The 50,333-nt window shown below is 39.9% G+C and carries 63 protein-coding genes; 22 read left to right on the top strand and 41 right to left on the bottom strand.

Translation table 11 applies throughout. The annotated features are described in order from the left end of the window. Positions 1 to 1,445 (top strand): hypothetical protein (locus OA91_RS24395; protein ID WP_063340093.1); only part of this gene is annotated, 1,445 nt, incomplete at its 5' end. Continuing rightward, positions 1,438 to 1,818: a hypothetical protein gene (locus tag OA91_RS06230; RefSeq protein WP_063336786.1), complete on the top strand. Its 381-nt coding sequence runs from the start codon at positions 1,438 to 1,440 to the stop codon at positions 1,816 to 1,818. The genes OA91_RS24395 and OA91_RS06230, both read left to right, overlap by 8 nt. On the opposite strand, the gene OA91_RS06225 is transcribed toward OA91_RS06230, so the two are convergent. Both OA91_RS06225 and OA91_RS06220 read right to left on the bottom strand, forming a co-directional pair. Beyond that, entirely contained in the window at positions 1,815 to 2,264 is a 450-nt protein-coding gene (locus tag OA91_RS06225) for a GNAT family N-acetyltransferase (protein ID WP_063336785.1), read from the bottom strand. The two genes, OA91_RS06230 and OA91_RS06225, sit on opposite strands and share 4 nt — an antisense overlap. Positions 2,265 to 2,464: 200 nt before the next feature. Beyond that, positions 2,465 to 3,865, bottom strand: coding sequence for an aspartate ammonia-lyase (locus tag OA91_RS06220; RefSeq protein WP_063336895.1), 1,401 nt, complete (start codon positions 3,863 to 3,865; stop codon positions 2,465 to 2,467). Positions 3,866 to 4,090: 225 nt separating this feature from the next. Between OA91_RS06220 and OA91_RS06215 the strand changes: the two genes are divergently transcribed. Continuing rightward, entirely contained in the window at positions 4,091 to 4,909 is an 819-nt protein-coding gene (locus OA91_RS06215; protein ID WP_063336784.1) for a helix-turn-helix domain-containing protein, read from the top strand. 59 nt (positions 4,910 to 4,968) lie between these two features. Here the strand turns inward: OA91_RS06215 and OA91_RS06210 are convergent, their stop codons facing one another. From OA91_RS06210 to OA91_RS06190, 5 genes are all read right to left on the bottom strand, one after another. Continuing rightward, entirely contained in the window at positions 4,969 to 5,331 is a 363-nt protein-coding gene (locus OA91_RS06210; protein WP_063336783.1) for a VOC family protein, read from the bottom strand. Between the two features lie 262 nt (positions 5,332 to 5,593). Beyond that, positions 5,594 to 6,076, bottom strand: coding sequence for a nucleotidyltransferase domain-containing protein (locus OA91_RS06205; protein ID WP_063336782.1), 483 nt, complete (start codon positions 6,074 to 6,076; stop codon positions 5,594 to 5,596). A 15-nt stretch (positions 6,077 to 6,091) separates the two neighbouring features. Continuing rightward, positions 6,092 to 6,409, bottom strand: a complete 318-nt coding sequence (locus tag OA91_RS06200; RefSeq protein ID WP_063336781.1) for a hypothetical protein — start codon at positions 6,407 to 6,409, stop codon at positions 6,092 to 6,094. Between the two features lie 106 nt (positions 6,410 to 6,515). After that, positions 6,516 to 6,995, bottom strand: a complete 480-nt coding sequence (locus OA91_RS06195) for an MEKHLA domain-containing protein (RefSeq protein ID WP_231870320.1) — start codon at positions 6,993 to 6,995, stop codon at positions 6,516 to 6,518. An 86-nt stretch (positions 6,996 to 7,081) separates the two neighbouring features. Beyond that, positions 7,082 to 7,756, bottom strand: coding sequence for a haloacid dehalogenase type II (locus OA91_RS06190; RefSeq protein ID WP_063336779.1), 675 nt, complete (start codon positions 7,754 to 7,756; stop codon positions 7,082 to 7,084). 375 nt (positions 7,757 to 8,131) lie between these two features. Here OA91_RS06190 and OA91_RS06185 point away from each other — a divergent pair, with 375 nt between their 5' ends. Together OA91_RS06185 and OA91_RS06180 are read left to right on the top strand one after the other, a co-directional pair. Further along, complete coding sequence (locus tag OA91_RS06185) at positions 8,132 to 9,391, top strand: flavin-containing monooxygenase (protein ID WP_063336778.1); 1,260 nt, start codon at positions 8,132 to 8,134, stop codon at positions 9,389 to 9,391. Between the two features lie 289 nt (positions 9,392 to 9,680). After that, positions 9,681 to 10,100 carry a VOC family protein gene (locus tag OA91_RS06180; RefSeq protein WP_063336777.1) on the top strand — a complete coding sequence of 140 codons (420 nt, stop codon included), beginning with the start codon at positions 9,681 to 9,683 and terminating at the stop codon, positions 10,098 to 10,100. 279 nt (positions 10,101 to 10,379) lie between these two features. Here the strand turns inward: OA91_RS06180 and OA91_RS06175 are convergent, their stop codons facing one another. The 4 genes from OA91_RS06175 to OA91_RS24000 form a co-directional block, all read right to left on the bottom strand. After that, positions 10,380 to 11,117, bottom strand: coding sequence for a substrate-binding periplasmic protein (locus OA91_RS06175; RefSeq protein WP_063336776.1), 738 nt, complete (start codon positions 11,115 to 11,117; stop codon positions 10,380 to 10,382). A gap of 115 nt (positions 11,118 to 11,232) precedes the next feature. Beyond that, complete coding sequence (locus OA91_RS06170; RefSeq protein WP_063336775.1) at positions 11,233 to 12,030, bottom strand: phytanoyl-CoA dioxygenase family protein; 798 nt, start codon at positions 12,028 to 12,030, stop codon at positions 11,233 to 11,235. 181 nt (positions 12,031 to 12,211) lie between these two features. Continuing rightward, entirely contained in the window at positions 12,212 to 13,798 is a 1,587-nt protein-coding gene (locus tag OA91_RS06165) for an ATP-binding protein (RefSeq protein WP_063336774.1), read from the bottom strand. A gap of 45 nt (positions 13,799 to 13,843) precedes the next feature. Next, a complete protein-coding gene (locus OA91_RS24000; protein ID WP_082827801.1) occupies positions 13,844 to 14,299 on the bottom strand; it encodes an eCIS core domain-containing protein in 456 nt (151 codons plus the stop codon). 223 nt (positions 14,300 to 14,522) lie between these two features. Between OA91_RS24000 and OA91_RS06155 the strand changes: the two genes are divergently transcribed. Further along, the gene (locus OA91_RS06155; protein ID WP_063336773.1) at positions 14,523 to 15,551 is read left to right on the top strand and encodes a hypothetical protein; all 1,029 of its coding nucleotides are present in this window, start codon (positions 14,523 to 14,525) and stop codon (positions 15,549 to 15,551) included. Positions 15,552 to 15,592: 41 nt separating this feature from the next. Continuing rightward, positions 15,593 to 16,504, top strand: a complete 912-nt coding sequence (locus OA91_RS06150; RefSeq protein WP_063336772.1) for a hypothetical protein — start codon at positions 15,593 to 15,595, stop codon at positions 16,502 to 16,504. A gap of 125 nt (positions 16,505 to 16,629) precedes the next feature. On the opposite strand, the gene OA91_RS06145 is transcribed toward OA91_RS06150, so the two are convergent. The 4 genes from OA91_RS06145 to OA91_RS06130 form a co-directional block, all read right to left on the bottom strand. Further along, a complete protein-coding gene (locus OA91_RS06145; protein ID WP_063336771.1) occupies positions 16,630 to 17,244 on the bottom strand; it encodes an alpha-ketoglutarate-dependent dioxygenase AlkB family protein in 615 nt (204 codons plus the stop codon). 73 nt (positions 17,245 to 17,317) lie between these two features. Next, the gene (locus tag OA91_RS06140; protein ID WP_063336770.1) at positions 17,318 to 18,028 is read right to left on the bottom strand and encodes a 2OG-Fe(II) oxygenase; all 711 of its coding nucleotides are present in this window, start codon (positions 18,026 to 18,028) and stop codon (positions 17,318 to 17,320) included. A gap of 1 nt (position 18,029) precedes the next feature. After that, positions 18,030 to 18,968, bottom strand: a complete 939-nt coding sequence (locus tag OA91_RS06135; protein WP_063336769.1) for a DMT family transporter — start codon at positions 18,966 to 18,968, stop codon at positions 18,030 to 18,032. 93 nt (positions 18,969 to 19,061) lie between these two features. Further along, on the bottom strand, positions 19,062 to 19,817 hold the full coding sequence (locus OA91_RS06130; RefSeq protein ID WP_063336894.1) for a nitroreductase family protein: 756 nt from the start codon (positions 19,815 to 19,817) through the stop codon (positions 19,062 to 19,064). A gap of 115 nt (positions 19,818 to 19,932) precedes the next feature. Between OA91_RS06130 and OA91_RS06125 the strand changes: the two genes are divergently transcribed. Beyond that, the gene (locus tag OA91_RS06125; protein ID WP_063336768.1) at positions 19,933 to 20,826 is read left to right on the top strand and encodes a LysR family transcriptional regulator; all 894 of its coding nucleotides are present in this window, start codon (positions 19,933 to 19,935) and stop codon (positions 20,824 to 20,826) included. Between the two features lie 54 nt (positions 20,827 to 20,880). On the opposite strand, the gene OA91_RS06120 is transcribed toward OA91_RS06125, so the two are convergent. The 3 genes from OA91_RS06120 to OA91_RS06115 all read right to left on the bottom strand — a co-directional run bounded on the left by OA91_RS06120 (position 20,881) and on the right by OA91_RS06115 (position 22,509). Further along, complete coding sequence (locus OA91_RS06120; RefSeq protein ID WP_231870319.1) at positions 20,881 to 21,366, bottom strand: glycine-rich domain-containing protein; 486 nt, start codon at positions 21,364 to 21,366, stop codon at positions 20,881 to 20,883. A gap of 115 nt (positions 21,367 to 21,481) precedes the next feature. Continuing rightward, positions 21,482 to 21,625: a hypothetical protein gene (locus tag OA91_RS24270; protein WP_009832587.1), complete on the bottom strand. Its 144-nt coding sequence runs from the start codon at positions 21,623 to 21,625 to the stop codon at positions 21,482 to 21,484. Positions 21,626 to 22,101: 476 nt separating this feature from the next. Further along, on the bottom strand, positions 22,102 to 22,509 hold the full coding sequence (locus tag OA91_RS06115) for a DUF4345 domain-containing protein (protein ID WP_197477746.1): 408 nt from the start codon (positions 22,507 to 22,509) through the stop codon (positions 22,102 to 22,104). A 138-nt stretch (positions 22,510 to 22,647) separates the two neighbouring features. Between OA91_RS06115 and OA91_RS06110 the strand changes: the two genes are divergently transcribed. Next, the gene (locus OA91_RS06110) at positions 22,648 to 23,247 is read left to right on the top strand and encodes a TetR/AcrR family transcriptional regulator (RefSeq protein WP_063336765.1); all 600 of its coding nucleotides are present in this window, start codon (positions 22,648 to 22,650) and stop codon (positions 23,245 to 23,247) included. A 63-nt stretch (positions 23,248 to 23,310) separates the two neighbouring features. Here the strand turns inward: OA91_RS06110 and OA91_RS06105 are convergent, their stop codons facing one another. The 4 genes from OA91_RS06105 to OA91_RS06090 form a co-directional block, all read right to left on the bottom strand. Continuing rightward, the gene (locus OA91_RS06105; protein ID WP_063336764.1) at positions 23,311 to 23,700 is read right to left on the bottom strand and encodes a GFA family protein; all 390 of its coding nucleotides are present in this window, start codon (positions 23,698 to 23,700) and stop codon (positions 23,311 to 23,313) included. A 33-nt stretch (positions 23,701 to 23,733) separates the two neighbouring features. Next, a complete protein-coding gene (locus OA91_RS06100) occupies positions 23,734 to 24,195 on the bottom strand; it encodes a GNAT family N-acetyltransferase (protein WP_063336763.1) in 462 nt (153 codons plus the stop codon). Between the two features lie 11 nt (positions 24,196 to 24,206). Then, complete coding sequence (locus OA91_RS06095; RefSeq protein WP_063336762.1) at positions 24,207 to 24,635, bottom strand: GNAT family N-acetyltransferase; 429 nt, start codon at positions 24,633 to 24,635, stop codon at positions 24,207 to 24,209. Between the two features lie 66 nt (positions 24,636 to 24,701). Further along, on the bottom strand, positions 24,702 to 25,484 hold the full coding sequence (locus tag OA91_RS06090; protein ID WP_063336761.1) for an AraC family transcriptional regulator: 783 nt from the start codon (positions 25,482 to 25,484) through the stop codon (positions 24,702 to 24,704). Between the two features lie 133 nt (positions 25,485 to 25,617). Here OA91_RS06090 and OA91_RS06085 point away from each other — a divergent pair, with 133 nt between their 5' ends. The 3 genes from OA91_RS06085 to OA91_RS06075 all read left to right on the top strand — a co-directional run bounded on the left by OA91_RS06085 (position 25,618) and on the right by OA91_RS06075 (position 29,409). Next, the gene (locus OA91_RS06085; protein ID WP_063336760.1) at positions 25,618 to 26,583 is read left to right on the top strand and encodes an ornithine cyclodeaminase family protein; all 966 of its coding nucleotides are present in this window, start codon (positions 25,618 to 25,620) and stop codon (positions 26,581 to 26,583) included. Between the two features lie 73 nt (positions 26,584 to 26,656). Beyond that, positions 26,657 to 28,141: a Na+/H+ antiporter NhaC gene (gene nhaC, locus OA91_RS06080; protein WP_063336759.1), complete on the top strand. Its 1,485-nt coding sequence runs from the start codon at positions 26,657 to 26,659 to the stop codon at positions 28,139 to 28,141. Continuing rightward, positions 28,141 to 29,409, top strand: a complete 1,269-nt coding sequence (locus OA91_RS06075) for an NAD(P)/FAD-dependent oxidoreductase (RefSeq protein ID WP_063336758.1) — start codon at positions 28,141 to 28,143, stop codon at positions 29,407 to 29,409. The genes nhaC and OA91_RS06075 overlap by 1 nt, the downstream gene beginning before the upstream one ends. A gap of 61 nt (positions 29,410 to 29,470) precedes the next feature. On the opposite strand, the gene OA91_RS06070 is transcribed toward OA91_RS06075, so the two are convergent. After that, entirely contained in the window at positions 29,471 to 30,067 is a 597-nt protein-coding gene (locus tag OA91_RS06070; RefSeq protein ID WP_063336757.1) for an NAD(P)H-dependent oxidoreductase, read from the bottom strand. Positions 30,068 to 30,232: 165 nt separating this feature from the next. Here OA91_RS06070 and OA91_RS06065 point away from each other — a divergent pair, with 165 nt between their 5' ends. The 4 genes from OA91_RS06065 to OA91_RS06050 all read left to right on the top strand — a co-directional run bounded on the left by OA91_RS06065 (position 30,233) and on the right by OA91_RS06050 (position 32,275). Continuing rightward, positions 30,233 to 30,592: a winged helix-turn-helix transcriptional regulator gene (locus OA91_RS06065; RefSeq protein WP_063336756.1), complete on the top strand. Its 360-nt coding sequence runs from the start codon at positions 30,233 to 30,235 to the stop codon at positions 30,590 to 30,592. A gap of 132 nt (positions 30,593 to 30,724) precedes the next feature. Continuing rightward, entirely contained in the window at positions 30,725 to 31,237 is a 513-nt protein-coding gene (locus OA91_RS06060; protein ID WP_231870318.1) for a DUF2867 domain-containing protein, read from the top strand. Beyond that, positions 31,234 to 31,839: a TetR/AcrR family transcriptional regulator gene (locus OA91_RS06055; protein WP_063336754.1), complete on the top strand. Its 606-nt coding sequence runs from the start codon at positions 31,234 to 31,236 to the stop codon at positions 31,837 to 31,839. Before OA91_RS06060 ends, OA91_RS06055 begins: the two co-directional genes overlap by 4 nt. 31 nt (positions 31,840 to 31,870) lie before the next feature. Next, on the top strand, positions 31,871 to 32,275 hold the full coding sequence (locus OA91_RS06050; RefSeq protein ID WP_063336753.1) for a DUF6463 family protein: 405 nt from the start codon (positions 31,871 to 31,873) through the stop codon (positions 32,273 to 32,275). Here OA91_RS06050 and OA91_RS06045 read toward each other — a convergent pair. After that, the gene (locus OA91_RS06045) at positions 32,262 to 33,149 is read right to left on the bottom strand and encodes a LysR family transcriptional regulator (RefSeq protein ID WP_063336752.1); all 888 of its coding nucleotides are present in this window, start codon (positions 33,147 to 33,149) and stop codon (positions 32,262 to 32,264) included. The genes OA91_RS06050 and OA91_RS06045 overlap by 14 nt on opposite strands. Before the next feature lie 207 nt (positions 33,150 to 33,356). Between OA91_RS06045 and OA91_RS06040 the strand changes: the two genes are divergently transcribed. Both OA91_RS06040 and OA91_RS06035 read left to right on the top strand, forming a co-directional pair. After that, positions 33,357 to 34,076 carry an SDR family oxidoreductase gene (locus OA91_RS06040; protein ID WP_231870317.1) on the top strand — a complete coding sequence of 240 codons (720 nt, stop codon included), beginning with the start codon at positions 33,357 to 33,359 and terminating at the stop codon, positions 34,074 to 34,076. Between the two features lie 248 nt (positions 34,077 to 34,324). Then, entirely contained in the window at positions 34,325 to 34,735 is a 411-nt protein-coding gene (locus OA91_RS06035) for a DUF6463 family protein (protein ID WP_063336751.1), read from the top strand. Here OA91_RS06035 and OA91_RS06030 read toward each other — a convergent pair. After that, positions 34,732 to 35,508 (bottom strand): AraC family transcriptional regulator, encoded by a 777-nt coding sequence (locus OA91_RS06030; protein WP_063336750.1) that lies wholly within the window; start codon positions 35,506 to 35,508, stop codon positions 34,732 to 34,734. The two genes, OA91_RS06035 and OA91_RS06030, sit on opposite strands and share 4 nt — an antisense overlap. A 170-nt stretch (positions 35,509 to 35,678) precedes the next feature. Between OA91_RS06030 and OA91_RS06025 the strand changes: the two genes are divergently transcribed. Then, complete coding sequence (locus tag OA91_RS06025; protein WP_063336749.1) at positions 35,679 to 36,866, top strand: MFS transporter; 1,188 nt, start codon at positions 35,679 to 35,681, stop codon at positions 36,864 to 36,866. 89 nt (positions 36,867 to 36,955) lie between these two features. On the opposite strand, the gene OA91_RS06020 is transcribed toward OA91_RS06025, so the two are convergent. The 9 genes from OA91_RS06020 to OA91_RS05980 all read right to left on the bottom strand — a co-directional run bounded on the left by OA91_RS06020 (position 36,956) and on the right by OA91_RS05980 (position 43,591). After that, a complete protein-coding gene (locus tag OA91_RS06020; RefSeq protein WP_157203764.1) occupies positions 36,956 to 37,495 on the bottom strand; it encodes a hypothetical protein in 540 nt (179 codons plus the stop codon). A gap of 22 nt (positions 37,496 to 37,517) precedes the next feature. Further along, on the bottom strand, positions 37,518 to 38,189 hold the full coding sequence (locus OA91_RS06015) for a LysE family translocator (protein WP_063336747.1): 672 nt from the start codon (positions 38,187 to 38,189) through the stop codon (positions 37,518 to 37,520). A 165-nt stretch (positions 38,190 to 38,354) separates the two neighbouring features. Beyond that, positions 38,355 to 39,263, bottom strand: coding sequence for a helix-turn-helix domain-containing protein (locus OA91_RS06010; protein ID WP_063336746.1), 909 nt, complete (start codon positions 39,261 to 39,263; stop codon positions 38,355 to 38,357). A gap of 72 nt (positions 39,264 to 39,335) precedes the next feature. Continuing rightward, complete coding sequence (locus tag OA91_RS06005; protein WP_063336745.1) at positions 39,336 to 40,148, bottom strand: GNAT family N-acetyltransferase; 813 nt, start codon at positions 40,146 to 40,148, stop codon at positions 39,336 to 39,338. Positions 40,149 to 40,235: 87 nt separating this feature from the next. Next, positions 40,236 to 40,898: a LysE family translocator gene (locus OA91_RS06000; protein WP_063336744.1), complete on the bottom strand. Its 663-nt coding sequence runs from the start codon at positions 40,896 to 40,898 to the stop codon at positions 40,236 to 40,238. Between the two features lie 144 nt (positions 40,899 to 41,042). Further along, positions 41,043 to 41,333, bottom strand: coding sequence for a hypothetical protein (locus OA91_RS05995; protein ID WP_063336743.1), 291 nt, complete (start codon positions 41,331 to 41,333; stop codon positions 41,043 to 41,045). Between the two features lie 92 nt (positions 41,334 to 41,425). Continuing rightward, positions 41,426 to 42,100, bottom strand: a complete 675-nt coding sequence (locus OA91_RS05990; protein WP_063336742.1) for a helix-turn-helix domain-containing protein — start codon at positions 42,098 to 42,100, stop codon at positions 41,426 to 41,428. A gap of 219 nt (positions 42,101 to 42,319) precedes the next feature. Next, the gene (locus tag OA91_RS05985; protein ID WP_063336741.1) at positions 42,320 to 42,580 is read right to left on the bottom strand and encodes a hypothetical protein; all 261 of its coding nucleotides are present in this window, start codon (positions 42,578 to 42,580) and stop codon (positions 42,320 to 42,322) included. A 105-nt stretch (positions 42,581 to 42,685) separates the two neighbouring features. Next, positions 42,686 to 43,591, bottom strand: a complete 906-nt coding sequence (locus OA91_RS05980) for a LysR family transcriptional regulator (protein ID WP_063336740.1) — start codon at positions 43,589 to 43,591, stop codon at positions 42,686 to 42,688. A gap of 103 nt (positions 43,592 to 43,694) precedes the next feature. Here OA91_RS05980 and OA91_RS05975 point away from each other — a divergent pair, with 103 nt between their 5' ends. The 3 genes from OA91_RS05975 to OA91_RS05965 are packed head-to-tail and all read left to right on the top strand — an operon-like array spanning position 43,695 to position 44,676. Beyond that, positions 43,695 to 44,006, top strand: a complete 312-nt coding sequence (locus OA91_RS05975; protein WP_063336739.1) for a putative quinol monooxygenase — start codon at positions 43,695 to 43,697, stop codon at positions 44,004 to 44,006. Beyond that, positions 44,003 to 44,230, top strand: a complete 228-nt coding sequence (locus OA91_RS05970; RefSeq protein WP_063336738.1) for a DUF2798 domain-containing protein — start codon at positions 44,003 to 44,005, stop codon at positions 44,228 to 44,230. The genes OA91_RS05975 and OA91_RS05970 overlap by 4 nt, the downstream gene beginning before the upstream one ends. Next, positions 44,227 to 44,676, top strand: a complete 450-nt coding sequence (locus OA91_RS05965; protein WP_231870316.1) for a RidA family protein — start codon at positions 44,227 to 44,229, stop codon at positions 44,674 to 44,676. The genes OA91_RS05970 and OA91_RS05965 overlap by 4 nt, the downstream gene beginning before the upstream one ends. A gap of 76 nt (positions 44,677 to 44,752) precedes the next feature. On the opposite strand, the gene OA91_RS05960 is transcribed toward OA91_RS05965, so the two are convergent. The 7 genes from OA91_RS05960 to OA91_RS05930 form a co-directional block, all read right to left on the bottom strand. Beyond that, positions 44,753 to 46,171, bottom strand: a complete 1,419-nt coding sequence (locus OA91_RS05960) for a phosphomannomutase (protein WP_063336737.1) — start codon at positions 46,169 to 46,171, stop codon at positions 44,753 to 44,755. A gap of 94 nt (positions 46,172 to 46,265) precedes the next feature. After that, positions 46,266 to 46,721, bottom strand: a complete 456-nt coding sequence (locus OA91_RS05955; protein ID WP_063336736.1) for a GDP-mannose mannosyl hydrolase — start codon at positions 46,719 to 46,721, stop codon at positions 46,266 to 46,268. Positions 46,722 to 46,779: 58 nt separating this feature from the next. After that, positions 46,780 to 47,121 (bottom strand): GFA family protein, encoded by a 342-nt coding sequence (locus OA91_RS05950; protein WP_063336735.1) that lies wholly within the window; start codon positions 47,119 to 47,121, stop codon positions 46,780 to 46,782. 35 nt (positions 47,122 to 47,156) lie between these two features. Beyond that, on the bottom strand, positions 47,157 to 47,549 hold the full coding sequence (locus OA91_RS05945) for a GFA family protein (protein ID WP_063336734.1): 393 nt from the start codon (positions 47,547 to 47,549) through the stop codon (positions 47,157 to 47,159). 72 nt (positions 47,550 to 47,621) lie between these two features. Then, positions 47,622 to 48,158: an MOSC domain-containing protein gene (locus tag OA91_RS05940; protein WP_063336733.1), complete on the bottom strand. Its 537-nt coding sequence runs from the start codon at positions 48,156 to 48,158 to the stop codon at positions 47,622 to 47,624. 166 nt (positions 48,159 to 48,324) lie between these two features. After that, the gene (locus OA91_RS05935; RefSeq protein ID WP_063336732.1) at positions 48,325 to 49,092 is read right to left on the bottom strand and encodes a substrate-binding periplasmic protein; all 768 of its coding nucleotides are present in this window, start codon (positions 49,090 to 49,092) and stop codon (positions 48,325 to 48,327) included. Positions 49,093 to 49,630: 538 nt separating this feature from the next. Further along, entirely contained in the window at positions 49,631 to 50,299 is a 669-nt protein-coding gene (locus OA91_RS05930; RefSeq protein ID WP_082827799.1) for an HAD family hydrolase, read from the bottom strand. Between the last annotated feature and the right edge of the window lie 34 nt (positions 50,300 to 50,333).

Below are 50,333 nucleotides of genomic sequence, written 5' to 3'. Positions count from 1 at the left end.
GTGATGTCACTGACGCCCTTAAAGAGTTTCTCCCTCAAGATACAGCAGACTTAGACGAAACGGCCCTCAGTCCAATTCAAGACGCCCTTTGCACTGCGGTTATCGATGGTGACATTGATGCACTGGAATCAGCATTAGCTGGTTGGAAGCCTAGGGATGAGATCAGGCTGAAAGCAGAATCAAAAGCCATGGAAAAGCAAATTCTTATCATTAATGATCAGCAAAGCCGCAATATACTCACAACCAGTTGCCAGCGCTTTGTTAAGGCTATGACACCTGAAAAGCTTATCGACTTAGCTGTGTACCTCTCGATCAAAACTACCGAAGACGCCACTCTCAATAGCGTTTCAAACCTAATGGGCATACTCACCGGTAAAGTCAGCTTGGCCATTACTCGACAAGTGCTATTGTCCGCAACCACAGACACTAAAACTGAATGGTATAAAGACATTTCTCAAGCCCTTAGCAACTTGGTTAAACCACTGAAAACCCTCAGACCTTTTGATGCTGAATATAGCCATAAAAAAGTCATCGAGATCCCCTTAGCTAAAGCCGACATCCAACCATCGGACTGGGCTAAAAAGACAGAAAATGAAAAGATAAAAACCATCACAGACAAACCTGATGACAGCATCCTAGATGATGAAATGGACAAAAAATGGCTGATCGTACCAAAGGGACAATTGACCTTTGATGTGGAAGGGAATGACAACGACTCAAGTGTAAGTTTTAGTCGAACTGTCCACCTTCCTGTTCGAGGTAAAGCATCCACCTCAGAAGTAGTTGCTGGTGCATCAGGTATTACCATAGGTAGAGGCTTAGATGTCGGTTCTAGGTCGACTAAAGAGGTCCAAGGCTATTTTGATAAAGTAGCTGAACATTGTAGACCTGTTGCACCTGAACTTATCACGTTTTTGAAAGACTCAGTGGGGATGAAAGGAGCCAGTAATAAAACAGGCGAAAAATTAGAAGGCGATGCTAAAACTGCCCATATTCAAAAAGCGCAAGAGAATGATAAGGCGCTGATTAAGTACGTAAAAGACTTTAAAGACAGTATTAAAGATAAGTCTAAAATCACACTGACTCGTAAGCAGCAGTATTATCTTTTCCTCGCTATTTATGATTATTATGAAGATAAAGCAAAAGGCCTTATTACTAAGCCTGATGTCCAAGAAGAATATGGTGTAGTTAATTGGGATACCTTACCTAACAAGGTAAAAGAAGTATTAGTCGACTTAACTTATCGTGGAGATAATACAGGCATAAAAGATACGCGTGGATCAACTCGTAAGTGGTTTGTGCCAGAACTCGTTAAAGATCAGCAAAGCGGAGAAACAGGGAAGAAATCAAATTTTGCTGCACTTTTAGATGACAGTAAATGGAATACTGTTTATGGCGTAGACGAAAATAGAAAAAATAAAAGAGTGAAGTATTTAAATGATTAGATTTTTATTTTCAATTAGCATTCTCATATCTGGATCTGTATTTAGCAACAATGTATTAAATTTAAATGACATAATTTACTATCAATCAAACTATGATAGTGAATCAAAGTCAGAAGACCTCATTGCATATATAACTAAACAAGATCCATGTATTTCAGTAATAAACCTAAATGATAATAAGACTAAAAGGTATTGCGAAATGGGTAACTCAGGGATAAACCTTGAAAAAGAATATCCAACATCTTATGTATTAAAGCTTTATGTTTCGCCAATAAGTGTCAGTTTTATTGTTGCAGCACCTTGGAATGAACAAAAATGTAAAATTCTAGCCTTTCATGAAAAGATTACCTGTGAGCCAACAGGCAAGAACTAAACATTCTCATTATTTGAAGCATTGAAGGAATACATGCGGATTTCCTCTCGCGCAAACCAGCCCAACTTTTCATAAAAAGCTTGGGCTTTGAGGTTGTCTTGATACACAAACAAGTGAGTTTTAGGTATGCCGATTTCAGCAAGTGCGCCGATAGATTTTTCCACCAGCTGATAACCAATTTTTTGACCTCGATACCCTTGGGAGACAGCAAGATGTTGCAGGTAACCTCGACGGCCATCTGTACCAACGAGTACAGCACCAATTAACTTAGTGTTATCTATATCCTCTTGGTCTATGGCGACAAAACTCAAACCAGCGTTTCGTTCTAGGTAATAGCCAATACTTTCTTTTGAATCACAATCCCGTAATGACATGCTCTCGGTTTGCTGCCAGAGTTTAATTACAGACTCATAATCTTCTAGCTGCATTTCACGCAATACAATCATTTAGGCTCCTTCCTTCTTTTCATCCTTAGTGCTTTTTCAGCAGTTTTTTCTCAGTAGCCTTTCAATTGAAAGAGCTAACCCTTTGATAATAAATAAAAAGTAGCAAGCAGGTAATGGGGAAGCAAGTAAAATAGAAATCGTATAATGAAATTTCATCTTTCCTTGCTCACCGTTGCGAGCAAGGAAGAAGAGTTTTTTGACTAGGCGCTAAGGGCGGGAGCAACCATGTTTTCTGGGCTTAATAACTGGTTTACTTCGTCTTCAGTTAATAGGGCTTCTTCTATGATCAAGGCTTTCACTGTATTACCCGTATGCAAAGCCGTATTAGCAATACGAGATGCATTGGCATAACCAATATGAGGCACAAGTGCTGTGATGATACCAATACTATTATCCACATGGGCAGCACAGGCTTCTTCGTTAGCCTTGATACCTTTAATACAGCGGTTCTCCATCATTTCACAGGCTTGAGTAAGCATCTTAAGCGAGTTAAGCAGATTGTAGATAATCATGGGTTCCATCGCATTAAGCTGCAACTGCCCCGCTTCTGCGGCCAATGAAACGGCCATGTCCGATGCCATCACCTGATAAGCGGTTTGGTTCATCGCTTCTGGAATCACAGGGTTTACTTTACCCGGCATAATGGAAGAGCCAGGTTGCATGGCAGGTAATTGGATCTCGCCTAAACCCGTTCTTGGACCACTTGAGAGCAGTCTAAGGTCATTACTCATCTTACTTAGCTTGATTGCAAGACGCTTTAATATGCCGGAGAAGAAAACAAAGGCTCCCATATCAGACGTTGCCTCAACTAAGTTCGAAGCTGGGATGAATGGTTTAGCAGATAACTCGGCAAGATTTGCGACAGCAAGCTTGGCGTAACCTGCAGGTGTATTGATACCTGTGCCTATTGCGGTTCCGCCTAGGTTCACTTCACATAAAAGCGCGCAGGCTTCATGAATTCTGTCTATGTCTTCACCTAGGTTAACTGCAAACGCATCAAACTCTTGGCCAAGTGTCATAGGTACTGCATCTTGTAACTGAGTACGGCCCATTTTTAAGATATGAGAAAACTCACGGCCTTTATCTTCTAACGCCGCTTTTAGAGAACTTAAGCTAGGGATAAAGTTTTCTGCCGCATATTGAATGCCTAAGCAGGCTGCTGTTGGGTAAGCATCATTGGTAGATTGGCAGCAGTTCACATCATCATTTGGGTGAAGGTACTGATACTCTCCTTTATGGTGTCCCATCAACTCTAGGCCAATATTGGCAATGACTTCATTGGCGTTCATGTTGGTAGAGGTGCCAGCGCCACCTTGAATCACATCCACAATGAATTGGTCATGATAATTCCCTATGATGAGCTCTTCGCAAGCGCCCACTATAGCTTCTGCTTTTTTTTCTGAAATGAGATTTAGAGCTTGATTGGTTCTTGCTGAGGCGGCTTTCACCATGGCGAGCGCCACAATTAAGTCAGGAAAGTGTGAGATAGGAACACCTGTAACAGAGAAGTTTCGCGCCGCTCTTAAGGTTTGAATTCCATAATAAGCATCAGCTGGCACTTCCAGTTGACCCAACAAGTCATACTCTAAACGCATTGTCATCTCTGTTAACCCTTTCATTCAAGATACCGAACTAGCAAAAAAAGCCTCGCCCTGATAGCGATCAGGACAAAGCAAAACGCTGTATTTCAAGCAAGCAGAGTTAATGTAACGTGAGCACTATACCTTTAGGTAGTTTGTAACCTGTATCATTTTGATGCTACTTGATGCTAAATTAGCACCAAGTAGCACCATAACTTCAATCTAAGCACTTTCTGGGTAGATGATATGAATAAAGATTTTCAAGCCAATCTCAAATTACTTTGCAGCTTCTATAAGTCTATTTCTGAAGTCTGTCGTCGGCTTGAAATTAATCGTGCCCAATTTAATCGTTACCTTAATGGCACAACCTTTCCATCAACCAATACGCTACGACGCTTTTGTGATTTCTTTGGCGTCGAAGTTGAAGAGATAAAATTACCTCATCAGCAGTTTCAACGCCTTGTTCAAGTCAAGCCAGAACCTTTTAATGCACCAGCAGCCCCGACTTCTGACCCTGCGCTCATGTATCAACAAAGAGTCATGCAAATGGGGCAAAAAGGTTTAGATAAATACCTAGGTTATTATTTTGAGTATTACCTTTCTATGGCTTATCCGGGCAAGATTTTAAGAACCCTAGTTTGTCTTGAAAAACATGCTGGTAAAACCTATTTTCAGCGTACGGAGCGCATTCAAAAAAAAGGTAGGCGCCATGTGTTTCATGGTAAATATAAGGGCATGGTGCAATATTTATCTGACCGTATCTTTATGATGGATTTTGAAACCCTGACCGAGTATGAAATCACGCAAACCATACTCTTCCCTTCATTTAAGAATCGTATCGATTGCCTAACGGGTCTTAGATTAGGCGTGTCTGGTAGTGGGGAGCGTATGCCCTGCTGCACCCGAGTTGTATACGAGTACCTAGGGCAAGAAGTGAGTTTTCGTAAGGCATTTAAACTATGTGGTCTTTATGATCTAGATTCTGATGAGATAGAAAGCGGCATTCGCCAAAATATTCGAAATGATATTAAAGAAGATGAGTGGCATTTTAGAGCCCGTTTTTGATGAGCTCATGCTGATACTTGATGATCTGCTCACTCGCTCTTAAGCCTTACGCTGAGCTCTTAACCTAATAAGGTCAAGATATTACCATCAGGGTCTTTAAAATGAGCAAGGCTCGCTCCCCATTCTTGTTTTTCCGGTGGTCCTTGAAAGTTTACGCCTTTTGAAATTAGTTCAGCATAAACCTCATCCAAATTATCCACTTGTAAACTGATACCTAAAAAGCGGCCCACTAAAGAGTGAGCCTCTTCATCATTTGGATCTTGTTGCTCAATCGCTAACGTGCCCCCGGGCAATGAAAACTCAGCCCAACCAAATTCATCATTCACACTCTTTAAAGGAAGGCCTAAAGTGTCCGCGTAAAAAGCGATACTTTGCTCAAAATTGAAACAAAAAATCCTATGACAATAGAGAGTGTATTTCATGGCTGGTCTCCTTGGGAACCTGCGGATAAATTCTCCCGCCTCAGCGTGTGGATAAAAGCCTCTAGGTTTATGACGAGGAGCGAAACTTAATAGTTATTCTATTGATAAGGTCCTCAACATAAAGATAGGGCTTTTAGACCACGCCCTACGGGTCATTAAATAATACCTACTCATCATTTCAGAAAACATAACGCCTTGTTTGATACTTTCCCCATGTACCTAAAAGAGCAGACTGAGAAGAGGAGACTTATTCGCAGCTTCCCTAGTCTATCGCCTGAATATCGAAAAGGTCGACATCTCTTGCTAACAAAGTTTTGTACTGAATAAGTTGTGTTTTAGGCATTAGAGGTACTCTCACCCCCTCAAACTCTGACATCACAGAGGTGGTGAAGTCGATATTTTGATTGACCCAATCACCGTCTTTATTCCTTATCTTCACCCCAGGCACTAGACCGATCTCAATTTTCTGATCCTGATAAATCAGTTGCAGATACTCTAGGTCCCATTCACCTTCAAGATAATGGGTTAGAGGCTTTGAAATATAAGGTGCAAGCTCTTGCTCTAGCTTAGCCACATCTTCTTTAGGAATATAAAGGTCAATATCTGCTATCGGCCTTTGCGCACCATAAATGTATGCCGCTAGACCGCCCACTATCTGATAAGGCACGTCAGCTCGTTCTAAAATGGATTGAACCCAAAGCAGTGCATTTTTCACCTTATCCAAGTCCATTTTATAATTCTTCATACCTTTGATTCCTCACTAAAGTGTATTAGCAATACAGGCTTTATAAATCTTGAGCCATGCCTGATAGTCTAGCTGATCTGTGAAATCCTGTTCATTTACCTTGTTATCACTATGTGATTGACTGCATTGATTTTGGGAGTCACAAAACTCGGCTTTAAGATCTGCAATCTCTTCTGTCACGCAACCTGAGTAGAATTCATGGTTAGCAACAATATCATTAAGCTGACGCCTTTCTTCTAGACTCATCCCGGCTTGAGGCACACTACTATTGGATGAACAGGCAACTGACATCAATACCAAGCTCATAAGAGAAACGAGACCTAATCCTTTCATTGTTCTAACACCTTATTTTCCTGTCCCTTCATTTTCATAGCAGTATTCACGCTAAATTAAGTAAGAAAAGCCCTCATTGAAAAGCGCTTTGAATAAGAAGGGCTAGTTATAAAAAGCCCCAGTGTGAAAAGATGGCAGCTTGGCCAAAATAGCCGCCCTTCGCATCTATGATATTCCATACAATAGCCTGTTTTATCATAAAGCGTTTTCCTTTAGCTGAAATACGCACACCAGAATAATCGTCAATATAGCCTTGACGAGTCACTGTCTCTAAAAGGTATTCCCTATCTGCCTGATTAATGGTTTCAGCAGATAAGCGAGAAGGCATTTTAGTCAGACCCTGCCAGTCTATTTCAAATAATTCGAGTGCGCTTTTATTACCAAAATTGAAAATAGGGTCGTCGCCTAAACCATGGGATAGTAGTACAAAAGGCGCATTATCTAATTGCTCGATAATACTTAATGAAGCGTCACTATTCATACCGTTATAGGTAAGCAAATCATTGCTTGTTAGACGTTTATAGCTTTCAACCAGTCGAACGCCATGTTCAATATAAAAAGGACTTGTCAAGGAGTCATGCATCATAATTTACTTCAAGATTAATCCGTTATTAGCAGAATATAACAGATTTAAAGCAAGTTTAGCTGAGGATAAAAGCGCCCAAAAGAGGCTTATTTGCTAACGACAAATTCAGCTAATTCTCCCAACTCACTTACGGTCAAACTTGCCGTCATTCCCCAAGGGTCAAATATGGCCTTATCTGAACGCTTTACCCAAGCGGCATTAAAGCCAAAAGAAAGTGCCCCAATAAGATCAAAGCTATTACTTGAGATCAGCCAAGTATTGGTTTTTTCTGCGCCTGTTTTATCTAAGAAAAGCTGGTAGACACTGGGATTAGGCTTAAAGGTTTGAAGCTCTTCAACACTGACAATATCAATAAAATAATCATGAATACCCGCATGCTTTAGTAACCGAGTAACAGCCGCTTTAGTGCCATTCGAGAAAGCATACAATTGTACGCCAGCTTCTTTAAGTTGCGCCAAGGCAGGTTTTACATCATCAAAAGCAGGCAAGCTTGCATAGGCTTGAAGCAGTTCGTTTTTTTGTAACTGGGTTAAGGGAGTTTCCATCTCAAGGCAGGTATATTCCAGCGCGTCTTTGGTACAAACAGAGAAGTCTTGATAAGACTGCATCAAGCCTCGTCTAAAAGCATATTCTAGCTGCTTTTCTCGCCATCTTTGGGAAAATGCTTCGGCCTTGCGCCCTATAATGGCTTCCAGTTCTGGGACCAATCCTTGAGTATTGATTAAGGTGCCATACACATCAAATGCAAGTACTAACGACATAACTTTCCCTCTAATAAGCCTTTTTAAGCATCTCAAAATAATAAAGCCTTTCCCGCTTGTCTATGGGACTTAGGTGTTAATTTTGCCATCCTGCATCAGTTTTTTTGATGCTTTTATAAAGTTAATAATGTTTTACCAATAAGGTGTTTCCTCATAACCTATTTAGGCATAGGAGGAGCAGGTTATCGGCAGAAAACTTGGTTAGACGCAGTAAAAAGCATCAGGACAAATAACCAAATATATCACTCCCATAATCTAGGACTCCTAAGCAAATATTCTGAAGACAAATCCGGCTCTACTGACCCACCCATTGTGGAACAGTTTGATCTAACCACTCAGCCATACGGCTGCAGAAGAATAAAAAAGGATACTGAAATGGCAGTTGAAAAAATTGATACGCTTATTATTGGTGCCGGTCAGGCCGGTATAGCCACCAGCGAACATCTTACAAAGTTAAATATTCCTCATCTTGTACTTGAGCGTAATCGCATCGCCGAATGCTGGCGTACTATGCGTTGGGACTCGTTAGTTGCCAATGGTCCAGCATGGCATGATAGGTTTCCTGGGCTAGAGTTTGAAGACCTTGATCAAGATGCATTTGCGCCTAAAGAGCGTGTTGCTGATTACTTTGTAGATTATGCTAAAAAATTCAAAGCACCAATTCGTACTGGCATTGAAGTTACCAAGGCAACCCGTAATACAAACCGCCCAGGCTTTACAATTGAAACATCTGACGGTGTCATTGAAGCGAACCGTATTGTGTCAGCGACTGGTCCATTTCAGAAACCCGTTATTCCACCTATTGCGCCTAAAACCGATAAGATAGAGCAGATTCATTCAGCTCAATATCGTAACCCTGAGCAACTTCCTGAAGGCGCAGTTTTAGTCGTAGGTGCTGGTTCTTCTGGTGTACAGATTGCCGACGAACTACAAAATTCAGGTAAGAAGGTTTACCTTTCTGTCGGCGCCCATGACCGTCCGCCTCGCGCTTATCGTAACCGCGATTTCTGCTGGTGGTTAGGTGTACTGGGTGAATGGGATGCAGCCGCAATGAAGCCTGGTACCGAGCATGTCACTATTGCTGTAAGTGGTGCAAATGGTGGCCATACTGTGGACTTTAGAGGTTTGGCTCATAAAGGCATGACACTGGTTGGTCTAACCAAAGCTTTTGATGGTGATAAAGTAAGTTTTCAAAACGACCTAGCGACTAATCTAGCAAAAGGTGATGAGAACTATTTGGCCCTATTAGATGCAGCTGATGAGTATATTAAGCAAAACGGCCTAGATTTACCGGAAGAGCCTGAAGCGCGTTTTACCTTCCCAGAGCCAGACTGTGTGACTAACCCAGTGCTTGAGCTAGACCTAGCTGAAGCAGGTGTTACTTCTATCATCTGGGCAACGGGTTTTGCCACTGACTATAGCTGGTTACAAGTAGATGCACTGGATGACAAAGGTAAACCGCAACACCAACGCGGTGTGTCATCTGAGCCAGGTGTTTATTTTGTCGGCCTGCCTTGGTTATCTCGCCGCGGCTCGACCTTTATCTGGGGTGTTTGGCATGATGCAAAACACATAGCAGACCATATTGCGACCCAGCATAAGTACCTAGAGTATAAAGATCCTTCACAGCGTTAAGAGCTAACTAGTCTATCAGCAAACCTTATGCACGAGGTTTGCTGATGTCTCGCCTATATGCTTTTTCTATTCTGTACTAATCTATTCTCTTCTCGCTACTTCCTACAACTATCTCCTCTAGCTATCGTCTCGAATTATCCTCTCAGTATGATTTCGAGCATTCAAAACTATTGATTGATCCAATAGTGACTATTCTTATAACGAATAAAATAACACTTTACCTCAAGTTAACTTGAGGATTTAACCTTATGTCATTCAAAGCAATCAGCCCTTTTGTAAGGAAGACATTATGATACAACTTGAACATATCAACCTCGTGGTGAGTGATATCCCTGCCATGCTAAATTTTTATCAAGCCGTTTTTCCTCACTGGAAGGTACGTGATGAAGGCAAGGGAGAATGGAGCGGCAAACCCAGAAACTGGTTACATTTTGGCGATGATTACCAATACATAGCCTTAAGTGATCATGGGGAAGGTGAAAATAGAGATCTAGATGGGCATCAAGTTGGCTTGGCGCATTTTGCCTTTGTCACCAATAACTTAGATGCTGTCATTAACAGATTGCTTGCTGCAGGCTATGAGATTGCAAAAAATGGTGCGCAGGACCTTTATCGTAAAAACGTTTACTTTATCGACCCTGCAGGGTTTGAAGTAGAGTTCGTGGAATACTTAAGCGATGACCCAGTACAAAGAAACTTATCAAGCTAGCGTTTAAGGAACCTGCGATTAAGTCCTCCCGCCTCAGCGTGTAGATAAAAGCCGCTAGATTTATGGCGAGGAGCGCAACTTAATAGTTATTCTATTGATAAGATTCTCAACGTAAAGATAGGGCTTTTAGACCACGCCCTTCGGGTCTTTCAGAAAAAGTAACCCCCTGTGTTGTCACTTCTCGAAAGGTACCTACATTACTTCAAAGTAACGCCTTGTTTGATACTTTTTCTGAAAAGACTGAGAAGAGGTGACTTAATCGAAGGTTCCTTAAGCTATTTACTCTACCGCTGTTATTTGGGCCTCAAAGTCTGGTATCTCTCCCATAGAGACAAGCTTTTGATAGGAGGCCTTTAAACGGTTCGCCATTTTCTCTGAAGTAGACTTGCTCATGGCCATATAAGGCCTAGAAGCTCTAAATGATGTCACGGCTTCTATCTCATCAATAGAAATATTTAGATGGTTACAGGCTTCTAACAAGACAGGATAAGAGCCAACAATTAAATCAATCCTATCTCGTAACAACATTTGCACACTTTGATTAAACTGAGAGACAGCATGAATACGATTAAAGCCTTCAGACTTTAGAATTTCATGGTTTACATCATGCAAACTGACACCTATAGAGTACTGCTTTGCCTGCTCTAAAGTCTGGACTTGAATCTTATTGTTTGCAGCAAGCTTAAAGAAAAAAGTGTCATTCTCTTCCGCTCCTAATAGCCCAATCCATTTAAATTTTGCTTCTCTAGCAGGCGTTCTATTGATGGTATAAATCAGGGTATTTTCATCCCTTTGTGCCATTGCATAGGATCTTGCCCAAGGATGAAGCTGAAACTTGGCCTCTACCTTTGCTTCTTGCAACACTTTGCGAACCAAAGCTGTGCTTGATCCGACAATTTCCCCATTCTCTAAATAGTTAAACGGTCTCAAATCCTCCGTCACCACTTGTATAAGGTCATGTGCAAATAAAGAAGCATTTGCACCTAATAAAGAAAGTGTTAGCGCCAAACTTTTCATTTAAGGTTCCGCTGAGCAAAACGGATATTGTAAATCATCACAAACATTAGAAACCACTTAAATAATTGATCTAGCTTTGAATTAAGGCTAATCAGAGAAATTAAATTCGCAGCAACTAGGCTTTTCCCAATTGATAAGCCGCTTGAAACCAAGATGGGTTATCTAATTGAGTAAGTTCTTGGCTCGTTGGCAACACACTTTTATCTAAAAATTCGATCGATAAAGGGTGAGGTTTACCAATACAAAGATCTAAGGCTTTTCGCTCATGATTAAGGGCGTAATTCCCCCTATGTAGCATTTGAGCATTAAAAATAAGCAGATCTCCCTGAGAAAGCGTGATCAACTTTGAATCAGCTAGGGTTTCACTGTTCTCATGCTCGTCTAACTCGAATCTCACCTTACGCTCTAATTCTGTGTCCCAACGTTTATGAGATCCTGGGATAAGCTCTACCCCAGTTTCATCTAACAAAGGAATACGTATATGCAGGCTTAACATATTGAACAGCTCGCTTGCTTGCAGCTCATCGGCAATAGGGCTGTACTGCATATCTCTATGCCAATAAGGTAAACGCGCTTTGTTTGTGGGATTAAAGAAGAGCTGAGTATTATGAAAATACAAACCTTCACCAAACAAAGCATCCAAATACTGGGTGAGCTTAGTAGGTAAAATCGCATTGAAAAGTGCGAGGCGTCTAGTCTGTGATTGCTCAAAATATCCAGCATGAGTAAGAGAGTGCATATTCAATAATTTGTGTTCGAATATGAGTGCTTCTTTGCCATCACGCCACTGTAAAAAAATAGGATCAATCAAAGCGGTTAAATGAGCGATTTCCTGCGAATTAAAGAAATTTCGCAAAATAAAATAGCCTTGATCCTCATACTCTTTAGCACTGCTTAATTCAGCTTGTTTCATACTCTCTTAAATCTCTAGCGTTAAGTAATTCCATCATGAAATGAAAGCATCAGGCTGTAAACTGTTTTAGTTTAAGGCCTCTATAAAAGCTAAACCTTTTTAGAGTTAAGCTTTATAGCGTTAAGCTGCTCCAGAGTTAACGTTTATAGAGTTAAGCTGCTCCAGAATTAAGATAGGCTAATTAAAAAGGGCTTCTGCCTTTAGATAAAATGCGAGAGTCACCACTGGCTTCTAACTCTTTACCTATACCGGTTTCTAAATCCATCAGCTTTATGTCAAAAACGGGTTTAGCCTTAGTTGCTAACTGAGAAGGCTCTCCAAGCTGAGGCTTAATATGCGCTCTTCGAATAGACTGCATTGAGGCATAACGCACCACATTCATAATACTCGCCCCAGAAAGTGGATACTTGTGTGCGAGCCAAGACAGGTCGATTTTATCTTCTAATTTAGCTTTAGCAGAGAAACCTTTTTGCCATAAACTCAAGCGCTCTTCAGGGCCCGGCAGTGGAAAATATATGATGGATTCAAAACGCCTTAAAAAGGCCTCATCAAGATTATCTTTAAGGTTAGTCGCCAAGATAGCCACACCATTAAATGCCTCTATTCGTTGTAGCAAATAGGCCACATTTTGATTCGCAAACTGATCGTTAGCACTCGTGGCACGATTACGTTTCCCAAACAAGGCATCCGCTTCATCAAACAACAGGATCCACTTTTTATCTTCTGCCATATTAAAGACTTTGGATAAGTTCTTTTCGGTTTCACCTATATATTTAGACACCATTAAAGACAGATCAATACGGTAGACATCATGCTGAGTTGCCTTACCTAATAGACTTGCTGTTAAGGTTTTACCCGTGCCTGGTGGGCCATAAAATAAAGCGCGGTAACCGGGGCGAATCTTGCCTTCTAGCTCCCACTCTTGCATCAGTTGTTCACCATAAAAAATATGATATTGAATATCTGATACCTGTTTCATTACGGCCTCAGGCAAAATCAGATGCTCCCACTCAAGATCTGTAGAAAGATATTGAGCCGGAAAATCATGACTAGATTCAGGCCTAAAAGCACGCCCAGTCGTAAATCGATACAAGGCGGAATCAGTCAGATTGATAGGCATCTGCATGACATTATTCGCTTGCTCTAAATCTAAGGCGAGTACCTGATTTAAACCGCTAATCTCTAAAACCTGTCTTTGAGATAAAGCATACTTATCTTTTTGCACCAAGGCTTGTAGCCAATCCTGAATATGAAAATATGTTTCTAATTCTGCGCCAGATAAAATAAAAGCAAGGGTCGCCCCTGTTGCATAAGGCCTATCGTTATAAAGTTGAACACCAAACTCAAAGTAAGCCAGACCCGTCACCTCATTACGCATTAACAAGGCATCATATAAATCAGGCTTAATATCACTGGCTAGGGCCAATATTAGAGCCAGCCTTGCTTGCGTATCTAATTGATACTTATGAATAAGCTGAGCATAGGAACGGCCTGTTTCAACATCTGAATTAGCGCCATCATGATCCTGATTAGTAAGGCTAAACACAGGCGGTTTTGGCAAATATATATCTGATTCTAGCCCCCCTTTTCGGCTCCCCTCTTCCTCTTGTTTTAGCCTTTTAAAATACGCGGCTAAACGTGCTTGTATCATGGCAGCACACCAAGTGAACTCTTGGGTTAAATCTGTTGCATTAGCGTAATCAGACACCTGATTTATCGATGCAATATTAGGGTATTGAACTCTGTCTGAGGTGATTCTACTTCTCATAACAACCTATCTTTTAAAAGCCAATAACTAAATAGACACTTCGAACTAGGGCAGTGTCTTCAATGAAGAGACATGTCTATTTCTTTGAGAATGCCTGCCATGATTCACACCAGCATTAAGAGCAAGTTGGCCAAGCTTGGTGGCATGTTCTTCAAGCTTAGGGTCATCGTTCACAGCAACCCCATTTACCTCAGTTGTCGCCTCTACCATGCCCCACATTTGCTGTACCACATGCCCTAATTCATGGGGCAAATGATGCTCTTGCCCTAACGCTAAATAAATTTGATTACCTTGAGCATAACCATGGGCCTGCACTAACGCGGGCAATGGCGATGCATAATGCACCCGCACTTGATTTAGGTTTAAGCCTGTTAACTTTTCCATACCAAGTTTTAAATCCGTGGGTAACCTAACCCCAATAGAACGGGCAGGATAATGTGTTGGCCATTCCGCCTCTTTCTTAAAAAGCCGATGAAACTTGCTCTCCCATAAGTCGCACATAGCACCTCCTTAAACCATTAAAGCTTGGCTAATTTAGCGCTAAATAAATCTAGCTACTGGGCTTAAACACTTAAGAATTCGGCCAAAAATCGGACACTCAAACAGCACTTATGAACACACTGGTAAACACCGCAGTTTGCATCATTTTTGCCGCTCCCCACTTTTTATATTCAATTAGGGTTAGGCCAGTCATCTTTAGCGAAACTAACTTAGGAGAAATGGAATGAGTGATACTCAGACAAATCATCTTGCTTCTGCTCAAGAAGCTCACATCCAAGAAAAAAACATTGAAGAAACACAGGCCCAAGTAGCACCTACTGCCCAAAGAGTAGAAAATTCGGCTCTCCCACATGCGAATATGGGCAGTGAAACCGGCACTACAGCTCAATTATCAGCAATAGAAAGCCAACCGAAAAATCCAAGTTATATTTATGTGGCAGGTAAACTCAGACCTCACTTTCCATCTCGTGGTTTGGAGAAAGAGTACGATACAGCCGCACAAACACTGGGCTTAAACCCAAGAGATTTTAATAAGATCTTTACCTATACAGAGAATGGTCATCACCCATTTCGTTATATTGCAGAACAAGTAAGTTGGATATTGAGCGTCGGTGGCCAAGATGTGTATGTACTATTACCTAATAGCAATGATGAGCTTGATGAGTTTATCGACTCTCTTACCTTTGATTCTGAGAGTAACCTAGCAGATGAAACCTACTCAGTTGCCATTGGCATTAAAGGCCCATTAGCACCAGAGCAGCTCAGTAATGACAAACCATTGCCTATGGTAATGTGCCATCACCTTTATCACTTCACCACGGCGCAATTACAGGATGAACTCAAGGCTGGCAATACAACCACTATTGCGATCAGCAATGTTTTAGATGCCTTGACCAAGCAGCCTAATACAGGGGAAAGCGACTTTGATCGCGCAAAAAACTTTGCCGCCTTTCGTTACCCTAGTATCTATGCCATTAGACAGCCTGCTAATCATTCCTCTAGCAGTTCGTCTGGCCACTCATCTAGTCAAGGCTCATGTTATGCTGACAACAGCTCAGATGACGATCAGTTTTTAGAGAATCTTGCCTTACAGCATTCTAATGTGGCACCGGGACGTAAAATTGTTGATATCATTTTAACCTACCAAAAAAATATCAGTGGTCGTAAAACCAGCTATTACGCCAGCATAGATGTGACTGATCTATATCCCTTCTTACACAGCAACCTAACGACTTACATTCCAACGAATTAAGCCTAAATATGTAGCGATAACGCTTAAGAAGGAGAAATTAAATGATGAACAAAATGAATGCTAGCCAGCTAGGGTTAGCCAATCCTGCAGCATTAGATTTTATTTATGTGGGCGGATTTATTCGGGCTGAGTTTGATAATTTGGGGCTAGAAAAAGAGTTCGAGCGTAACTTGGCTTCAAGTGATGATCACGAAGATAGCGCCCTTTTTATGCCTGAGGACATCCCCCATGCGCTTAACAAGAAGAACTGGCAAAACGACAGAGCTTATTGTCTGTATAAGCATCTTTCGAACCCTAAAAACCGCTATATTGCCAGAGAGATGAAATGGTCTATCATCAATGCTTATCGGGATAAAATGTATCTGTTAGAGCCAAATGCTCAGCAATTAAATGCACTCATCAGTGCTCTTAAACCTAATGAAGATAAGAGCTTAAGCCGAAGAGACAGTAATACAGAAGCTTTGACTCCAATAAATATCATAGGCGCTTATCAATTAGGAACTCATGAGGCCATACCTAAGGTTAAAATTCTAAAAATAGACACAATAAGGCCCCTTGATATCGTCAATAAAATCCATGCTATTCACGCTGGTTTTAATGACAAAAAGCTCAAGAAAGTGATTACGGACATGATCTCGCTTGCCGGAAACAATGGCGATACAGATCAGGATAGAGCGCTAAATTATACCCTTAAGTACAATTTAGAGGTCTATATGGGAGCATATGAGCTTATCTATAACCATGCTAATAGCCACTCAGATAGAGAAGTTGCCCAGCTCAATAATGTAACAGTTCTCACTGAAATTTGTGGCGAGCGTAAAATTGCCAAGGTGATTTTTGACTTTCAGAATGTGCAAAATAGTATTGGCCATCATTGGTATTGTGCGATTGATGTCACGGATGATTATCCCTTCTTACTAACCAAGTTCAGACGTTATTTACCGAGATACTAATGTAAGTAAGCCCAGCACAAACGAAAAGCGCCTATTGATACAGGCGCTTGTTTTTGCCCTTCTTATTAAGCTCTCTTTCATTAAATCTCTTTATTAAACTCTTTTTTTCAATGAATAAAGACGCGCTAATCATAAGCTTGTATGGTTCGAAAGGTCAGATTGACTCTGGGTCCATGATGCATTTTTGTAGGGGGTAACCTGTGTAACCAGTGGGTTTGTGTCACCCCTTTCATGACCAGTAGGCTGCCATGATCTAACACTTGAGAGATCACTTCTTTGCTGTTTTTATGCTTAAAGGCAAATTTACGTTCAGCGCCTAAGCTAATCGAGGCAATGGCACCATGGGTTTTGAGATCCTTTTCGCCATCACTGTGCCAAGCCATGCCTTCACTACCGTCGTGATAAAGGTTTAACAGGCATGAGTTATAGGTTTCGCCACTCTCGGCTTCTGCCATCGCTTTGAGTTCCATCAACTCTTTCGTCCAAGGCAAAGCTGTTTTGGTGGTATTTGAATAGGTATAAGTAAAAGGCCTTTCGCCATACCAAGCGACTTTACGTTTGGTGATAATCTTCTTCCCGAAGATAACCGCCTCATCATTTCTCCATTCAATCCTATTAAATAGCGCTTCAAAGAAATGATTGGCCTGGGGCAAGGACATTATGCTGCCATAGTATTCAACACTGCCATCATGGGGCAGTAGCTCTCTTGGCCATTCTTCTAATTGATCAAACAGATCCATTACTTAACCCTTCATCTCTAAACAAATTAACCTGTATTTCTTAGCTTACTTTTAGCCTATTTTTAGCTTGTTTTTAACTCGCTGCATCATGGAAAATAATACCCACAGCATATCGTTCTCCACTTAACACTTCACTAATACCATGCTTCATATTCACCCTATAATACCCTCTTACACCCTGCTCAGGTTTAAAATTCGTGGTAAATATAATCATATCGCCCCGATCTGGTGTTAGCACTATGGCTTGAGATTGAGCTCTTGGCACCTGTCTTGTCATAACAAACTCGCCGCCTTGATAATCTTCACCCTTTTGGCTTAACACAATGGCCGCCTGAATAGGAAAATAGACCTCACCATATAAATCCTGATGCAGCGTATTAAAGCCTGTTTGCGGATACTTTAAGATCAAGGGCGTAGGTTTCATCTGGCCATTCGCCTCGCATTGAGACGTTAAGCTTGGCAAATGCTGGGGAAAACGTGTTTCAAGATTCAGGCATTGCATCCAAGCATTCGCCACAGGCGCTAAATGCGGATATAGCCCTTCACGCAAGTTTTTCACCATATCGGGTAAAGGATAATCCCAATATTTATACTCACCAAAACCAAAGCGATAACGCTTCATATCCACGGTTTTACGATACTCACTTTCATTGTCATAACGTTTAATCAGACTCCGACATTGGCTATCTGATAAAAAGTTAGAAACGAGGGCATAACCTTTATCCTGCAAGCTATGGCAAATTTCCTGCCAACCTAATTGATTAATTTGCTGATTCAAATTCATATCACACCTTTAGCTTTAACGGCGAATACCTAGAAAAGAGGCGCCACAATCTGCCATCGATTGCAGATAAGCCTAAAGCAATTAACCCCATGCCAACAAAATGTATGATCTCAAGGGATTCATCTAAGAAAAAATAACCTAGTAAGATGGCAGAAACAGGAATTAGTAGCGTGACTAGCATTAGGTTAGTCGCCCCCGCGACTGCCAATATTCTAAAATAAAGCACATAAGCAACTGCGGTCGAAAATACCGCTAAGGAAATAACTGATAGCCAGCTCGTCATTTGTGGAAGTGCGAAATTAATAGGACCGTCGAAGAAAAGAGCAATGGGAAAGAGAACTAAACTAGAGCCTGTCACTTGCCCTGTCGCCGTGATAATAGGGTTAATTTCCATCTGCTTAAAGCGTCGACCAAAGACCCCAGCAAAAGCATAAGATACGGTTGCTAGTACTATCGCTAATTGAGCAACTAAACCACCCACACCAGCTAACGCAGGCAAGCCTATCATGATGACAACCCCCATAAAGCCAATGAGAATGCCCACAATTTTTAGCAAACTTGCTTTCTCATCGGGTAATAAAAAGCCTGCCACGGCAACAGCAAAAATAGGGGTAGCCGCATTTAAGATAGAAGCTAAGCCAGAGGCTAACTGAGTTTGCCCCCACACAATTAAGACGAAAGGCACCACATTATTCAGTAGACCCATACCTAGAAACGCTAACCAAACCTTGAGTTCCTTAGGAGGCTTTAACCCTAGAATAAAAGCGATACACCAAAGAGTAATTGCAGCAATGCCAACCCTTAATGCCACTAAAGTAAGAGGCGGAAAGTCAACTAGTGCAACCTCTACAAAGAAAAATGAGCCGCCCCAGAGTACAGAGAGCAATATCAAGGCTCCCCACACGGTCAGGCTCATTGACGAAGTGATTGTTGATGTCATCCATAAACTCCTAAAATGAATTGTGCTGACATCAAGTTAGCAAGTATCAATGGGTAAAAACATCTGATTCTTGCCTGCTATTTCTTAAAGAGTTTAATCTACGTTTTTAAATTCAAATCCTTGCTTTAAAAAAGAAGAAGCTATTTGTTTATAAAAGACTTGGCTAGAGAAGTTACCCACGCTTTCTATGTAAGCTGGCATCTGATTTAAGTTCTGCTTATCCCACCATTCTCTTGAGGCTTTATCGTGCTGAACAATACCTTCTTTAACGACATTGACATCATACTTTTCAGCCATCGCAAAACTTTCTAAAGGTAATCTAGGCCTTACTAGACTCGCTTTGGACTCGTCTGGAACACCTATCGTAATTCCTGCAATTGGAAAGGTTTTAGCTGGTAGTTCGAGTAGAGATACCATGCCTTCAGGGTCATTTCGAATGCCTCCAATAATAGTCGAACCATAACCCAGCGAATTTATAGCACTCTCTAAAGCACTCAACATAATGCCAGCATCAAGCGCACCTCCAATGATACCCTCTGCTGAACTTTCTAATTGAGACTCTTTATTCATCATATCTGCTACCAAAGCGCCACGCTTAAAATCCACAACCACTGTAATGAAAACATCAGCACCAGCAACTTGTGGTTGATCGCCAGCTAACTTTGCTATCTGCTGAATTTTATCTTTTTCACGGGTCACAATAAGGGAGACAAACTGAGCATTAAACGCATTTGGTGCTTGCTGTGCAGCCTTTAAAATCAAAGACAAGTCTTCATCTTTTATTGATTCTCCGGTGAAGTTTCTCACTGAACGGCGATTCAACTGTTGCTCGATTACCTGATTATTCATGCTTTCCAAAATAAACACTCCTTTCAATAAAAATAGTATGGAGGCTAATTTAGCTAGTCATTCTTGATAGTGGTAGTTATCATCAGGTTAAAATGGCTTCAACCAAAGGTTTAAAATGCTTCCTAATCATCTACCTCTTTTTTTATCCGTTGTGAAAGCGGGTAGCTTCTCTAAAGCAGCTAGAGAAAGTGGCATAAGTGCAGCAGCAGTATCCAAAGCCATAGCTGCTTTAGAAAGCACATTAGATACTCGAATATTTCACCGTTCGACACATTCTCTGGTTCTAACAGATGAAGGGAGAAGTTTTTATAAACGCATTGAGCCTCTGGTTAAACAGCTTGAGGATCAAGTCAGTATGACAATGGATAACCAAACACAGATTAGTGGGTTAATTCGTATTAATCTACCGGATAGCTTTGGTAGAAAAGTCATTTATCCATTATTACTCGATTTTGCGATACTTCATCCTGATATCGAATTTGACCTTCATTTCAGTGATAAAATGATAGATATTGTTGATAACGGTTTCGATATCGGCATAGGTAACATCATGAACCGTGACAGCCAGTTGATTGGAAAAAAGATCTATAATTTAGAGTTCGTCACAGTAGCCGCACCTAATTACCTTAAAATATTCGGTGAACCTAAAAGTATTGAGGATTTAAGGCAGCATAATTGTATTGCTTATCGCTCTAAAACTTCTGGCCAGAAAATGAATTGGAACTACCAAGTTGAGGGGATACAGAGAATACATGCACCTTTGGGGAGTTTATCTATTAGTAATCCAGAATTAGCAATAGAGGCTGCTGAAAAAGAGCTAGGTATAACAAACTCTCCCTACTTACATGCAAAAGAGAGTTTAAATTCAGGAAGACTCATTCCCATATTAAGTAAATATTCACCTCCGCCTATACCTATGTGGATATATTATTCTTCACGACGGTATCTACCATTAAAAACAAGGTATCTTATAGATTTTATTTTTGAAAAATTACAAAACAAAACTTGAAAAATAAATCAATAAAATTAATATTAAAAATTAGAATCAATTTAAATAAAACGTTTACTCAACATCTTTAGCAATATCAACGTTAAATTCTTTTTTAAATAACATCTTAGTATTTTCAAAAGCCATTTCTAAATGTTTTCTGTCTTCTTCATCCCGGGAACCGAAATAAGGGAAGTGATGTAAATAATGGCCGAATATGGCTTGGCAGTCTTGCACATATTTTCTGGTATCTAATATATGGTTATGCCAAACAGCATCTATAGCAAGAGTGGGCGAAATGTTGGTATCGTATTTTCGAATAAGATAGAGATATTGACGGTATTGATTAATGGCAAATGCAGCATCTTCTTCATCCCAAAGAAGCCCCAAATCACCGGCACACTCTTCGTCTGTCATCTTGAAAAAGATCATAGACATATCCATATTGAAGATATATTCCTTGATCTCCTCTAAATTCTTTAATTTTGGTACATGAGGAAATGCAAGAGGTAAACCCACATCATCTTTTAAGTCTTTAATATCAAATTCTTGAAATTCCATTTTATTACCTGCCAACTTAATATATTTCAATTTCATTAAGAATAATGAATATAAGAAGAAAGCACCTTATTGATTTCCCTATAAAATAATAAGGCGCTTAAATCAATGCTAAAAGCTACTTAGGTGTGTGTAAACACAGCTTGCCACAAAAGGCTTTTTTATCACTTTCTAGCTTCATTTTAAATTGTGTTTTCTTATCACCTTTTTGAGCAGTTTGGAAAAAGGCTTTTTTAGCAAGACTAGCATTTACTTTGTTCATAACTATATTCCTTCATAATATTTTTTATATTGTTTTCCAATTAAATGGAAATATTATGTAAGCAACACAGTCAATAAGTGTCAAGTTATTAGACTAATAAAATATAAATTTAATCAAAAAAGATATATGTAATATAGCGTAATTGAAAACATTTTATATAAGGAGGATTATTTTAAATATTTAGTTTTCTAACTTGTCTTATAATAATTAATATAAAACAGGCTTATATCCAATAAAATGTGAATAGTTTTATTAGTGACTATTCATGCTCTAGACATCCCTACAGAGGATCATTAGTCTCTTTCCAATTCGCTTTTTTGATGTCCAAAGACAGTTGTTTTTTACTGCAAATATCATCATCGAGTGAGCCCAAGAATACAAAGCATACTAGTTGATATGCAATATAGCTTAATCAGGCTGCACTCGAAGCTTTTCATGTATAGGTGAAAGAAAAACTTGTTTTCAAAAATGGGTACTCATTCCTTAGCCTTAATAACATTTCGATATTTAAAAAATGCCCACGTACATATAAGGCCCACTAACATTTCAACAGCTGTTGCTCTTATAATACCGTCAACTGGAACCCCATCCACAAAGATAGAAAACACTCTAGCAAGTGCAAAAAGTAAAAAATTTACCGCTGCAACAATCGTAGCGGTATAGGCTAGCTCTTTTATAAATGCACCTAGTAAAATGAGCAAACCACTCGCAAGCATTAGCCCACCCGTTCCTCTAAATTCGTTGTACAGATTAACATTACCTAAAATGCTTATATCATGACGACCTGTATATGCTTCTGGAAAGAAAGCGGCAAAACCTCCAAAAAAGCTCAACATCACACCAGCAACAAATAAAATTAGAACTAAAGCTTTACTGTTTTTCATAATAATACCTTTAAAGTTCATATCACTACACTCGTAGTGATATAAACTTATCTCCATATCAAAATAAGTGCAAGGCACTTGCATCTACTTAAAAGCTAACAAATACTATGCTTCAGAATGATTTGATGATTGATTTATATGCCTAGAAAAAAAAACTACGTAAGAGAAGAAGCTATCCTAAAAGCGCGAGAGGCATTCAGGAGAAATGGTTATCTCAATTTCGGAATAAAAAACATCGAGGAGCAAATTGGCCTTGGTAGATTTGCTATTAGAACTCAATTTGATGGTAAAGAAGGGCTTTTTGAAGAAGCGTTAAGGTCTTACCAAGTCGACGCTAAAGATTTCATTATTGCTCCAATCGCTAATGCTGAAAGCATTGATGTTTTCGAAAAAATGTTAATAAGAACAATAGCTCCCGTTAACTTAGACAGCAGAAAGTATGGCTGTTTATTTGTAAATACACTTGCTGAAAATATTTCTATTCATAATCCTAATATTGATAAATTCCCAGCTGAGCACTACCAAGGTGTGAAGAGTGCTACTATAGATTTAATCAAAAGAGAGCAGTCTTTAGGTAAAGTTAAATCATGTATAAATCCAGAAGATGCAGGTGATTTTATTGTCGGGTGCTTTCTAGCTATTGGCTTAATTAATAGAAATGCAGAAGATGGGACAGCAGCAGAAGGCTATGTGAACATAGCTATTTCTACTGTTAAATCATGGAAAGAAAACAGCTAGATTCAATAACCACTCTAATTAAATAATACCCTTCACTCCTTTTAGCCATACTGAATGCGATTTTTAATCAAATTCGAGATGCTCCGGTAAAGGGCTATTAATTTCGTACCAATTCGCTTTTTGTGATGTCCAAATATGGCCAATCTCTTTACTAGAGATATCATCATCGAGTGAGCCAAGTCGTAAAATAATATGCTGTGCACCCTCTCTTTTTGCATAAATCTGAGTGCCACAATTTGCACAAAAATGTCTGACTTTACCTGGGGAGGATTCAAACTGACTTAATTCTCCCGCACCAGATAACCGAAAATTAGCTAATGGCACTGACGCAACACTTGAAAACGCTGCCCCATGGGCCTTTCGACAAGTAACACAATGACAGTGAACGATATCGCCTACTTCGCCCGAAATTTCATAAGTAACATTGCCACAAAGACAGCTTCCTTTAATCACCTACTCTCTCCTATTAAAACGCTAAAATACACATTACTTGGTTAATGTTTTGACCATAAAGATACTTAATGGATCGAGTTGATACTCGCCAAAAGGTTCGCACTCGCGATAGCCTAAGGACTTATATAGACCAATTGCCTCAGGCTGATAAATGCCTGTTTCTAATTTTGCTATTGGAATACCGTCTTGAATAAGAAGTTGATGTAAGTGCGACATAATCGCTTTTGATAGGCCTTTTCCTCTTTGTTTCTCAGGTACATAAATACGCTTAATCTCTCCGTAACTGTCCTTTGACTTAAAACGCTTTACCGCCCCTATAGCGGCGAGTTCATCCTCTAAAAAAATGCCAATCAAATCCGTACGATCGTTTAATAAAGAAGACTGAGTTTCCATATGATTACTCTCATCTGGATAGAGAGTTTGCATGTATAAATCAGATTCATTTAAAAGATGCTGAACATCTGATCTTTCTTTCGTGATTTTTCTGATTTCCATACACTTTCTCCTTATCCAACATATTCATAATAAAGATCAAATTCATCTTCATGAGTTTGTACAAAGCCATTATTTTGATAAAACCTATTAGAACGACTGCCTTTTAAAGCGCCTAAACGCAAGACTAAGCCCTTTTCTTTCGCTAGCTCGATAACTCTAGTGAGAGCCTTTTTACCAAGCTGTTTATTCTGATGCTCAGGTTTAATATATAAATGATCCAACCAGATATGATCTGTACGAGTTCGTAGGACATAAAAGCCAATCAGCTCATCCTCAAGGGTAAGCTTAATCGTATCTTGTGGGATAAAAGTCTCTAAGAATCGATTCCTCACCCTGTCTTCATCAAATCGGCCGAGGGCGACTAAGCTGGGTTTCATGGCTTGAGCCCTAAGGTTCGCTAAGTCATTAGCATCAGAATCTTTTGATTTAATATATTCCATTATTATCTTCCTATTACTCAATCTTAATTAGTTACCTTAACTCTGTCTGTGACTTAACTTGAAAGGTTAGCGACGGCTACTGCCAGGAGTTTTCTGATAATAACTTTTGTAAGCACGAGAGAAACTAGACGCGTCAGAGAAACCCGTTTCTGCTGCGATACTGACCAAAGGCATTTTGGATTGGGTGAGCAATAATTGTGCTTTTTTCATTCGCCTGCTCATCAAATATTGCTGTGGTGTCATACCGATTTGCTGTTGGCATAACGCATAAAAATGACTTTCACTCACATGCATCATATTCGCAAGCTCCGCATTAGTTGGCGGCTCAAATAATCGGCGATCAATAAATCGATTTAATAGCAACATATCAAGACGCTGACATAACATAGCACTTACTGAATCAGCACTATAAAGCTGCGATAACTGAGTCATAAATAACGACACCAGCTGGCAGTTAATTTGAGGATTAAGCTGTCCTGGATTTTTAGCTAATTGCCCTGCGGCAAAATCAAGTAAAGGTAGCATCTCAGCATTGAGAGAAATAATGTTAGCTTGCTGAAACAGAGTCTCTTTAAACGAAGTCTGACAAGCTATTTCTAAGGCATTAATAAAGGGGTCAAAAGGGGCTAAGTCAATAACAAACAATTCACTATCATCACTTAAGCCGCTAAATAAATGCGCCTCATCCGAGGGCACTATCGCAAGGTTACCACTACTAAGCTCACCCGTTTCACCCTCGAACTCACAGGCCATTTGACCATGTAAACCAAACAGAAGCTGGGGGAAATCGTGACAATGCTCACCGCTCTGACGTGCAATTAAATTGCGCCGAGCCATACTTTTATTCATTGCGAAAACGCCTATCTAAAGAGAGAAACATTAGGTTTCAAGAGTTTCAGTCAATAACTCCGTAGCCTCAGTCAATTATCAGTTTTTTCTTGTCGTTATCATGGAGCTAAGACTAACAATAAGAGATTCTGTTATGCAACTAAACGCCACTCAAGTTCAAAATGCGCTGCCTTGGAGTGCTTTAATTTCCACACTAAACGATATCTTTACGCGTAAAGTTCACTCACCTGTACGCCACCATCACAACATTAAAGTCGCGCAAAACCCAGACGCAACTTTATTACTTATGCCTGCTTGGCTGGAGAATGAATATTTAGGAATAAAACAGGTTAATGTATTTCCAGGTAACGCAGCGCTTAAGCTACCTGGATTAAGCAGTCATTACCTTCTTAGCTGTGGAAAAACAGGCCAACCTTTAGCCCAACTAGAAGGCAATGAATTAACCGCTCGTCGTACTGCGGCAGCATCTGCTTTAGCCTCTCAATTCTTATCAAAAGAAGACGCCAGCGAATTATTAATGGTTGGTGCGGGAAGAATGGGGCGCCGTTTAATTCCTGCACATATGAGCGTTAGACCCATTACTAAGGTAAGTGTATGGGATCGCAATGAGGATGCAGCAAAGTCTCTAGTTGATGAACTTAAGGCTGCCGATATTAATGCACACTTCTGCCCAAAAGATGAACTTGAAACCTGTGCAGGTAAAGCCGATATTATTAGCTGCGCAACTATGTCGACTACTCCCTTAATTCAAGGTAAATGGTTAAAGCCTGGCGCTCATCTAGACCTAGTCGGTAGCTTCACGCCAACAATGCGCGAAACAGATAATCATGCCATGCAACATTGCGCTGTCTTTGTCGATACCAGAGCGGGTGCATTAAGCGAAACGGGTGACCTGATTATGCCGATTGAGCAAGGTGCTATCACTCAAGATGTCATTCTTGCCGAATTCTCAGAGCTTTGCTCGGGCCAACATTCAGGCCGTCATTCGCTTGCGGATCCACAAACAGCCATCACCTTATTTAAGTCTGTGGGTGATTCAAGGGAAGATTTAGCCGCCGCGATACTCGCTTACAAAACCTATTCACAAGAAAAAAACTAGCGCCAAAACTTAGCGCTTTTACCTCTGATAATAAAAACAATGACGAAGCTATTTCGCTTTCTGGAGAATACAGATGCAAAAAAATAATGCCCCAAACCTAGCGATACCAAGCCTAGGTTTAGCTTTAATTCCTATCATTCTCACCATCGCTTTATTAGGTGTTCAGATCTTTTATTATGATGACTTTACACCTCATATTGCGCTAGCCATTGGCTTTGCAATTACAGCTTTAGTTGGCTGGTCTCAAGGCTATCGTTGGAAAGATATCGAGTCTGGTGCGTTTCATGTTCTGCATGTCGCCATGCCCTCTATCGCAACTCTAATTGTTGTAGGCATGCTGGTAAGTACATGGATTGCGAGCGGCACGGTGCCTATGCTCATTTATTATGGCTTAGAGCTGATAGACCCTAGCTGGTTCTTAGCGGCTTCTATGTTACTTTGCTCTGTTGTTTCGCTATCCATAGGTTCTAGCTGGACAACCGTAGGAACAGTGGGTCTTGCGCTAATTGGCATAGGCTCAGCTTTTGGCGTGCCTATTTATTGGAGTGCAGGTGCAGTGGTTTCTGGCGCCTTTTTTGGCGATAAAATATCTCCTTTATCAGATACCACCAACTTAGCCGCAGCGGTGACCGAAACAAATGTGTTCGACCATATTCGCAATATGATGCCAACCACCATTCCAGCTATGGCTATTGCCTTTGTTATATATCTAATTGTCGGTGGTCAAACTGCGACAGATACTGCTCAACTTGCTCAAATATCTCAATTTAAAGAAGGCTTAAGTACCCACTTTGATCTTGGCGTTTTACCGCTAATCCCCTTAATTGTCGTGATGGCATTAGCCTTTTTTAAAGTCTCTCCCATCCCAGCCTTATTTACAGGTTTTATTCTTGGCGCCATAGTCGCAGCCGTGAACTATGACTATAACTTGAACCAGGTTCTGACTTTCGCTCATAGTGGCTTTAAAATTAACACTGATACAGCATCGTTAGACAGCTTGCTTAACCGAGGTGGCGTGTCATCTATGACCTGGGTAATTACCTTGATGATGTTTGCGTTAGCCTTTGGTGGCGCATTAGAACGAACCCGCTGTTTAGAATCAGTGGTCAGATCGATACTAAGATTAACGAAAGGCTTTAGAGGATTACAAACTAGCGCTATTTTAACCTCTGTTGCGACCAATGTTGTGTCAGGTGATGTCTATCTATCTATCGCCCTACCCGGCCGCATGTACGGGCCTGAATACAGCAAGCACGGATATAGCCGTCTAAACTTATCTCGCGCCATTGAAGAAGGCGGTACCTTGGTCTCCCCACTGATTCCATGGAATGCCGGTGGTGCATTTGTAATGGGGACCTTAGGTTTAACTGTCGTATCAGGTGACTACAGTGCTCTACTCTATATTCCCCTTGCTTTTGCTTGTTGGCTCTCACCTGTGATTGGGATAATTTATGCCCAAACGGGTTGGTTCTCGAAAAAGTCCGATGAAGAGACCATGAATACTCAACCCAACTCTGAAAATTCAGCGCAACCCCAATCACTAAAAGGAAACATCTAATGCAGAACCTCGGCGCGAATAAAATTAAGCCTGTCACAGTAGGCGTTGTTGGTGCCGGGGTGGTCGGTCTCTGTACCGCATTAGAGTTACAACGAGAAGGTTTTCAAGTGACCTTAATCGACAAAAATGAACCGGGGTTAGGGGCGTCATTTGGTAACGCGGGCTACTTAGCGACTGAGCTAATTGACCCCTTATCCACGACTAAAACCCTACGCAGTGCACTTTCCATGTGGCTAAACCCACATGGACCCTTGTCACTTCCATTAGGGTACTTTCATCGTATTTTACCTTGGCTGGTAAAATTTATTACGGCCGCTCACCCAAGCACATCTGCAAAAGGACGCCTCGCCTTATCAGCATTAAACCAAGCATCAATTCCAGCTTGGAAAAAATGCTTACTGGATATAGGTGCTAGTGGGCAACTCGTGAAATCCGGTTACCTCTTAGTGTGGGAGTCGCAGAACAAACTAGAACAAGCCAAACAACATGCTCTTTATTTAAAAGCATGGGGAATACAAACAGAGCTTGTTCAAGGTGAAAGATTGAAAAAGCTAGAACCCGCTCTTTCCAGCACAATAAATCATGCGTTATATTTTCCCAACGCTTATCGCGTACAGGACCCTCATCTGCTTTGCGAAGTACTTTTTTCTGCTTTTCTATCAAGGCAAGGGAACTTCATCAAAGAGGCAGTCAAGGATATTCAACCTGGCGATAAGTCCAATAAACTTATCACACAAGATGCCAGCTACTCATTTGACAAACTGGTTATTTGCACTGGTGCTTGGAGCAAAAGTTTACTACAAAAAGTCGGTCTTAATATTCCTTTAGAAGCCGAGCGAGGCTATCACCTTACGTTTAAAAATAATCCATTTAAACTCAATCACCCAATTGGTTCTGCTGAACGAAGGTTTGTGATGAGCCCACTCCATTCAGGTTTAAGAGCTGTGGGAATGACAGAGTTAGGCGGACTTAAGCTGAAACCTTTTAAACGACGGTTTTTATCTCTCCGTTATCATAGTCAAAAGCTAATCCCTCGACTTAAAAGCACAAAAATTAAAACCAGTGATTGGATGGGGTTTCGACCGACTATGCCAGATTCATTACCTGTAATAGATAAGCACCCTGAGTATGAAAGCATCTTTTTTGCTTTTGGAAATCAGCACCTTGGATTAACTCAAGCGGCAACAAGTGCAGAACTATTAACCGCTATTGTTACCCAAAAAACACCTAAGATTAATTGTAACGCGTTTAAAGTGACTCGATTTTAACAAGCCCTCAAAGAGTAAAAGAGGGGCTAACAACCCCCTCTTTCTTGTCCAATAATGTTATTTAACTCACAACGCATTTAAGAGGAGAGATAGGTTTAACTGCCTCTTTAATCGAGCTAATCCGCTCCTTCAGCTTTGCGCCATAGGCACTTGCTCTTTGGACGACATCTTCCTTTTTATTCGCAATATCTGGTATGTATAACATATTGCCACTGGCCATAGGCGATAGCCAGTGCATCCCACATAAGGCAGCGGTTTGCTCTAAGGGCGTAAATAAAGTCTCAAGGCTAAAGTTGTTATGTCCACCGACTTGATAAGAGGCGATATCTCCGCCCAATGTTGTTGAAATAAGCAAACGCTTATCTTTCAATTTATCCCCAGTACTGCCATAAGCAAAACCATAAAGCAGCACCTGATCCATCCACTCTTTTAAAATCCCAGGTACGCTATACCAATGGATAGGAAATTGAAAAATAATCAAATCAGCTTCAAGCAATGCCTGCTGTTCATTGGCGACATCAATTTTAAAATCAGGATATAACTGGTACAGATCTCGTATCTCCAAACCTTCTATCGCATTTAGGCTTTCAACTATGGCTTGGTTAGCAATGGAACGTGTCGCTAGGTATTTATGGGCAACTAAAACGAGGGTTTTCATCTATTTTCTCCAATCTACTTTTTCAATCTGATGTCTTCAATATATGACTATGAATTTCTCTTGCGAGAACATGAGTGAGGGAGCAGAATAAACAAAAAATTTAGCCGACATAAGAAGGCACTTTTTAAGAACTCAGTACCTTTTTGTATACCCTTGGACGTAAAAATGCCGCACACAGATTATGACTGTAACCTTGGTTGCCCAGTAGAAAGAGCTCTCGAAATCATAGGAGGGAAATGGAAAGGCGCAATTCTTTATCACCTGTTAGATAGCAGTAATCAAGATACTTCAATTCGCTTTAATGAACTGCGTCGTATCATGCCCAACATTACCCAAAGAATGCTAACTAAGCAGCTAAGAGAGTTAGAAGAAACAAAGCTAATTTCACGCACAATTCATCCTGAAGTGCCACCTAGAGTCGAATATTCCATGACTGACTATGGCAAAACATTAGCGCCAGTTATTGAGTCCTTAAGGGCTTGGGGCATTTCTCATCTAGAAAGTAATAACACTCGTCAAGATTAGCCTTTAGAAGCGATTCATTTTTTCTCTTTACAAGTATTCAAGTTTTATCTAACATTCAATACATACCATACAGTATGGTATGTATTGAATGTTTTTAGCTTCATACTATCAATGAGAGACAAAGGAATGACTATGACTTGGCTTTTCTCCAATATTCAAACCTTAGATGAACCCAAACAGGATAAGCTTGCAAGTAAGGTTGAAGGCCACTATTTTCGTGATGCCCTTTCAATGCCTCTAAACAAGCCATCTTTGAGCCCAAGCCAATTACAGCACGCCATTTTTGCGCACATGCCTAGCTGGGTTTCTAAGTTAATGAAAATTCGTAATCGAATAGTTAAATTATTTGGTTTTGAAGTAGGCGCAGATAACCTAACACCAAGCAGCGACGAGTTAACAATAGGTGATAAAGCAGGTTTCTTAACTGTCATTGAGAAGACTCAAGATGAGATTATTTCTTATGCCGAAGACAAGCATATGATCTTCTATATCTCTGTGTTAAAACAGGCTGATCAAGTCATCGTTTCTACCTTAGTTAACCAAAAAACATTGATAGGTAGGCTCTATGTCAATAGCATTTTGCCTTTCCATTACATCATCGCACGTACTGTGATGAATAACGCGCTAAAAGCTAAAAGATTATGAATACAAAAAAAACAAAAAAAGACTTAAATAAAGCCCAAACAGGCAAAAACAAAGAAAGTAAAAGTAGCCAATTAGACTGGCTAGAATTTGCACTAAAAGTGTTAATCAAAAAAGGCCCTGAGTCTCTAAAGATCATTCCTTTATGCGAATTAAAAGGCGTAACCAAAGGCTCCTTTTATCACCACTTTGATAATCGAAACGCTTTTATTGATGCTCTGATGACACATTGGTATGAAAAGATGACATTAGATTTTATCAAGCAGGCAAACACAGAAGACTCACCACTTGAAAGATTAAATAAACTGGATCAAGTCATCGCAGGACAAAACATTGAGGCAGAAATGCACATACGTGCCTGGGCATTAAAAGAGCCGAGTATTAGCGGACACTTAGAAAAAATAGACCAGCAAAGACAAGGCTATTTAGCCCAATGTTATGCCGAACTTGGCCTTCCTAAAGAAGAAGCAGAAGATATCGCATTAATGGCCTATGCCAATTTTTTAGGCATGCAACAGATACATCCAAGACCCTCTATCGAAACCGTATTAAGAGTCACAGCGATGGCATCTCAAGCTTTTTTGCCAATGCCCAAGGATAACTGATTTTAAATTGAAACTTTAAGGATAGAAAACCATGAAATATTCAGGATATTACCTAATCGCAACAGGCATACTTCACAGTGTTATTGGCTTAATTTTAGGTTGGGAAACGCTCTTAGCCATGCACCAAGATAATTGGTTGGCCAGCACCATGGCTGGCGATCAGATATTGTTTGATCGTGAGGCAATTTCTTGGTTTTTACTGTCAGGAATTTTCTGGATTCTATTTGGCATCATGCTTCAAAAAGCGTTAGATGAAGGCTTTATTCCTCCCGTTTCCTTAGCTTGGGGCTTTATCCTAATAGGTATTATTGTCGCCATCATAATGCCTGTATCAGGCGCTTATTTCTTTATTATTCAAGGCATTATTTTAATGCGAGGTAGCCTAAAAGCAAAAATATTAACACCTTTGAGAAAGCGAGTAGTTAAGCCTTATTAAAAATCTCAGCAAGCCAATCAACAAAAACACCTGTGCGCTGAGAAAGATGCTTTTTATGAGGATATAAAGCGGAGACAGGCATGCTTGGCACAGAGAATTGAGTGAGTATAGGCACTAATTCACCTGTTTCTAACTCATGCCTAATCCGGTATTTAGGGACTTGTATCAGGCCTAATCCAGCTTTGGCGCTAGCGGTATAAACCTCAGCGCCTGAGACGGCCACCAGGGAATTCAAATGTACTGAAACCAGCTTATTTTTGACAAGAAAATCAAATTCAGAAGGTCTGGCTTTTACATCTAATGAATAGGCAATACCATTATGGTTCTGCAAAGCGTTTAAATCTTTGGGCGTTCCGTATTGATCAAGATATTCAGGACTCGCCACTGTCACAATTTCCAGTTGAGTTAAAGGTTTCACAATTAAACTGGAATCCTGTAACTCACCCGCTCTTAATACACAATCGATTCCCTCTTTTACAAGGTCAATAAGTCGATCATCCTCAGCAATATGGATTTTAATATCTGGATAACGCTTTAAGAAATCAGGAAGACGAGGAATGACAAAATGTTTAGCAAGTGTCCCTTGTAAATTGACCCTTAGCACACCTTTAGGAGAGTGTTTTAAAAAACTATTCTCAACTTCTTCCAACTCCCCAAGCAGTTTGATGCATTTTTCATAATACTGCTCTCCATCCAAAGTTAAACGCACTTGGCGAGTGGTCCGTTCTAGCAATCTAACCCCAAGGCGGCTTTCTAAACGTTTAATACTGTTCGTCACTGTGGCGCGTGGCACGACTAAGTCTTCTGCCGCCAGAGTAAAACTATTACGCTCTGCCACTCGGGAGAAGATCTGCATCTCTTTAAATTTATCCATTTCTTTCCCTTTAATTAAAAAACATGGGTTAAGCGAAAAAATTAAATTGCCGCAGTTAAGTTTACGCCATTGAGCTATCCCAGATGAAAACGAATGCTCACATTATTATTATAAATGGAATTGTATTATCAATTTATAAGCAATTATTCACTTTAACATAAAGGTCATACTCACCCTTATTCTAATCAGCTAAATTGAGGTAAAAGTATGTCTAATCAAAAAGTCGCCATCATAACAGGCGGATCACGCGGTATTGGGGCAAGTATTAGCAGAAGACTTGCGATTGAAGGCTTTAGTATTGCAATAAATTATGTTTCAAGCTCTGAGCAAGCTATCAACTTAGTCAAAGAACTCACTTCGCTTGGCTATCAGGCAATCGCAATCCAGTGTGATATCGCAAGCCCAGAGTCCGTCAGACACCTTTTTAAGCAAGTAGAAACTCGCTTGGGTAAAGTCGATATCCTAGTTAATAATGCAGGTTGCATGAAATTAGCCTCTATAGCAAATAGCAGCGATGAATTATTCGAAAAGCAAATCGAAACCAATTTAAAAGGTACTTTTAACACCTTACGTGAAGCCTCCAAAAGGTTAAATCAGGGTGGACGAATTATTAATATGTCTAGCAGTGTACTGGGGTTAAAACTAGAAGAGTATGGTATTTATAGCGCCACAAAAGCAGCAGTTGAAGCGCTAACAAATATTTTAGCCAAAGAGCTAAAAGGAAAAAGTATTACTGTAAATGCAATAGCTCCAGGGCCAACAAACACCGAACTCTTCTTACGAGATAAATCTCAACAACAAATTGAGCATTTATCTCAAATGAACCCAATGCAAAGGCTAGGCACCCCTGCAGACATAGCAAATATTATCGCTTTTCTAACCGGACCTGACAGCCAATGGATCAATGGATCAATGGACAAATCATAAGGGCTAATGGAGGTATGGTGTAACTTAATCCATCTTAATCAGCAACATAAGATGAATCTAATTTATATCTTATCTATGTTTTTTAGATATGTGCTTCAGCTTTGACATGCTAAAATATGCGCGCTTTATTTCGAGCGTTCAAACATGATTTTTTGTATTTTGTCGCTAAGCTTAAAGACGAGTTGTTCTAAATAAAGTGAGGGAATTTATTACTTCACTTTAACAGGTATAAATGAGAGGAAGTTAAGATGAAACTAATGAAATATTCAGGCTACTACCTAGTTGCAACAGGTATATTTCATTGCCTAATAGGAACCTATTATGGCTGGCAATCTCTGGTTAATATGCACAACGACCATTGGTTTTCGAGCATTTTCATCAATGATGAACCTATATTTGACCGTTTAGCTATCGTCTGGTTCTTGATATCAGGCGTTATGATAATCATGTTAGGCTTATTCTTACAAAAGGCACTTAAAGAAGGCTTTATTCCACCACTTTCTTTAGCTTGGGGATTGATAATAATAGGGATTATTTTAGTTTTCCTTTCGCCTTTTGAGACTGCCTATTTATTGCTTATCCAAGGTTTCATTCTCTTATTTGGTATTCCAGATCTTATCAATCAAAGAATCGAAAAGAAGCTGCAAGAGAGTAACTAACCTACAAAATATGAAGCAGGGTTTATCCCAAACGCCTGCTTGAAGGCATAAGTAAATGCAGAGGGAGATTGATAACCTACCTCTAACGCAACCTGAGTAACTGGCAAACCTTGCTCTAACAAGTTAATTGCCTCTAATAAACGTACTTTTTGCCGCCACTCTTTAAAACCCATCCCCACTTCTTTGGTAAAAATTCGAGTAATAGTACGACTTGATAGGTTAAGCGTTTGAGCCCACTCCTCTAGGCTCATTGCATTACTTGGGGTATGAATTATCTGCCTAACTAATTCGGCTAACCGCTTATCTGAAGGGATTAGAACTGATAAAGCACTATCCGCCTGTAAACTTAGCTGATCAATCAAAACTTGCGTGAGTCGCTTATCCTTATCATCCAGCTCTTTATCTTCATGAGTCATTTCGCCCACAGCTAAAATCAGTTCACGCACTAATGGGGTAACACTTAAGACTTTACTCGTATCTCCAAGGGCTGAAACCGTATCAGGCCTAAAATACACACTATGAAAATGCGCCCCTACAGGCACTCTTACCCTATGATCACAGTTCGGTGGTAACCAAATCGCTTTTTGCGGTGGCACAAACATAATTTGATTCTGGTACTCAACATTTAATACCCCACTTGAGGCATACATAAGCTGATACCAGATGTGTCGATGCAATTGCCCTTTATACCCTGCTGGCATGTCGATCTGATGGGTAAGAACGAATTTATCACCTGCGTTTTCAATTTTTTCGTTCGAGGTTAACTTAGCCATAATCTTTCGCTTTGTGATTTAGTGGGCTTTTTTATTTTATTTACTTTCATTGTTAACACTCATTTCAACATTGTCTGTTTATCGATATTGATCGTCATAACATAGAAAGTAAGACTAAAAAATAACGAATAGACTGTCTCATATCAATTTATTTCAGAAGAGATTAGACAATGTTAATCAATAGAAATGCTTATTCTTGGCAAACTCCCAAGCATCTCCTCATGCTGGTATCTATTATCGTACCTATGGCATTTGCTAGCTGGCAGGCACTACTGAATAACTTTGTTATTGAAAAAGCACACTTTACCGGCGCCGAAATTGGCTTATTACAAAGTGTGCGTGAGATCCCAGGCTTTTTAGCCTTTACCGCCATCTTTGTGCTCTTATTTTTAAGAGAACAAAAGTTCATGTTGCTCTCACTCGTGATGCTCACTTTAGGCGTGGCGATTACGGGCTTTTTCCCTTCGGTGGCAGGGCTTTTATGTACGACCTTGTTAATGTCTATCGGCTTTCATTATTTTGAGACCTTAAAGCAGTCTTTATCCCTGCAATGGCTCACAAAAGAAGAAGCGCCAGAGGTATTAGGCAAGCTTATTTCCGTTGGGGCGCTCGCCTCACTCATTACCTATTCTGGACTTTGGGTTTTATTAGAGATATTCCAACTTGAGTTTAAGTGGGTGTACCTTATTGCTGGCAGCCTCTCACTAGCCATAGTGCTATTTATCTGGCTAGCCTTCCCTAACTTTGAGGCTAAGGTGCCACAAAATAAAAAGCTAGTGTTGCGCAAACGCTACTGGCTCTATTACGCCTTAACCTTTATGAGCGGTGCGAGACGCCAAATCTTTGTGGTGTTTGCAGGCTTTTTAATGGTAGAAAAATTTGGTTATTCTGCGTCAGATATAACGCTTTTGTTCTTGATCAACTATGCCTTTAATTGGTTATTTGCGAAAAAAATTGGCAAGTTGATCGGACACTTTGGCGAACGTAATGCCCTTATTTTTGAGTACCTAGGTTTGATACTGGTATTCGTAGGTTATGCTTTTGTGGATTCGGCTATCATGGCAGGTAGCTTATATGTGATAGATCACTTGTTCTTTGCTTTGGCGCTGGCGATTAAAACCTACTTTCAGAAGATAGCAGACCCAGCGGATATGGCCTCGACTGCAGGCGTGTCTTTCACTATCAGCCATATTGCAGCGGTTGTGATTCCAGTGACCTTTGGATTAATCTGGTTGGTGTCCCCTGCCAGTGTCTTTTTAGCAGGTGCTGCTATGGCTGCTGCCTCATTAATATTGGCCTTTAACATTCCAGCCAAACCAGATGAGGGTAATGAAGTACGTCGATTTAAATGGGCATAAAAGAAAACTAACACGCACACCCAAAATAAGTATCAACTAGCTTGGCTTATTCTGGGCCTTCTAACGCCTAATTGATGACTGAATAGATTTTAATTCGTGATTACAAGTTTTGATTCATATGCTTGTAACCAAAACTTTTCTATCCACGCGGCTTCACCGTTGGATAATATTTCATCCTTAAGATAAACGGGAGTAATAGACTTAGACCATTCCCAAAAGGAAATAATATCATTTTTTAACTTCTTCAATTCTGAGAATATCTGATGATCTGGTTTATCTTGATAATCATATCGCCCCTTCTCGTATCTCAAATTTTGAGGGTAATATTTATCCTCCTTATTCAAAAAGGTACCAACACTATCCGGATCAATTTTTATTGGATATGAAAAAGCTTGACTTTCGAAAGAGCCTGGAACTTTCATGTCGAGATTTGGTAGAAATGTATGCCTAAAACACAACACATGGCTAATTCCACCAGGCCAAGCATTTCGACCACCTAAACGAATAAGACTTACATTAATTTCCTCATCAAGAAAGTAGATGCTTTTTCCACTCTTTATAAAGCCTAACCCTACAAGAGACTCCACAACAATTTTGTCAAAAACAGCATCGAATCCATTTTTATCCATATAATTAAGTTCCTTTCTTTTATCAGTCTTCAACACCTGCCACTTCACCGACTGCAATAAAGCTCCCCATGCCAAATAAAATCGAGCCAGAGACCTTATCCTGTATTACTTGTGCATTCTTATGCTTTAACAGCCAACTAGCCACCTTGCTGGATGACACGGCCACTAAAATATCACAAGGCAAGGCTGTTAACGCTGCAATCATACCTAACACAAAAAGCTGTAGCGCAATCGGGCCTGATTCAGGTACAACAAATTGTGGTAACAAAGCGATAAAAAACAAGGCGGTTTTTGGGTTAGTGACTTCAACGATAATACTTTGGATGAACACCTTTTTAAGAGGCATGCTTTTTGTCTTTTTAACAGGCAAGGCTTCATCATCAGACTTATTTTCAGAGCTAGAACCAGAATGTGCACGCCAGTAGTTCACCCCAAGATAAATAAGATACAAAGCACCAATTAACTTCACCATCATATACAGGGTCGGCGAATGACTAAATAAAACCGACAAACCTAATACAGCTGCGGTGACATGAATTAAGCTCCCTACACCCAAGCCTAATGCAGCCACTAAGCCACCTTGTAAACCTTGCGCAATGGACCTTGCCATGACATATAAATTAGATGGACCAGGAGAGAGGCTCATTAATAATGAGGTTAGAGTAAAAGCTAATAAAATTTCGATTGATGGCATTCATCGTCCTCCAATAACACATCATGGTCAGAGCATCATTTTCTGAACCTGATCTAATAAAAAAGAATGAAGGTTATCTGAGAAAATAAAATTAGTTAAATTAATATTATTAAATAGTCATTAATTATTTTACTGATTTATTACTAAAAAGAGACTAAGAGATAGCTATGAAGAACTCACACCACCATAAACATCAATGGTAAAACCTCTTTCTTTCGCATAACGCTTTGGTGTTTGCCCTAGTTGCTTTTTGAGGTGTCGAATAAGATGAGGTTGGTCACTAAAGCCAAATTCAAAGGCGACCTCAACCCAATCTATGTCTTGAGCCTGTTTTTGATATAAATGCTCAAGTAAAACCTCAAGCTTATTCATTGCTTGGTATTGTTTTAAACTTAACCCTGTCACCCTGATAAAACTGCGTTCTAAGGTACGCTGAGAGCAATTTAAGCTTTTTCCTAAGGATGAGATATTCGTTGTTGAAATAAGCGGTAAAACGCTCCTCACCAGCTCACTATGTCTATCCTCTTTCACTTGATTAAGCCAAGGCAGTAAAAGCTTATCCAATTGATCACAACAAAGCTCAGCTTCTTCACGAGCTAATGAGATGAGCTCCTCAACGAATAGATTTTCTTTCGTAAACAGCTTCTCTTTAATGAGTACTTGCAACTGAGCTGCTTTAGCTTGATTTAGTACCGTTTGGCTATCGAACTCATCATTCTCATTAAGGTTTAAACGATATAAAGCACCTGGGCGAAATTTAATACCTAGGTGAACAAATGCCTGCCTGTGATCAAGCTGTAAAGTTTGCTGATGCGGATATAACCAGTGACTTCCAAGGCCAGATGAGCCCCCCGTTTGATTGGATACAAGATGCTCTGTTTCACCCCCCTCATGGAGATCGAGCCCATAAAAATAGGCCTGATCCGAAGGTGATAATATCAAGTGTGCGCTTGGGTCTGGGTTGAGTTTTGGATACGGGTAACTTGTGGCGTCTTTGGTTTTTTCGATAAACCAATAACACTCTATCAAGTTACTTAATCGCTCTGATTTAGGGGCTTGTATCCAATTAATCATGCCTTGTTAATACTCAACTTTTTATCCTGGGGAATACCCCAAACTGACATCATATTTTCCACCTAAAAAAGATTAAAACTCAAATTGAATAATACGGTGAGAGGCTGAAAGTCCCGCTCTTGATATGGCTTTTTGTGCCGCCAAATTGCCTGCTTCTGTCGAACAGATACAGGCAAGTCCTTCCTTTGAAGCCATATTAGTTAAGCATTTCAGTACTTGAGTCGCCAGCCCTTTTCCTCGATGTGATTGACTCACTATCATGCCTAAGTCAGCGTACTCAGTTTGTATCTCATCAAATAAACGACATTCTCCTGTTGCAACAAGCTCATCCTCAGACCAATAACCAAACAGCTCATTACGCCCAATTAAATTCCCATAATAGTCGTTTAACCAAGCTTCTGGTGCACCTATATTCATTGCTGCGAAACTAACAAAACGGGCTAATTCAGACTTATTAGCTAACTGCATCTCTAACTCAGTTTCAAGCACACCCTTTAATTCTTGACGATACATATGGGCATTAACCTTGTAACCAATCCCGTTATCTAAACATAGGTTTAAATATTGTATTTCTGCAGTACTGACAAAGGCACCTTTTATCTCACCAATGACAGAGCTATTACCTTGGCTAATGAGTTTAAATAAATCAGGGCCATGAATATTGGATTTAGGCGAAAGGTAAAATTGGATGAGATATGACTCGCTATTTACGCAGCAAAAACCTTCTAGCTCATCCTCAAAGTAAAAGCCGAAGTGAGTGCTCATAGGAACAAAACCAAAGTGCCACATGCCATCTAAAGGGCCATTCGCTTGCTCGAAAAAACCTTGTTTTAAGATCTTTAATTCAGGCTTGCTTAGATCGTCTATAGGTTTAATTTTTAACATGCTGTTTCCCTATTATCTAAATATATATTGATAAAGAAATAATAAAAAAACAGCCTTAAGAATGATTGAATAAATACGACAATACTTCTATTTGCTACTTACCAAACGCGCTGCGAGACCAAGAAAGATCACCCCTAATATCCCGTCTATATGCTGTCCTAATGTTAACTTTTTCCCCAAAAAGCGCCCTAGTTGGCTAAAGGTAAAAGAAAAAGCCAGATTAATCACAAAGACGAACAGACTTAAAATAAGGCCTAGTATCAGAATCTGTATCGTGAGGTCGGAGCCATCATGGGTGAATTGAGGTAAAAATAAACTAAAGAATAAGAGCGCTTTGGGGTTTAATAAGTTATTGAGTAGCCCTTTATTTATCAGGCTAAAACTCGATATTTTTATGGTTTTAGAATGCCCTTCGACACGCGTCTGAGTGTCTTGATTTTGCTCATAATTAGCGACACTTTTATACCAAGTGAAGAGCATCTTGAGGCCGATATAAGTTAGATAAGCTGCCCCAACTAATTTGACCCCTAGAGCGATAATTGGCATGGCCATCATGAGTTCACCCAGGACAAAAGCAACCAAACTCGTTTGCACAACACCAGCCAGTAGCACACCAATAGACGCCATGGCACCCGCCATAAATCCCTTACTTGATGAGTAGCTCGATAGCAGTAATAAATCTGGTCCTAGGGAAATCGCTAAAAAGAAAATAGCGGTAAAAAAGAAAGGTAACACGCTGAGGTCTATCATAAGGCTCCCTGATATTGTTAAAGATTAACTCATCAAGGGATTGCATTTAGCCATTAACGAAAGAAAGGAGCAAGTATTAAAGCCTACTCCTTAAAATCAGCTCCTTAAAATCAGCTCCTTAAAATCAGTGCCTTACTAGAAAGGTTAGATATCAGCTTTGGTAAAATATTTAATGCTAGGAGGCATTTCAAAAAAGGCGGTCAGTTGCTCTAACACACCATTTTCTTCAATATGTTTGATATAAGCATAATGCTTTTGCTCACTCATCCAGGCTTCTTCCAATAACATTTCTCCTCGCTCAACATCAAAATAGACAGCAACGCCTAAGCAACCATCAAAACCCCTTACATTAGGCAAATTAGTGTCTAGGAAAGAAATTAAGGTGTCTGTTTTATTGGTTTTTAATACACAGTTTAAGGTAACTCTAACACTCATGATTCATAACTCCTGTCATTGATTTCAAACCTTATTCAATCACAGGGGCTTTATCGAACTACCCAAAAACACTCACAAATAACGTTTATGCGTCAAAGTTGTTTTTTTAATTGTTTTGGGGTGATGTCATAGCGGGTTTTAAAAGCGCTAATAAAGTGGGAAACATTGTCGTAGCCAATTTCGTTAGCAATGTGAGTGACACTTAAGTCAGTGTCACTTAAAAGATCTTTTGCCTTTAACAAACGTTTTTCTTGCAACCATTTTTTAGGGGTAGTGTCGTACAAGGCTTTAAAGTCTCGTAAAAAGGTCGATAAGCTTCGCCCTGACAAATGGGCCATATCATTAATTGATAGCTTTAGAATATCGCTCGTGGAGAGTAAGCGGGATAAATTACGCTTAGGTACGCTTGTATTTTGTGTGCTCTCAGTAAGATAAGAGACTAGGTTTGGTTCGCTCAATTCGAGTAAATGTAGCAATTCTAGTAGCTTCACTCGCACCAAGCCTTTAGAGCAGCGCCTTTGTGATTTTATCTCTTTAATCGACTCAAAAAATGATTGGATTAATGAATCACAAACAATAGCGCTAAAGCCTGATTTTCCTTGGGAATGAGAAGGCATCGCCTTACTGAGGAATTCAGTAATCAGCGCTTGATCAAAGAAAACCAAATGGGCCTTTAAACTCTCGGTAGACTGTACAAAATCCGAATGTAGATTTAAGGAACCTGCGAATAAGTCACCTCTTCTCAGTCTTATCAGAAAAAGTATCACACAAGGCGTTACTTTGACGTAATGTAGGTACCTTTCGAGAAGTAACAACACAGGGTGATACTTTTTCTGAAAGACCCGAAGGGCGTGGTCTAAAAGCACTACCTTTACGTTGAAGATCTTATCAATAGAATCACTATTAAGTTGCGCTCCTCGCCATAAATCTAGTTGCTTTTATCCACACGCTGAGGCGGGAGGACTTATTCGCAGGTTCCTTTAGCCTTAGGGTAAAAATATGGCACTATTTTCTTTTAAAACAAGAGTTTGGTTATCTGAGTTAGTGAGCGTTTCTTGCCCTTTTTCAATATAAACCAAGCATGGAAAGTTACTATAAAACTCAATATCTAATAAGTCGTCTTGTAAGCATTTATAGAAAAATCCGACATTATCATCGAGCAATAAAGGCTCAACATCCTGCATGCCATGAAGGGCTTGAGGTATGACTAAGATGTTACTTTCACAATATTCAAAAACACTTTTCATACTGTTTCATCCATAAAGCAGAAGAGAGTAAATACGTTAACTAAAAAGTTAACTCAAAGAAAACCATTATCTCGAGTGACTAAAGCTCGCTTTTAACCATAAGTATTAACGACAGTTAATCACTTCGAGAGTACTTTTTTCCATAAAATAATGTTCGATGAAGGCTAACAAACGTTTTGCTCTCACATTCATCAAACGTCCACTTGGCCAAACAGCATAGACAACTCTATCTAACCCTTGCAAATCGGCTAGCACTCTTACCATTTCCCCTTTGTTTAAATAATCCTGAACTTCGGTAGTCGGTAACAGGGAGATACCTAGACCATCTCGAACAAAAGAAGCCGCTATATTCACATCATTAACCAAGGTAGAAAGCGCCGGTGATAAACTCGTTTTTTCTTTTCCATCTGGCTTTTGGAGTGTCCAACTCATAATCGCTTGAGAAGCAATTAACTTATGCTGACTTAAATCAGCTATGCTTTTAGGCTCGCCAAACTTAGCAATATAATCAGGTGAAGCAACTAACATAGTACCGACCTCTCCAAGCCTTTTTTGATAAAAAGCGGAATCAGGCTGGGGACCAACACGTATCGCTAAATCAGCTTTCTCAGCTAGCATGTCTTCAAGTTGGTTGCTCAAACTCAACTCTAATTGAATATCAGGAAATTCTTGGATAAACCCAGACCACATAGGTTGTAAAAAACCTGCCGATAAATTGATAGGTGCCATGACTTTTAGAGTTCCGCGCATATCATTTAGCTCGCCGCTTAAACTCTGTTGAGTTTGTTCAAATTGATCTACCAAATGACTATAAGCTCGAAAGTATATTTCGCCTTCAGAAGTAAGCTCGAACCGCCTCGCAGTCCTATGAATTAAGCGACATCTCACTGAATTTTCAAGCCGTTGCAGCCGTCTAGTGACAGTAGCAACTGGCATATCTAACTCCCTTGCAGCGGGCGCTAAACCTTGTTGCTGAACAATATGAATAAATAACACTATGTCGTCTAACATGATTCCATTTCCGGAATTTAAGATTGATTAATAAAGCATACACATCATAAGCGCAACAATACAAACTAAACCTATCTTAATTACCTAGACCAAGGAGCTTTTCATGACTGACTCTCATCTTTCAAATTCATCTTTTCTATGGGTTAGCGCTGGGCTTACTGTGCCGGATGATAAAAATCCACAAACAGCCAGTGAGGAGTTAGCGAAACTAAGATTAGCCACGATAGAAGAAGCTGGATGTTTTCAATTTGAGGTAAAGCCCAATAATGATAATCCTCATAAATTCACCCTATGGGAAAAGTGGACTGATCAAGAAGCTCTCACTCAGCATTTTCAAGAACCCCATACTTTGCATTATTTATCCCTAGAACTAACCCAAGTGGATTACATCGAAAAGCTCGGAGATACCCTATGAAACAACGAATTCTATTCGCTTTGCTCATGTCTCTTTTGCTCTCTTCGCTTATGAGCTGCTGGGTGACTTGGATTAATCTAGGGCTTAACAATGAGTTTTTATCATATTGGCGACAAGCCTTTCTTGGGGCTTGGCCTGTGGCAGCAATTATTGCCTTCTTTATTGGCCCAGAAGTCCATAAAATATCAACAAAGTTAGCGGGCAAATGGGAGGCTCTAAAATGATCGATAAGGAAACAACAAAGCAGAAACTTTTAAAAAATGAAATTACCGAAAGCGACATGGTGGGAAATGAATTAATAGTTAAGCCAATCAACTTTCCTGAACTTGGCCTTCCTGCTGGGCCCTATAGCCACGCCGTCATTCACGGCAACACACTTTATACATCTGGTATGACAGCATTTGGAACACAGGCACAAGAAGGCTCAATATCAGAGCAAACGAAAGAGGTTTTCAGACAAATTGACTTCATGGCAAAGGCCCTTGGCAGCAGCTTAAGCAAGCTCATTAAAGTGACAATTTTTGTGACTGATTTATCTGATATGCTAGCACTAAGACAAACCCTTTCAGATATTTATCAAACCCATCTGCCTGCAAGTTCTCTCATCAAGATAGAGGCGTTATTTTCGGCAGATCTCAACGTTGAAGTAGAGGCTATTTTAGCGATTTAAGAGTAAAAAAGTCATGTAAGAATAGAAAGAGCCCAACGAATTACTCCGTTAGGCTCTTCATCTAAAACTAAAATAGTTAGATTAATTGGATCTGTTTTAAAGCGTGATCAACTAAAGACTTAGCCTGATCAATCGATACGGACTCTGCATAGCAACGAAGCTCTGGCGCATTACCTGATGGGCGAAAGTGCACCACATCATCATTGGCTAATGTCATGCGCAACCCATCTGTCGTATCAAGAGAAGCAAGCTTGGCATCAAGGAAATTTAGGCTCTGTAAAAATGCCTCAGGCGCATCTTTCGCTTGGGCTAAAATCCCTTGGCTTTTTTGTGTGGCAAAGTTTTGAATCCTATCACTGTGAGTCACTCTTTGTGGCAGCGCATTCACTAAGCTCGCTATTCCCGTTTCTTTCGCTGCAGCAAGCAGCATAAGTGCTGGCAATACGGCATCACGGGTTGGTAGTGCCTTAATTGTTTTATCATTCACTATGGCATCAGAACCTAATAAAAAGCCACCATTGGCTTCAAAACCTGCAACACTCGCATAGTCTTTTGCTAAGGGTTCAAATTCTGCAATCACATAAGGCGAACCAACCTTAGTACGAGTAATATGTTCAAACGCTTGGCTCTTCTCAATAGCGGTATTACAGCTGACAGGCACAGCCAAGGCTTCAATATCCATTGCATCAGCACAGATTAGACCTAGTACGTCACCGCGTAACCAATTGCCTTTCTCATCCGATACTAAAGGACGATCGCCATCCCCATCGGTAGAGAAAATAAAATCTAAGTCATATTCTGCTGACCAGTTTTTCGCTTTCAGTTTATCCGCCTCTGAAACCGCTTCAGTATCAATCGGCACAAACTCATCGCTACGCTCTAGGGCAATGACTTCAGCACCCAAAGCTTTAAACATATCAGCATATAAATCTCTACCAGCACTGGAATGCTCATAAATACCAACACGCTTTCCTGACAATAAAGAAGAATCAAACAAAGAGATATAACGCTCAATATAGACAGAAGCGGCTTTATGGTTAACCACCAGCTCAGGTAAGTCAGTAATCGCTTCGAACTCAGCCTCAGCAGTTAAAATGCCTTTTTCATCTGCCTTAGTAATTTCCCCATCAGGACGATAAAACTTAAGTCCATTACGGTCAAAAGGGATATGACTGCCGGTTACCATGATACAAGGGATTTCATCTTGCATTGAGATGTAAGCCAAAGCGGGAGTTGGCACCACACCATAATAAATAGCTTCTAGGCCAAGTTGCTCTAATGCCTTCACACACGCTTGTGCCATAGCGGGACTACTTGGTCGGTTATCAATCGCAATCGCGACCTTGTCAAAATGAAACTCGCCTTGCATACAAGAAATAAAAGCATGGGTAAATGCAGCACAGGCATTAGCACTAAACTGAGTCACTAAGCCTCGCGCACCACTTGTACCAAATTGAATACCAGACTGCTGTATTTCTGTTGAACTTAGTAACATCAAGTTATCTCTTTATTAAATATTGTTTTTAAATAGGGCCGCTCGTATAAAAAAACACAGCCGAGTTAGTATGTGAATTCAAACATTCTAAGCATTAATCACGGTTCTGAAAATAAAGTTTGGTATTTTTATGAACACTTTCATCTTCAAGCAGATCATCTTTTGACCACCAATAAATATCAGAATGTTGCTCATCGGTTTTTATCTTAAAATCATCGTTTAATTTAATTTGATAACCCATGGCGACATAATGGGTATTGATACCTTTAGCTGCGGCAAAGTTATCCTCATAAATATGATCAAACGCCCCGATAAGACGCGCTTTATCAAGTGTTACTTCAACACCTAACTCTGCTTTTGATATTCTAACAATGGCATCAGATAGGGTTTCATTTTTACGAATTCGCCCGCCTGGAACAAACCAAAAACCTTGTGCTGGTTTATTAAGACGTTTACCTAATAATACACGCCCTTGCTTGTCTTCTATTAATAAATCCATAGACACAAGAGGTGTTGAATCAATTACTTCTAAAAACTTTTCGTTATTCATTTTTTAATAATCTTTATTTCTAAATATCAGATTTAATCAAACCTGAAAATTGATTTTATTAATAAACCGCCCCATCAATTTTTCGAACTGGAATAGCATCTTTAATCTCATTATCAGCCATACACATATTGATAGCCGTCACATTGGCATCACATTTATCTGTCGTTACATAGTGAGTAATACAGCCGCATAAAGTACAGTGATGAAAAGCGACTTCCTTATCCCCCCAAATATAAGCGCCTGAGGCTTTTTGAGTGTGGGAGATATTAACATCCTTTGGCTCATAATAGGCCCAAGAAGCCGCATAACGACGGCAAATGGAACAATTACAATTGGCTATTTCTTGAGGAACATAAGCCGCTGTTAATTCGATATTGCCGCAATGACAAGTTAGTTTCATTTTAATTATTCCTTTAGCTAGCTTTCATTTCGTCCTTACTTAAATGATGGGATACCTTGCTGTAATTCACTCCAGTTAGCTTTATCTTCTGTATAAATTTGAGCATCAATTTTAATAGGAATATCTTCATCAAACGTTGAAATTGCTATCTCAATCTCATTAATACTCGCATTTTTAACTCTAAACCCTAAACTAGAACCACACTCTTGGCAGAAACTTCTTTGAGTCCCATTCTTTGCTGTGAAGTGCTTCATTAATTCAAAGCCTTTTAACCAAGTTAAGCCCGTCACACTCACTAGTGTTCCGTAAGCAGCTCCATGGAACTTTCGACACATAGTACAGTGGCAATTTGCTGCGCTTTCACTAAAACCAGTAACATTAAAGCTAATAGCGCCACATAAACAAGAACCATAATATTTATGAGCCATAATAACCTCTACTTCGTAATAGCATTCATCGTTTAGATAAAGCTAAATCTATCATTACCGTAACTTTTAACCCTAAACTCTTTCAAGCTTTTGATACGGTTTTTCAGGTAACTCAACCTTAATGGCATCCGCTATTAAAAGCTCCCCTCCTTTCACGACAATCGCCATGATGCCAGCTTTGCGTACGAGATTGCCCTCTTCATCTTTATCAAGCACAGCTTGGGTCAAACCTTTTTGATAATGATCCAACTGGGCACAAGGGTTTCTAAGCCCTGTCACTTGTAATACAACTTCATCACCTAGATGGAGTAAGGTATCTTTTGGCAAAGAGAGTAAATCGACGCCTTGGGTGAGGATATTCTCACCTAAAGAGCCAGCTTCAACATTAAAGCTTTTTGCTTGTAACTCAGTAAGAAGTTCTGAATGAATTAGGTGAACTTGGCGTAAATTAGGCTGGGTTGGGTCTGCTTTTACTCGAGATCTATGTTTAACGGTCTCGCCACAATGAGCATCACCTTCGACGCCTAAACCTGCGATCAAGGTAAGCTGTGTTACTGGTTTTTTAGAAAACCCATGTTTATTATCACAACTTAGAGATAAAACTTTCATTTTGCTGTCCTTAACCGTTTATTGGTAGGTTTTTCAGGAAAATTCTCTGTATCTCAGTTGTCTTAAACATTGATACTAAGAAACTAAGGTAAAAATGGATGAAATAACACGGAGAGGATTTACACTTTTGCTCTATCAGGCCCTACTTCAAATAAGCCACTTATCGTCAATTGGTTTGTTCGTACCAACCATCAATCATTTTTTGTTCGTATTCTTCTAGTATTCCCTTAGCTTTAATCTCCTTGATACCTTGGTTATAAATCTGGCGTAATCTTAGTGATTTCTCATTCACCTTGGGAAAAATAGGATGACCCGTTGGTGTCGATAGCGCCTTAGGATGATAAGTAATTTTTTTAGCGGACTCTGGTGGAAAACGGTTGTTTATCAGATAAAAACCTTCAAGGAGCGTCATGGGAAAAATATCAATACGACTGGCTAATAGCATGTTCACATTATCTATATCACGAGTGGTTACATGACTATTAAGTTCACCAGCATTGACCAATACATCAAGCTCTGATGAATAGTGGTAACCTGCCGTTAAGCCGACAAAATAAGGTTCAAGATCATCATAGCCTTGCCAATCAAAGTTAAGAGCTTCGAGGTGAAAAAAGTGTATATTGGACTGAATTAAAGCATCGCCATAGTAAAAACTTTTTTGCCTTTCTTCGGAAAAAAACCAATAAAAGGAAAGATCATAATCTCCCTTTTGCGTACTCACCAAGGCTCGTTTCCAAGGCATATAATCTACATCCAAGCTAATACCTTGGCTTTCAAAAGCCAGAGTCATCATATGAGTAGCATAACCACCGTGTTTTAAATTAGCGCCTATTGTTGGTGAATACTCCCCAGTAGCCACTTTAAGAGTCTGCGAAAATCCGTTTACAGCAGGGAAAAAAATCAGAATGACAGATAGAAAAACAATATTTCTCACTTTCTTTGCCCTTTAGCATCACAAGTTAAATTAAGACAACCAAATAAAAGTCTCCTACAAAGTTATAGAGAAGAAGTTCGTTTCTAGCCACGTTATAACAAGTTAAATGCCAAAAAATCGCGTTTTAACACACTTATTAACAATAATGATTCCTTGTGTCGTTCCAGCTAAAAAATCTCAAATGTTAATGAGGCTTTTAGTAACAGAGCTAAGGAACCTGCGATTAAGTCACCTCTTCTCAGTCTTTTCAGAAAAAGCGTCAAGCAAGGCGTCACTTTGACGTAATGTAGGTACCTTTCGAGAAGGGACAACACAGAGTGACGCTTTTTCTGAAAGACCCAAAGGGCGTGGTCTAAAAGCCCTATCTTTAAGTTGAGGGCCTTATCAATAGAATAACTATTAAGTTACGCCCCTCGCCATAAATCTAGGCGCTTTTATCCACACGCTGAGGCGGGAGGACTTATTCGCAGGTTCCTTAAGTAAAACAATGAAATAATTAAAAAAATGATATTAAGAAAACGACATGCGCCTAAAGAAATTAAAAACTAAAATACTGATTTTTAATCCAATTTTTCGCATCCTTTAAACTAGCAACTATCTTAATCGCCTTGCTCAGATCCTGATGCTGTGACATTTTTGTTGCAATTGCGACACAAGGAACATTCGCTGCTGCAGCCGCACTGACGCCATTTGCCGTATCTTCGATAGCAACACATTCATGAGGCTCAAGCCCTAGCCTCTTTGCAGCTAATAAATAACAATCGGGTGCTGGCTTACTGTGTTCAACGTCATCCCCAGAGACGATAGTCTCAAAGTAAGTTTCTAGATTATTTTGCTTAAGCGTATTTCTAGGTGCATCTCCACCAGCGCCAGTCACAATGGCAAGCTTCACCTCTTTTTGGGCCAAACTTGCTATCACCTCTTTGGCTGAATCTACTAAAGGAAATGCCTGATTTGAAAGGTAATTATCTGTTGCCAGTGCCTTCGCTTTATTTAGTGCTTCTGCCGTATAGGTAAGACCATATTTTTCGACCATAGTCTTGGCATTAGCAGGGCTTGGAATACCAGCATATTCCTTGATGTAATCATCCTCGGTTAGCGTCACACCATAGGGCTTTAATATCGCTACCCACATTTGATAATGAATAAACTCAGAATCAACTAAGGTTCCATCGTGATCAAAAAGAATTGCTTTTATCGCTGCCATCAACTTTCCCTTCCTTAAGCTTTATGCCGTTTAA

Source organism: Marinomonas sp. SBI8L (genome assembly GCF_001624705.1).
Lineage (GTDB): Bacteria > Pseudomonadota > Gammaproteobacteria > Pseudomonadales > Marinomonadaceae > Marinomonas.
This window is presented reverse-complemented; position numbering and strand designations above follow the sequence as displayed.

Bases quoted from the DNA above. Each gene is read 5' to 3' on its own strand.
- OA91_RS06230 (WP_063336786.1), top strand. From the start codon at position 1,438: ATGATTAGATTTTTATTTTCAATTAGCATTCTCATATCTGGATCTGTA.
- OA91_RS06225 (WP_063336785.1), bottom strand. From the start codon at position 2,264: ATGATTGTATTGCGTGAAATGCAGCTAGAAGATTATGAGTCTGTAATT.
- OA91_RS06220 (WP_063336895.1), bottom strand. From the start codon at position 3,865: ATGACAATGCGTTTAGAGTATGACTTGTTGGGTCAACTGGAAGTGCCA.
- OA91_RS06215 (WP_063336784.1), top strand. From the start codon at position 4,091: ATGAATAAAGATTTTCAAGCCAATCTCAAATTACTTTGCAGCTTCTAT.
- OA91_RS06210 (WP_063336783.1), bottom strand. From the start codon at position 5,331: ATGAAATACACTCTCTATTGTCATAGGATTTTTTGTTTCAATTTTGAG.
- OA91_RS06205 (WP_063336782.1), bottom strand. From the start codon at position 6,076: ATGAAGAATTATAAAATGGACTTGGATAAGGTGAAAAATGCACTGCTT.
- OA91_RS06200 (WP_063336781.1), bottom strand. From the start codon at position 6,409: ATGAAAGGATTAGGTCTCGTTTCTCTTATGAGCTTGGTATTGATGTCA.
- OA91_RS06195 (WP_231870320.1), bottom strand. From the start codon at position 6,995: ATGATGCATGACTCCTTGACAAGTCCTTTTTATATTGAACATGGCGTT.
- OA91_RS06190 (WP_063336779.1), bottom strand. From the start codon at position 7,756: ATGTCGTTAGTACTTGCATTTGATGTGTATGGCACCTTAATCAATACT.
- OA91_RS06185 (WP_063336778.1), top strand. From the start codon at position 8,132: ATGGCAGTTGAAAAAATTGATACGCTTATTATTGGTGCCGGTCAGGCC.
- OA91_RS06180 (WP_063336777.1), top strand. From the start codon at position 9,681: ATGATACAACTTGAACATATCAACCTCGTGGTGAGTGATATCCCTGCC.
- OA91_RS06175 (WP_063336776.1), bottom strand. From the start codon at position 11,117: ATGAAAAGTTTGGCGCTAACACTTTCTTTATTAGGTGCAAATGCTTCT.
- OA91_RS06170 (WP_063336775.1), bottom strand. From the start codon at position 12,030: ATGAAACAAGCTGAATTAAGCAGTGCTAAAGAGTATGAGGATCAAGGC.
- OA91_RS06165 (WP_063336774.1), bottom strand. From the start codon at position 13,798: ATGAGAAGTAGAATCACCTCAGACAGAGTTCAATACCCTAATATTGCA.
- OA91_RS24000 (WP_082827801.1), bottom strand. From the start codon at position 14,299: ATGTGCGACTTATGGGAGAGCAAGTTTCATCGGCTTTTTAAGAAAGAG.
- OA91_RS06155 (WP_063336773.1), top strand. From the start codon at position 14,523: ATGAGTGATACTCAGACAAATCATCTTGCTTCTGCTCAAGAAGCTCAC.
- OA91_RS06150 (WP_063336772.1), top strand. From the start codon at position 15,593: ATGATGAACAAAATGAATGCTAGCCAGCTAGGGTTAGCCAATCCTGCA.
- OA91_RS06145 (WP_063336771.1), bottom strand. From the start codon at position 17,244: ATGGATCTGTTTGATCAATTAGAAGAATGGCCAAGAGAGCTACTGCCC.
- OA91_RS06140 (WP_063336770.1), bottom strand. From the start codon at position 18,028: ATGAATTTGAATCAGCAAATTAATCAATTAGGTTGGCAGGAAATTTGC.
- OA91_RS06135 (WP_063336769.1), bottom strand. From the start codon at position 18,968: ATGACATCAACAATCACTTCGTCAATGAGCCTGACCGTGTGGGGAGCC.
- OA91_RS06130 (WP_063336894.1), bottom strand. From the start codon at position 19,817: ATGAATAATCAGGTAATCGAGCAACAGTTGAATCGCCGTTCAGTGAGA.
- OA91_RS06125 (WP_063336768.1), top strand. From the start codon at position 19,933: ATGCTTCCTAATCATCTACCTCTTTTTTTATCCGTTGTGAAAGCGGGT.
- OA91_RS06120 (WP_231870319.1), bottom strand. From the start codon at position 21,366: ATGGAATTTCAAGAATTTGATATTAAAGACTTAAAAGATGATGTGGGT.
- OA91_RS24270 (WP_009832587.1), bottom strand. From the start codon at position 21,625: ATGAACAAAGTAAATGCTAGTCTTGCTAAAAAAGCCTTTTTCCAAACT.
- OA91_RS06115 (WP_197477746.1), bottom strand. From the start codon at position 22,509: ATGAAAAACAGTAAAGCTTTAGTTCTAATTTTATTTGTTGCTGGTGTG.
- OA91_RS06110 (WP_063336765.1), top strand. From the start codon at position 22,648: ATGCCTAGAAAAAAAAACTACGTAAGAGAAGAAGCTATCCTAAAAGCG.
- OA91_RS06100 (WP_063336763.1), bottom strand. From the start codon at position 24,195: ATGGAAATCAGAAAAATCACGAAAGAAAGATCAGATGTTCAGCATCTT.
- OA91_RS06095 (WP_063336762.1), bottom strand. From the start codon at position 24,635: ATGGAATATATTAAATCAAAAGATTCTGATGCTAATGACTTAGCGAAC.
- OA91_RS06090 (WP_063336761.1), bottom strand. From the start codon at position 25,484: ATGAATAAAAGTATGGCTCGGCGCAATTTAATTGCACGTCAGAGCGGT.
- OA91_RS06085 (WP_063336760.1), top strand. From the start codon at position 25,618: ATGCAACTAAACGCCACTCAAGTTCAAAATGCGCTGCCTTGGAGTGCT.
- nhaC (WP_063336759.1), top strand. From the start codon at position 26,657: ATGCAAAAAAATAATGCCCCAAACCTAGCGATACCAAGCCTAGGTTTA.
- OA91_RS06075 (WP_063336758.1), top strand. From the start codon at position 28,141: ATGCAGAACCTCGGCGCGAATAAAATTAAGCCTGTCACAGTAGGCGTT.
- OA91_RS06070 (WP_063336757.1), bottom strand. From the start codon at position 30,067: ATGAAAACCCTCGTTTTAGTTGCCCATAAATACCTAGCGACACGTTCC.
- OA91_RS06065 (WP_063336756.1), top strand. From the start codon at position 30,233: ATGCCGCACACAGATTATGACTGTAACCTTGGTTGCCCAGTAGAAAGA.
- OA91_RS06060 (WP_231870318.1), top strand. From the start codon at position 30,725: ATGACTTGGCTTTTCTCCAATATTCAAACCTTAGATGAACCCAAACAG.
- OA91_RS06055 (WP_063336754.1), top strand. From the start codon at position 31,234: ATGAATACAAAAAAAACAAAAAAAGACTTAAATAAAGCCCAAACAGGC.
- OA91_RS06050 (WP_063336753.1), top strand. From the start codon at position 31,871: ATGAAATATTCAGGATATTACCTAATCGCAACAGGCATACTTCACAGT.
- OA91_RS06045 (WP_063336752.1), bottom strand. From the start codon at position 33,149: ATGGATAAATTTAAAGAGATGCAGATCTTCTCCCGAGTGGCAGAGCGT.
- OA91_RS06040 (WP_231870317.1), top strand. From the start codon at position 33,357: ATGTCTAATCAAAAAGTCGCCATCATAACAGGCGGATCACGCGGTATT.
- OA91_RS06035 (WP_063336751.1), top strand. From the start codon at position 34,325: ATGAAACTAATGAAATATTCAGGCTACTACCTAGTTGCAACAGGTATA.
- OA91_RS06030 (WP_063336750.1), bottom strand. From the start codon at position 35,508: ATGGCTAAGTTAACCTCGAACGAAAAAATTGAAAACGCAGGTGATAAA.
- OA91_RS06025 (WP_063336749.1), top strand. From the start codon at position 35,679: ATGTTAATCAATAGAAATGCTTATTCTTGGCAAACTCCCAAGCATCTC.
- OA91_RS06020 (WP_157203764.1), bottom strand. From the start codon at position 37,495: ATGGATAAAAATGGATTCGATGCTGTTTTTGACAAAATTGTTGTGGAG.
- OA91_RS06015 (WP_063336747.1), bottom strand. From the start codon at position 38,189: ATGCCATCAATCGAAATTTTATTAGCTTTTACTCTAACCTCATTATTA.
- OA91_RS06010 (WP_063336746.1), bottom strand. From the start codon at position 39,263: ATGATTAATTGGATACAAGCCCCTAAATCAGAGCGATTAAGTAACTTG.
- OA91_RS06005 (WP_063336745.1), bottom strand. From the start codon at position 40,148: ATGTTAAAAATTAAACCTATAGACGATCTAAGCAAGCCTGAATTAAAG.
- OA91_RS06000 (WP_063336744.1), bottom strand. From the start codon at position 40,898: ATGATAGACCTCAGCGTGTTACCTTTCTTTTTTACCGCTATTTTCTTT.
- OA91_RS05995 (WP_063336743.1), bottom strand. From the start codon at position 41,333: ATGAGTGTTAGAGTTACCTTAAACTGTGTATTAAAAACCAATAAAACA.
- OA91_RS05985 (WP_063336741.1), bottom strand. From the start codon at position 42,580: ATGAAAAGTGTTTTTGAATATTGTGAAAGTAACATCTTAGTCATACCT.
- OA91_RS05980 (WP_063336740.1), bottom strand. From the start codon at position 43,591: ATGTTAGACGACATAGTGTTATTTATTCATATTGTTCAGCAACAAGGT.
- OA91_RS05975 (WP_063336739.1), top strand. From the start codon at position 43,695: ATGACTGACTCTCATCTTTCAAATTCATCTTTTCTATGGGTTAGCGCT.
- OA91_RS05970 (WP_063336738.1), top strand. From the start codon at position 44,003: ATGAAACAACGAATTCTATTCGCTTTGCTCATGTCTCTTTTGCTCTCT.
- OA91_RS05965 (WP_231870316.1), top strand. From the start codon at position 44,227: ATGATCGATAAGGAAACAACAAAGCAGAAACTTTTAAAAAATGAAATT.
- OA91_RS05960 (WP_063336737.1), bottom strand. From the start codon at position 46,171: ATGTTACTAAGTTCAACAGAAATACAGCAGTCTGGTATTCAATTTGGT.
- OA91_RS05955 (WP_063336736.1), bottom strand. From the start codon at position 46,721: ATGAATAACGAAAAGTTTTTAGAAGTAATTGATTCAACACCTCTTGTG.
- OA91_RS05950 (WP_063336735.1), bottom strand. From the start codon at position 47,121: ATGAAACTAACTTGTCATTGCGGCAATATCGAATTAACAGCGGCTTAT.
- OA91_RS05945 (WP_063336734.1), bottom strand. From the start codon at position 47,549: ATGGCTCATAAATATTATGGTTCTTGTTTATGTGGCGCTATTAGCTTT.
- OA91_RS05940 (WP_063336733.1), bottom strand. From the start codon at position 48,158: ATGAAAGTTTTATCTCTAAGTTGTGATAATAAACATGGGTTTTCTAAA.
- OA91_RS05930 (WP_082827799.1), bottom strand. From the start codon at position 50,299: ATGGCAGCGATAAAAGCAATTCTTTTTGATCACGATGGAACCTTAGTT.